The sequence below is a fragment of the Salipiger sp. genome (assembly GCF_048261495.1).
Lineage (GTDB): Bacteria > Pseudomonadota > Alphaproteobacteria > Rhodobacterales > Rhodobacteraceae > Salipiger.
In genome coordinates this window covers 165,829-222,570 of record NZ_JBLXFX010000008.1, presented here as the reverse complement: position 1 = coordinate 222,570, position 56,742 = coordinate 165,829, and the positions used below count along the sequence as shown (strand labels likewise).

Sequence of the window (56,742 nt, the reverse complement as noted above, 5' to 3'; positions counted from 1 at the left end):
CGCTTCGGCGCCGTTCATCACGGTGAACTGCGCGGGCGTCGAACCCGAGAACATGGAGGCCGTGCTGTTCGGCCGCGAAACCGCCGAGCGCGGGGTCGAGCCGGGTCTTCTGGAGCAGGCCCACGGCGGCGTGGTCTATTTCGACGAGGTGGCGGACATGCCGCTCGGCACCCAGTCCAAGATCCTGCGCGTGCTGGTCGACCAGTCCTTCGTGCGGGTCGGCGGCGGCGACAAGGTGCGGGTCGACCTTCGGGTGATCTCGTCCACGAACCGCGACCTCGACGAGGAGATCGCGGCGGGCCGCTTCCGCCAGGAGCTGTATCACCGGCTGAACGTGGTGCCGATCCCGGTGCCCTCGCTGGAGGATCGGCGCGAGGACATCCCGCTGCTGGCGACGCATTTCATCGAGGCCTGCAACAAGTCGCAGGGCCTGCCGATGCGCCGCCTGTCGGAGGATGCGGTCGCGCTGCTGCAGACGATGATCTGGCCGGGCAACGTGCGCCAGCTCAAGAACCTGGTGGAACGGGTGCTGATCCTCGGCGAGGGCACCGGCCCGATCGAGGCCCGGGAACTGCCGCAGGAGTCGCCCTCGGGCGGCGACGAGGAGGGGCGCGTCGTGCTCTCCGGCACCCTGGCGACCCTGCCGTTGCGCGAGGCGCGCGAGGCCTTCGAACGGGAATACCTGCTCACCCAGATCAACCGCTTCGGGGGCAATATCTCGCGGACCGCGTCCTTCGTCGGGATGGAACGCTCGGCGCTGCACCGCAAGCTGAAGTCGCTGGGCGTGGTGACCGGGTCGAAATCGGGCGGACGCGTCGCCTACGTGGAAGACGACGAGGACGAGGACGCCGTCCAGAAGGCCGGTTGAACCGATCCGGCGGAGCGGGCGCGGGGCGCGCCCGCGCGGGCTGTCTCGTCATCGGCCCTGCGGCCTCTTCCTCGGCGGCCGTGGCCGCGTGACGCACTGGCCGCCGCGCGGGAGGCGTGGCGGGGCAGGGTGCATTGACCGTCCCGGCCGGTTCTGTCATGCCGGAGCTACATCGAGGCCGTAGGCAGGGACGCATGAAGGTCATCATTTGCGGCGCGGGGCAGGTCGGCTGGCAGATCGCCCGGCATCTCTCGGGAGAGAGGAACGACGTTGTCGTGGTCGACAACAATCCCGACCTGGTGCGCCGCGCCACGGATTCGCTGGACGTTCAGGGCATTGCGGGCTTTGCCTCCTATCCCGACGTGCTGGAGAAGGCCGGCGCGCGCGATGCCGACATGATCATCGCCGCCACCTATTCCGACGAGGTCAACATGGTCACCTGCCAGGTGGCCCATTCGATCTTCAACATCCCGCGCAAGATCGCGCGGCTGCGGGCGCAGAGCTACCTGACGGCGATCTATTCGGATCTCTACCGGCGCGATCACATGCCGATCGACGTGGTGATCTCGCCCGAGAAGGAGGTGGCCGAGGCCGCCCTGCAGCGTCTCGCGGCCTCATCCGCCTTTGATTCCGAGCGGTTCCTCGGGGGCAAGGCGCAGTTGCTGGGCCTGACGATCGACGCCGACTGCCCCATCGTCAACACGCCCCTGCGCCAGCTTTCCGACCTGTTCTCGACCCTGCGCAGCGTCGTGGTGGGGATCCGGCGCGACGGCACGCTGTTCGCGCCGGAACCGGGGGACCAGCTGTTCGTCGGCGATGCCTGCTACATCATGGTCCATGCCGAGGACATTCCCCGCACCATGGAAATCTTCGGCAAGGCGCAGCGCAAGCAGGAGCGGGTCGTGGTCATCGGCGGCGGCAACGTCGGGCTGGCGGTTGCCAAGGCGCTGGAGAAGAGCACCGAGCGCATCCGCGCCAAGGTGATCGAGCGCGACCGCAAGCGGGCCGAGGTGGCGGCCGATGCGCTGGAACGGACCATCGTGCTGCATGGCGACGGGCTCGACACCGGGCTGCTGCGCGAAGCGGGGATCGAGCGGGCGGACGCGGTGCTCTGCGTCACCGACGACGACAAGACCAACATGCTCGCCGCGGTGCGCGCCAAGGCCGAGGGCTGCCCCATGGCCATCGCTCTGGTCAACGACCCGACCATGGTGCCGCTGATGGAGCCGCTGGGCGTCGACGCCTACATCAACCCGCGCGCCACCACGGTGAGTTCGATCCTGCGCCACATCCGACACGGGCGCGTGCGCTCGGTCTATTCCATCGGCGATGCCGAGGCCGAGGTGATCGAGGCCGAGGTGCTGTCGACCTCCTCGCTTTCGGGCAAGACCATCCGCGAGATCGACTTTCCCGAGGGCGTGCTGATGGGCGCGGTGATGAAGCAGGGCGAGGTCATCAAGATCAAGGGCACCACCAGGATCGAGGAGAACGACCGCATCGTCCTGTTTGCCATGGCCAAGGACGTGCCGGAGGTCGAACGGCTTCTGCAGGTCTCGATCGACTTCTTCTGAGCCGATGTCGACGCTCGCCAGGATGCCGCTCTTTCTGCTGCTGACGGGCATCGCCTGCCTGTCGATGATCGTGCCCGCCTCGGTGGCGCTGGCCAACGAGCGGTTCCACGACGCGCGCAGCTTTTTCTACGCCGCGATCGTGGGGCTCGTGCTGACCGCGCTGATCGCCATCGCGATGTCGAACCGCCGCCACAACACCTCGCCCTCGCGCCAGCTTCTGGCGCTGCTCGGGGCCTTCGTGCTGCTGCCTGCGGTGCTGGCGGTGCCGTTCCACGAGGCGGTGCGCACCACGACCTACCTCAACGCCTATGTCGAGATGGTGTCCTCCTTCACCACGACCGGGGCGACGCTGTTCCTGCCGGAGCGGCTGTCGGACGCGGAACACCTCTGGCGGGCGCAGGTCGGCTGGATGGGCGGGCTGCTGGTCTGGGTGGCGGCTTCGGCGATCATGGCGCCGCTGACCCTCGGCGGGTTCGAGGTGACGGCGCGGGGCGAGCCGGGGCAGAGCGTCAACGACGGCGCCGCGCGCGAGGACCGGGTGGATTCGGCGCAACGGCTGGTGCGCAGCGCGGTGGTGCTGGTGCCGATCTACGGCGGGCTGACGCTGGCGCTCTGGGTGATGCTGCTGGTGGCGGGCGACCCGCCGCTGGTGGCGCTGAGCCATGCCATGTCGACCATGGCGACCTCGGGCATCTCGCCGGTGGGCGGGGTGGCCAACGCGCCGTCGGGCATCGCGGGCGAGATGATCGTCTTCTGCTTCCTGTTCTTCGCGCTGTCGCGGCTGACCTTTTCCGGCGATACCGGCGCCGCCTACAAACCGGGCCTCAAGGACGACCCGGAATTCCGCATGGGCATCGCCATCGCGATCATGGTGCCCGTCGCGCTGTTCCTGCGGCACTGGATCGCCGCCTTCGACGTCGGCGGCGAACAGAACCTGGAACTGGCGCTTCGGGCGCTCTGGGGCGGGGTGTTCACGGCGCTGTCCTACCTGTCGACCACCGGCTTCGTCAGCGCCGACTGGGTCGAGGCGCAGGGCTGGTCGGGACTGTCGACCCCGGGGCTGATCCTGCTCGGCCTCGCCATCGTCGGCGGCGGGGTCGCCACCACGGCGGGCGGGGTCAAGCTGCTGCGGATCTACGCGCTCTACCTCGCGGGCAAGCGCGAGCTGGAAAAGCTCGTGCATCCGTCCTCGGTCGGGCGCTCGGGTGTCATGGCGCGGCGGATGCGGCGGCACGGGGCCTTCATCGCCTGGGTGTTCTTCATGCTCTTCGCCATGGCAATCGCGGCGTTTTCGCTGCTGCTGGGATTGCTGGGCCTGGATTTCGAGAATGCCATGGTGCTGACGATCTCGGGCCTCACCAACTGCGGCCCGCTGGTCTTTGCCGCCGCCGAGGTGCCGCTGGATCTGTCCGACCTCGAAGCGGGCGCCAAGCTGGTCTATTGCGCGGCGATGGTGCTGGGGCGGCTGGAACTGCTGGCGATCATCGTGCTTCTGACCCCGGACATCTGGCGCGACTAGGCCGCCGGGCGCAGTTGCCCATACGGCAGGCGCTCGGTGCCGCGACGCCTTGCATTTGCGCAGGGCCCCTTTTTTTGCACTGGAAGTTCCTTACCTCCCGTACCATACTCGTTCGGGACGAGGGCATGCCGAACAACGGCAAGGGCAAGAACAAAGGCAATATCAATGGCTTCCGACAGACAGAACCTTCAGGACGCATTCCTTAACCATGTCCGCAAGACCAAGGTTCCGGTGACGGTCTTTCTGATCAACGGCGTGAAATTGCAGGGTGTGATCACCTGGTTCGACAATTTCTGTGTGCTTCTGCGCCGCGACGGCCAATCGCAGCTTGTCTACAAGCACGCAATTTCGACGATCATGCCGTCGCAGCCGATCAATCTCTACGACGGCGACGGGGACGCTTGAAAGAGCATTCCGCGCATGTGACCCGCGCGTGGGTCATCCATCCCGACCTGCGGTCCGACCGGGATCGCCGCGACGCTGACAGCGCGCTGGCCGAGGCCGTGTCGCTGGCGCTTGCGCTTCCGGATATCGAGGTCGCGGGCAGCGGAGTCGTGCCGGTGCGCGATCCGCACCCCGGAACGCTCTTCGGGTCGGGCAAGATCGCCGAGCTGAAGGCGCTCATCCAGGAGGCCGAGGTCGAGCTGGTGCTCGTCGACGGTCCGGTGACGCCGGTGCAGCAGCGCAATCTCGAAAAGGAATGGAAGGTCAAGCTGCTCGACCGGACCGGGCTGATCCTCGAGATCTTCTCGGATCGCGCGGCCACCCGCGAGGGCGTGCTGCAGGTCGAGATGGCGGCGCTGTCCTACCAGCGCACGCGCCTGGTGCGGGCCTGGACCCACCTCGAACGTCAGCGCGGCGGGCTCGGCTTCGTGGGCGGCCCCGGCGAGACCCAGATCGAGGCCGACCGCCGCGCGATCGACGAACAGCTCGTGCGCCTGCGCCGGCAGCTCGACCGGGTGGTCAAGACCCGCGATCTGCACCGCAAGGCGCGCGCCAAGGTGCCCTATCCGATCGTCGCGCTGGTGGGCTACACCAACGCCGGAAAATCCACGCTGTTCAACCGCCTGACCGGGGCCGAGGTCATGGCCAAGGACATGCTCTTCGCCACGCTCGACCCGACGATGCGGGCGGTGACGCTGCCGACGGGGATCGACGTGATCCTCTCCGACACGGTGGGCTTCATCTCGGATCTGCCGACCGAACTGGTCGCCGCCTTCCGCGCCACGCTCGAAGAGGTGCTGGCCGCCGACATCGTCGTGCACGTGCGCGACATCTCGCATGCCGCGACCGAGGAACAGGCCGAGGACGTGCGCACCATCCTGTCCTCGCTCGGGATCACCGAGGAGACGCCGCAGGTCGAACTCTGGAACAAGATCGACCGGCTCGAACCCGAAATGCGCGAGGCGGCCACGGCGCGCGCCTCGCGGGACGAGGGGATCTTTGCGGTCTCCGCCGTCACCGGCGAGGGGCTGGACGTGTTCCTCGAGGCATTGACGGACCGGCTTCAGGGCGACACGGTCGAGGAAGAGCTGGTGCTCGCCTTCTACGAGGGTCGGGCGCGGGCGTGGCTCTATGACAAGGGCCTCGTCCAGGACGAAAGCCAGAGCGATGACGGCACGGTCATGCGGGTGCGCTGGACCGCCAAGGACCGCGCCCAGTTCGAGATGATCCGCGCCGCCACCTGAGCGGAGCGCGGGGCAAGGGCACCGGCAGGGGTCCGGTCGCCGGGGGTCGGAAGAGGAACATGGCAGAACGCGGGCGGTTGGTCTCCTGGTTCATCGACGGTCCGAGGCTGATGCCCTGGGCCGATGTCGGGATCATGCTGCTGGCGGTGCTGGTGCCGCCGCTGGTGGCGGTGCCGGTCTTCGGCCTTGCGGGAATGGCGGCCTTTGCGGCGGCGATGCCCGCGCATGTGGCCAGCCGCGAGGGCGGCGCGCCGGTAGCACTACTTGCGACCATGTCGACCGGGCTCGGCGGGATGCTGGCGCTCGGCGATCCGATGATGGCGCTGATGGTCGCGGCCTGCCTTTCGGCGATGACCGCCATCGCCGCCCATCACCGGTTGGCGCGGCCCGCGATGCGGGCGCTCCTGACCTGGACCATCTTCACCTCGCCGCTGATCCCCTCGGACAACATGCCGCTGCTGCTGGCGCTCTACCTCGCGGGCATGGTCTGGAGCGTCTGCGTCACCACGCTGTTGCGGCGCGCCCAGACGCCGGAGCCCCTGCAACGGCAGAGCCGGGTCTACAGCTTCACCTTCGGCGCGGTCTTCGGCACCGGCCTCACGCTGGCGGTCTGGCTGGGTCAGCACCTGTTCGGCAGCCACGGATTCTGGTTGCCGCTGACCTTCGTCATCCTGTCCATGCCGCCCTATGGCGCACTGTTCTCGCGCAGTCTCAAGCGGACTCTGGCCACGCTCTGCGGGGCGCTGGCCTCGGTCGCGCTGACATTCGTCGCGCTGCCGCAATGGGTGACGGCGGCGCTGGTGCTGACGGTCTTTCCGGTGGCCTTCCGGTTCATCCCGCGCAGCGCCTTTCTCGGTACGGCGCTGCTGACCTTCACCATCCTCGAAGCGCTCTCGATGGTTTCCGACATCTCGATCCTCGCAGCCGAGCGTGTGGAATCGGTGCTTCTGGCCAGCGCGCTGACGCTGCTCATGGGGGCGGTCGCGGCGGGGGTGCTGGCCGTGCTGAAACCGGCGGCGCTGCGCCAGATCATCGCGCCCGACGGCGGCTGAGCCGGGCCTCGGACCAGCCTCAGACCAGCAGCGGTTCCGGCGCGGCCACGATCTCGCGCGCGGCGGCATAGCGGGCGGACTGGCGCAGCGAGGGGGCCTCGGGGGTCGCGGCCCAGACGCCGAGCGCGAAGAGCCGCTGCAGGAACAGCCGCAGGGGCGGTTCGGTCACGCCGTCCCCGTAGCCGCGCGCGAGGGCGGCAGCGAAATCGCTCAGCGGCGTGGCGTCATCGGCCAGCGAGACCGCGTGGATCAGCAGCCAGACCAGGTCGCGATAGGGCTCGTCTTCCTTCGGGTTCTCGAAATCCAGCCCGCAGAGGCCGGCCGGAGTCAGCACCAGGTTGTCGAGATGCAGGTCGCGGTGGGTGATGGCGCGCTGCGCCGGCCTGCGGCGCACCTCGGCGGCCAGCGCCTCCATCGCGCGGACTTCGGCGCGAAAGGCGGCAATGTCGGGGATATGGCGTTCGCCCGCGTCGAACCATGCCTCAAGCCGGTTCAGCCAGGCGATCTGCCCGGCGGGGCGGAAGGGCTGGTCGCGGCGGCTGAGGTGGTGAAACTCCGCCAGCCAGCGCCCCGCCTCGTGCAGCCGGTCGAGGCGCGCGGCGGGGGCGAGGACCGGCCAGAGCTCGGACAGGGTGGGCCCGTCGGCATAGGACAGGCCGAGGCAGCGCGCCTCCGGATCGAAGAACAGCACCTCCTGCGCCCCCATCAGGCGCGCGGCCACGGCGCGGTGCCGGGCGGCCTGCGCGGCGGCCTTGTCGGCCAGTGCGGGGGCCCAGAGCTTGACGGTCAGGCGCGTGCCGGGCCGGTCGGCGCAGAACACCTGACTGGCCATCGGATCCTCGCGGTTCTTGAGACAGCCGAGCCCGAAGGGCGCGCCGGGGCGCTCGCGCGCCAGCACCTCGCGCGCGATGCGGCGGGCCCCGGCCTTGTCCAGCACGCCGGACGGCGCGCTCACGGACGGATCAGCCGGGTGATTCCGACGGAGGCGGCACGGGCGAGGTCCGCGTCGAGCGACATCGGGATGTATTCGCCGCGCCGCCAGAGCTGGCCGAGATCGTCGTAATGGCGCGACAGGAAATGCCCGGATTCGCCCGTCGAGCTGATGAAGACCGAGGAATCGGGGTCGGCGAAATCGTAGACGCCGCGATAGGTGGCGCCGTGCACGTTGGCAAAGGGTTCCGGGTCCTTGCCCGAAGTGCGCCCGCGTTCGAGGGTGAAATCCCCGCCCGAAGTGCTTTGACGGATGTTCACGAAATACCGAAGCACCGGCACGTCGCCCAGAACGCTGTGCTTGTGGGTGGCCTGGTGGGCGTCGCCCCAGCGCAGCGATTCGAGCGCCGCGCCGTGATGCTCGGAGATCCAGACCAGCGCGTCGTCCAGCGCGAGGCGGGCGATGTCGGTGCAGGTTTCCACCGCGACCGAGCGGATGACGTCGCACCAGGCGCCCGCGCCGTCGACATCGCGAAAGACGCGCTCGATGAACAGCGGCTCGACGTGGTCGTATTCGTCCGCAAGCGGTCCGAGATCGTCGCGGATCAGCCGGTCCTGCAGCGCGCGCAGCCAGGCCGCGTAGATCAGCGGCTCGGGGAGATGTTCGTTCATCTCGCCGCTCCAGTCGGCCAGCAGGTCCAGCGCGCGCTGGCGCTGACGTTCGGGCGTGCCCTCGGGCGCGGCCTCGCCGGTGTACCAAAGGTCGCGCCCGATCAGCGGCAGCAGCGTCCGCGCCGCGGGCGATACGGTGTCGAGCTGCGCCTCGATGAAGCTGTCGCGGGTGTGCACTTCGCGGCCCTGCATGAGCTGCGACCAGCGGTTGATGCGCTGGCTGTCGCCCCAGTCGAAGCTGACGTGCAGCGGGAAGGGGCGGTCGATGATCTTGTTGTTGGTATTGCCGACAAGGCCGCCCGGCGGGTCCGTCCAGACCGGGTTCGCGCTGTCGGGGTAGATGCCGATCCAGCGGTTCGCGGCGATCCAGCCGGGCGAGGGCATGCGCCCCTGCGACTGGCTGGCGGGATCGCGCTGCGGCATGGCGCCCGCGAGTTTCAGCGCGATGTGTTCGCGGTCGATCAGCGTCAGCATCTGCGCCGGGGCCATGTAGCCTTCGGAGGCGCTCAGCGCCGCGTCGACCGACCCCGCCTCCATCAGCCCGATCGCCGCGCTCATCGAGGTGTCCGCATCCGACAGCGCCGACCAGGCAAGCGAGACGACATGCCCCTGCGGCGTGATCGAGGCCAGGTCGAAGGCGCCCTTGGGCAGCACCGGGCCGTTGTCGGTCCAGCGCAGGGTCAGGGTGACGGGCGGTTCGCCCTTGATCTCGACGATGGATTTGCGCGTCAGGAAGCGCTTCCAGCCGTCGGGCGTGCGGTATTGCTCGGGACCCTGCGGGTTCAGTTCCTCGATATAGAGGTCCTGGTCGTCGAGATAGGCCGAGGTGATGCCCCAGGCCAGCTTTTCCGACCGGCCCAGCATGACGGCGGGCACGCCGGGGATGGTGCCGCCGATCACCCCGCCCGAGGCAAGCTGGAGCCGGGCGAGATACCAGGTCGAGGGCGCGGTGAAGCCGAGGTGCGGATCGTTGGCCAGCAGCGTCCCCGCACTGGCCGAGCGCGAGGGCGCCGCCGCCCAGGCGTTCGACGCCCCGGCAAGGCCGCGCTCCGGGAAGGGCGACAGGGTGTCGTTCCAGCGGCTTGCGGCGAACTGCGTGAACTTCTGGCCGGGGAACAGCGCGGCATAGGCGGGCAGGGCAGCAACGCCCTCGCCGGGAATGTCGGGCAGGATGTCCTTGAGCCGGTCTTCGTCCGGCAGCAGCAGCGAGGTGCGGGCGCGCAGGATCTCGTCGCGGAACTGGCCCGAGAGCTGCAGGGCCATGAGCTTGACGATGGCGATGGAATCGGCGGGCTGCCAGGGCGCGAGCGGCGCGTTGAAGAGGAAGAACTCCGGGGCGCCCCGGCCCAGGCTCTCGGCGTTGATCTCGTCGATGCGGGCATTCACCCCGGCGGCATAGGCGGTCAGCGCGGCGCGGGTGCGCGCGTCCTGCGCCGCGACCGAACGCACCGCCAGCCCGTAGAGATCGAGGCGGCGCATCAGCGTGTCGGTTTCCAGCGTGCGCCGACCGAACAGCTCGGACAGCCGTCCCTGCACCGTGCGCCGCATCAGCGTCATCTGCCACAGCCGGTCCTGGGCATGGGCGTAGCCGAGGCCGAAGAAGGCATCGGGATCGGTTCCGGCAAAGATATGCGGCACCCCGGCATTGTCGCGCACGATCTCGATCTCGCCCTCGGTGCCCTTGACGGCGAGGGTCTTGTCGTAGTCCGGCAGGGATCGCGAGGCGAGATAGTAGACCAGTCCGACCGCGATCAGGCTCATGAGGATCGCGGCCGAGGCAAGCCTGAGCAGCCATCGGAAGAGTGTCGCCATGGGGCTTTGCGCCTTTGTCCTTTGCCGGTGTCCTGCGGGATTACCGTGCCCTCGCCCCCTTGCCAAGGGGCGGGGCAGGGGCGACAAGGCTGGGAACGGTTGCGATAACGGGAGGTTGAACCATGGCAAAATGCGCATTTCTTGGTCTGGGCGTGATGGGCTATCCGATGGCGGGCCATATGGCGAAGGCCGGTCACGAGGTGACGGTCTACAACCGCAGCGCCGCAAAGGCCGACAAATGGGTCGCCGAACACGGCGGCAGCATGGCGCCCACCCCGCGCGAGGCGGCGGAAGGCGCGGATTTCGTCATGGCCTGCGTCGGCAATGACGACGACCTGCGCTCGGTCTGCCTCGGGGCGGACGGAGCCTTTGCCGGCATGGCGGAAAGCGCGATCTTCGTCGATCACACCACGGTCAGTTCGATGGTGACGGTGGAGCTTTACAAGGTCGCCAAGGAAAACGGCTTCGGCTTCGTCGATGCGCCGGTGTCGGGCGGGCAGGCGGGGGCCGAGAACGGCCAGCTCGTCGTCATGTGCGGCGGCGATCAGCCCGATTACGACGCGGCCGCCCCGGTGATCGACGCCTATGCCAAGCTCTGCAAGCGCATCGGCGACAGCGGCGCGGGTCAGAAATGCAAGATGGTCAACCAGATCTGCATCGCCGGACTCGTGCAGGGCCTGTCCGAAGGTCTGGCCTTTGCCGAGAAGGCCGGGATCGACGGGCGCGACGTGGTCGACGTGATCGGCGGCGGCGCGGCGGGGTCCTGGCAGATGGTCAACCGCTACAAGACCATGCTCGACGGCGAATTCGAGCACGGCTTTGCCGTCGACTGGATGCGCAAGGACCTGGCGATCTGTCTCGCGACGGGCGAGGAAATCGGCGCGGCGCTGCCGGTCACGGCGCTGGTCGACCAGTTCTACAAGGACGTGCAGTCGATGGGCGGCGGACGCTGGGACACCTCCAGCCTCATCAAGCGGCTCAAGGCCTTCGACCCGAGCTGAATTTCTGCCGCGGGGGCGCGTCGCGATAGACGCCGCTCCCGCGCCGGTGCATGATATCCGCGATCAAGAGGGGTGCCGATCATGCGCAAACGGCTTTCGGGCAGCGCGCTGTTGCTGGTCGGCGGGATCATCTCGATCCTGGCGGTGAGCTTTTTCGGCTGGTCGCTCTGGCGCATCCAGAACGACGCCAGCGATCTGCGCACCAGCGAACTGAAGCTCGAGGAACTGACGCAGGAACTGCTGCAGAGCATCGGCTACACCGGCCTCATCCACGATTTCAAGAACTGCGTCCTGCGCCCGAACGAGCTGTTCTATTGCGACCGGGCCGAAGAGGATGCCCGCACCGCGCTGGCGCTCATCAACGAGATCGGCACGCTGTCGCGCGAAAACGAACTCGAGATCGACCTTGTCTCGATGCAGGAGGCGGTCCGCGCCTACGGTCGGCAGGTCTCCATCGTGAAGCAGTCCCATGTCCGGGGCGTGCCGGTCGAGGAAATCGACGCGCAGGTGCGGGTCGACGATCTTCCGGCCGCGCGCGAACTCGCGGTGTCGATCCCCAAGGCCCGCGAAACGCTGTTCGGAAGCGTCGAAACGCTGGCCTGGACCTATTTCGCGCTTTCCGTCGTCGGCATCGCGCTGCTGCTGGTCCTGACGGTGCTCTTCATCCTGCTGTCGCGCTACGAAGGCCGCTTCATCCGGCAGAAGCAGGAACGGCTGGACGCGGTGTTCTCGGCCATTTCCGGCGGGGTGATCGGGCTGGACGGGCAGGGCGGCATCCGGCTCATCAACCCGACCGCGCGGCGTCTGCTCAATATCCCGGCACGGCGCCCGCCGATGCCCTGGCCGGCGCACCTGCGCTTTCGCGTGCCCGGCCAGATGGACGACACGGCGTCGGTCGACCTGCGTTTTCGCGCGCTCAACGACGACCACATGGCGGCGGAACTGTTCAACATCGAACAGGAGGGCTCCGCCGTCCCCGCGCAATACGTCCGCGTGTCGAGCGCCGCCCTGACCGAGGCCAGTTCCGGCCTCGCGGCGGTGATCTTCGTGGATGACGTCACCGTCGAAGAGCGCAACCGCCAGCAGATCGAGCGCAACAGCCGCCTGGACGCGCTGGGACAGCTCTCGGGCGGAATCGCGCACGATTTCAACAACGTGCTGGCGACGATCCTCTATTCGGTCAACCTCACCATGAAGGAGCCGCAGACCGAGAAGGCAAAGCGTCTGCTGCGCCGGGCTCTGTCGACCATCGAACGGGCGCGGCAACTGACCGAACGGCTGCTGGCCTTCGGCCGCCGCGCACCGGGCAAGGCGCATTCCCGCGCGATCAGCGCCGTCTTCCGCGATTTCGAGGCGCTGGCCCGCACCGCCATCGAGGCGGATGTGGAGGTGTGCTTTGTCGAGGAGGAGGGGCTGTACGTGCATTGCGACCAGGCCCAGCTTGAAAACGCCCTGCTGAACCTCGTGCTGAACGGCCGCGACGCGATCCGCGACGCGCAGAAGGGCGGTCGGATCACCGTCGCCGCCCGCCCGGTGCAGAAGGAGGTTCCCGCCGGTCCGTCGGATGCCGAGGGCGAGACGATCGTGCGGCGCTTCATCGAGATTTCGGTGACCGACGACGGCCCCGGCATGAACGAGGAAATCCGCGCGCGTTCCACCGATCCGTTCTTTTCGATGAAGCCGACGGGACGGGGGACCGGCCTCGGACTCGCCATGGTCTACGGCTTCGTGCAGCAATCGGAGGGCGAGTTCCGAATCTATTCCGCCCCGGATCACGGCACCACCGTGCGCATGACCCTGCCGCGCGGCACCGAGAGGGATCAGCGCGAAGGCACCATGTCGCAGGAGCCGCCCGCCCGCGCCGGCGGCGAGACGATCCTGCTGGTCGAGGACGAAGCCGACCTGCTGGAAATGATGAAGGAAGTGCTGGTGGATCTCGGCTACCGGGTGGAAACCGCCGGCACGGGGCAGGAGGCCTGGGCCCGGGTCGAACAGGGGCTGGAGTTCGACCTGCTGCTGAGCGACGTGGTGATGCCCGGCGGTCTGACCGGCTTCGATCTGGCGGAAAAGGTCCGGGCGCGGATGCCGGGCCGGCCGGTCATCCTGATGTCGGGCTATGCCGGGCTGTCCCATGCGCAGGCCGAGGCGGGGACGGTGACCGTTCTGCAGAAACCCTGCATGCCCGCGGAACTGGCCAGGGCCCTGCGCGACGCGCTCGACGGCGCCTAGGCGCCGGCAGGACGGCCCCCGGCGCGCTCAGTGCCGCAGCGGCGCCTCGATGTTGGTGGGGCCGGAGGCAAGCAGCGCGTCGATCTTTTCATGCAGCTCGGCCGGGGTGAACGGCTTGGCCAGCACGTCGTCCGCGCCGATGTTGCGCGCCACCCGCAGGATGTGTTCGTTGCCCGGATGGACCATGGCGCCCGAGATCGCCAGCACCGGAATCCGCGCCCGCTTGTCGTCCCGCTTCATGATTCGCAGGATGCGCAGCCGCCCGGCGACGAGCAGTCCGCCGTCGCTGGTCGACTGGCCGTCCTTCCAGATGAAGATGTCGGCGATCAGCAGGTCATAGTCCCGGTCGGCCAGCATCTGCAGCGCCAGAAAGCCGGAATCGATGATGTCGGCCTCGTGACCCATGTCCCTGAGGTCGAGTGAAAGGAGCTCCGCGAACTCCGCGTCGTCTTCGAGTATGAGGATTCTGGCCACAGGGCACCCTACAACCTTCGGTAGTTTCGCGTTAGGTGTATGCGGTTACGGCATTTGCCACAATGCAGGATCGTCTCGCAGCCCGCGATTGCCCGCAAAGTTGCGCCGCATTCACCGGGACGTCATATTCCATATTGTCTTATGCACATCCATACCCTTATGCTGCAAGGCACGTTCCGGCCTAGCGACCGGAACGCGAGAGTTTCGCTGTGACGGCGCGTTCCCCCGAGGGACCCGGCGCAGACCGATAGGGTCGAAAGGCCACACGAAGACCGCCACGACCGGACCCAGTTCGGCGGGCAGCAACAAGGCGCGGCGGGGCACTCCCGGATGCGTCGGAGAAGAACCGCGATGAAGCGCGCGAAAGTCATGAGGCACCCGGGCGAAGACAGATTGTCTTCCCGTGCCTGCGCGCCGCAACTCGCCCAGACAAGCCACGCCGCAACGACCCTCCGTCCTCCGGGACGCGGGGCGCATGCGCCGTGCAGACGGATAAAATGGCAAAGAAAATGCTCATCGACGCCACCCACGCGGAAGAGACCCGCGTCGTGGTGGTGGACGGAAACAAGGTCGAGGAATTCGATTTTGAATCCGAAAACAAGCGGCAGCTAGCCGGCAACATCTATCTCGCCAAGGTCACGCGCGTGGAGCCGTCGCTCCAGGCCGCCTTCGTGGATTACGGCGGCAACCGCCACGGTTTCCTCGCCTTTTCGGAAATCCACCCGGATTACTACCAGATCCCCGTCGCCGACCGTAAGGCGCTGATGGAGGAGGAGGCGGCCCTGGCCGCCGAAGCCGAGGAAGACGAGGAGCGCGAGAAGTCGCGCGCCAAATCCTCGCGGTCGCGCCGTTCGCGGTCGCGCTCGCGCTCGTCCAGCAAGGCGGAAAAGGCCGAGACCGGCGACAAGACGGTGACCGGCGAGATCTCCGGCATGGAGACGATCGACCTCGGCGACGAGGAAGCATCGTCCGAAGAAGGCCGCTCGCCCATGGAGCGGGTCGAGGAGACCCCCGTCGCGGAGCCGCTCGACGCGCCCGAAGAGGCCGCGTCCGATGCCCCGGCAGACACCGCCGCGGCGCCCGCCGCAGATTCGCAGGAGGCCCCCGCCGCCGAAGCCGAAGAGGCCGCGCCGGAAGAGGACACCTCCGACGAGGATGACGGCGAGGACGATGACGACTCGGAGGACAACACCGACGACAGCATCGAATCCGTCGCCGATGACGACACCGAGGAAGACATCCGCCCGGCGCGCAAGCCGCGGGCGCGGAAGTACAAGATCCAGGAAGTCGTCAAGGTCCGCCAGATCCTGCTGGTGCAGGTCGTCAAGGAAGAGCGCGGCAACAAGGGCGCGGCGCTGACCACCTACCTGTCGCTCGCCGGCCGCTACTGCGTGCTGATGCCGAACACCGCCCGTGGCGGCGGCATCTCGCGCAAGATCACCAATGCGGCGGACCGCTCCAAGCTCAAGGAAATCGCCTCCTCCATCGACGTGCCCAAGGGCGCGGGCCTGATCGTGCGTACCGCCGGTGCCAAGCGCACCAAGACCGAGATCAAGCGCGATTACGAATACCTCCAGCGCCTCTGGGAGCAGATCCGCGAGCTGACGCTCAAGTCCATCGCGCCCGCCAAGATCTACGAAGAGGGCGACCTCATCAAACGCTCGATCCGCGACCTCTACAACCGCGAGATCGACGAGGTTCACGTGGAAGGCGAACGCGGCTACCGCATCGCCAAGGACTTCATGAAGATGATCATGCCGTCCCACGCCAAGAACGTGAAGCACTACGCCGAGCAGATGCCGCTCTTTGCCCGCTACCAGGTCGAAAGCTACCTCAGCTCGATGTTCAACCCGACCGTGCAGCTCAAGTCCGGCGGCTATATCGTGATCGGCGTGACCGAAGCGCTCGTGGCCATCGACGTGAACTCGGGCCGGGCGACGAAAGAGGGCTCGATCGAGGAAACCGCGCTCAAGACCAACCTCGAGGCCGCGGAAGAGGTGGCACGCCAGCTCCGCCTGCGCGATCTCGCGGGTCTGATCGTGATCGACTTCATCGACATGGACGAGCGCAAGAACAACGCCGCCGTCGAGAAGAAGATCAAGGACAAGCTCAAGACCGACCGCGCCCGCATCCAGGTGGGCCGGATCTCGGGCTTCGGCCTGATGGAAATGTCGCGCCAGCGTCTGCGCCCCGGCATGATCGAGGCGACGACCCAGCCCTGCGCGGTCTGCCACGGCACCGGCCTGATCCGCTCGGACGACAACATGGCGCTGAACATCCTGCGCCAGATCGAGGAAGAGGGCACGCGCCGCCGCTCGCGCGAGGTGCTGGTGAAGGCCCCGGTGACCATCGCCAACTACCTGATGAACCAGAAGCGCGAACACGTGGCGCAGATCGAGGCACGCTACGGCATGTCGGTCCGCATCGAGGGCGACGTGCACCTGATCTCGCCGGATTTCTCCATGGAGAAATTCAAGACCGCCACCCGCTCGGTGCCCGAAGTGCTGGCGCCGGTGGTGTCGGTCGACACCACGCTGATGGACCAGGTCGACGAGGATGTGAGCGACGAGGAAGACGAAGAGGAAGAGGAGGCCGCGGCCGCCTCGACCTCCAACGGGTCGTCGTCGGGCTCGAACGGGTCCGGAGAGGGGACGGACGAGGACGGCAAGCCCAAGAAGCGCCGTCGTCGGCGTCGGCGCTCGCGCTCGAAGTCGCGGGACAACGATTCGGACAACGGGCAGACCGAGTCCGACGAGGATGACGACAGCTCCGATGCGGGCGAGGGCGATACCGCCGCGGTGACCGAAGAGGCCGAGGCCGCGCCGGAGGCCGATGCCGAAGCCGCGTCGGAATCCGCGCCCGAGGGCGAGGGTGACGAAAAGCCCAAGCCCCGCACGCGCACCCGCTCGCGGTCGCGCTCCCGTGCCAAGCCGAAGGAGGCCGATGCGCCGACCGAGGAACCGGCAGCGGAGGCCGCGTCCGAAGCGTCCGCCGATGTTCCGGCAGAGGCGCAGGCCGAGCCCGCTCCGGTTGCCGAGTCCATCGCCGACATGATGCCCGCTCCGGCCGAGGCTGCTCCGGCAGCCGAGGCGCCCGCGGCAGAGGCGGCACCGGAACCGGCACCCGAGCCCGCACCCGTGGCAGAGGCCGCGCCTCAGCCCGAGCCGGTCGCGGAAACCGCCCCCGAGCCCGTCGCCGAGGACCCCGCATTGGCACCGGAGGAGGTCGCGGAAACGCCGACCCCCGAGGAAACCCCCGCCGCCGTGGCCGAGGTTCAGCCGGAAGCAACCGCCGAACCCGAGCCCGTCGCCGAAACGGTGGCCGCAGAGGCGCCGGAGGCTCCCGAAGAGGATCCGAAGCCCAAGCGGCGCGGCTGGTGGTCCGTCGGCCGCTAAGGTCCGGAAACGAAAGCAAGGAACGCCCCGGCACCGCGCCGGGGCGTTTTCGTTTCGACGGTCTGCGGGCTCCCACGGGGATGTGACGCCGCGCCGCGTGACGCGGGCGCGGCGATGTCCTATCAGGGGGCATGTTCGGAATCGACATCTTCGACGCGAGCCTTCTGCCCGCCATGCTGGTCGCCCTCGCGGCGGGGATCATCTCGTTCCTCAGCCCCTGCGTCCTGCCCATCGTGCCGCCCTATCTCGCCTACATGTCCGGCGTCAGCCTCGCCGAGATGGAGGCGGGCGGCCGCGCCCGGTGGCGTGCGGGGATCGCGGCGCTGTTCTTTGTCCTGGGGCTGAGCACGGTCTTCGTCCTACTCGGGTTCACCGCCTCCTGGATCGGAACCTTCTTCCTGCAGAATCAGTTACTTCTGTCGCGTATCTCGGGTGTGGTCGTCATCATCTTCGGCCTGCATTTCCTGCATGTCTTCCGCATTCCCTTTCTCGACCGCGAAGCGCGGATCGACACCGGCGAGGCGGGCGGATCGGCCTTCGGCGCCTATATCCTGGGGCTGGCTTTCGCCTTCGGCTGGACGCCCTGCATCGGCCCGCAACTGGGCGCGATCCTGTCGATGGCGGCGAGCGAAGCCTCGGTCGCGCGGGGCACCGCGCTGCTGGCCACCTATGCCGCCGGGCTCGGCCTGCCGTTCCTTCTGGCCGCGCTGTTCCTCAGCCGTGCCATCGGCCTGATGAACCGGCTCAAGCGGCACATGGCGCTGATCGAAAAGGTGATGGGGCTGTTGCTGCTGGTGGTCGGTGTCGCGCTGCTGACCGGGGCGCTGTCGGCCTTCTCGTTCTGGCTGCTGGAAACCTTTCCGCGCCTGGGAGAACTCGGCTGACCGCCGATCAGAGCGCCGCCGCCGAGCCCGGCCGCCAGAGCGCGCCGTCGGCGCCCGGTTCGGGCTTCAGATCCAGTTCGAATTCATACCGTTCCGGGTGATAGAGCGCCCGGATACGCTCCAGCGCGGAGCCGTCCTCGTCACGCACCACCCTCGTGATGCACAGCAGCGGAGCGCCCATCTGCACCCCCAGCAGGGGTGAGACCGTCTCGTCCGCCGCGGTGGCCGTGACCCGTTGATGCGCCCCGGCGATGCGCCCTCCGGCCTCCGTGATCAGTTGCAGCAGCGGTGTGCGGGCGATGTCCTCGGCGGTGAAGCGGCGCCCGATATCCTCGCGCACATGGGTGACGGCGTAGGAAAACGGCACCTCCTTGACCGAGCGCAGCCGGACCACGCGCTGGGTGATCGTACCGGGGGGCACACCCATTTCGGCCGCGATCTCGGGCGGGGTGGGTTCATACGCGAAATCAAGCACTTCGACGCTTGTCCTCAACCCCATGGCAAGAAGGTTGTCGATCAGCCCGCGAATGTCCGCGCGCGGCGCCGCCGGCGCGGCGGGTGGCGTGGCGAAGGTGCCGCGCCCGCGCTCGCGTCGGATCAGCCCCTCGCGTTCGAGCTGTTCAAGGGTGCGTCTCAGGGTGACTCGCGACACCGAAAATTGCCGCGACAATTCCGGTTCGCTGGGCATCGGCGCGTCGGGCGGATACCTGCGTTCGAGGATGCGTTCGCGCAGAACCAGATAGATCCGATGATAGAGCGGCGTCGGATTCTGCATGAGTATCAGCCCCTTGTCGTTCGTTCTGCATCCCGGTCGGATTGGTGCGCGGGCTTTGGCGAAACGGGCTGGAACTACACTTGTCTTAAAGTATAGTCAACCAGACAGTTGTATGCGGGAGGCGATGAAATGGCGTCTGCGGGGATGTGCCGACGCGGTCGGACGACGGGGCCGCGGCGGTGATGGACGGCGCCTCAGGCGGAGCGGACGGCGGGCTCGCCCGGGCGCCGTTCGCGCCGCGCGGCATGGCGTTGATCGGGGCATCGCGCGATGAGTCCAGGGCCACGGCGCGGCCCCTGCGCTACCTGCGCCGCCACGGCTTCGGCGGCGGGATCTACCCGATCCACCCCACGGCGTCCGAGGTCGGCGGGGTGGCGGCCTATCCCTCCGTCTCGGCGGTGCCGGGGCCGGTGGATCACGCCCTGGTGCTGCTCGGCGCGGAGCGGGTCGTCGAGGCGGGGCGGGACTGCGCCGCCGCGGGCGTGCGCTGCGTCACCGTTCTGAGCGACGGCTTCGCCGAAGCCGGACGCGACGGCATCGCCCGCCAGCAGGCGCTTCTCGACGTGGCGCGCGCCGGGGGTGTGCGGGTGCTGGGGCCGAACTCCATCGGCGTGGTCGGCGCCGGCGGTTTTGCCTGCAGCGCCAATGCGGCGCTGGACATGCCCGAGCTGCCGACGGGCGGTTACGGCGTGATCTCGCAGAGCGCCAGCATGATCGGGGCGCTGCTGTCGCAGGGCGCGGCGCGGGGGATCGGGTTTTCCGGCCTGGTGTCCGTCGGCAATGAAAGCGACCTTTCCGTCGGCGAGATCGGCACGCTGATGCTGGAGGACCCGGCCTGCAGGGCGATCCTTCTGTTCGTCGAAGCCTTCCGCGATCGCGCCGCGCTGGCCCGCTTTGCCCGCGCCGCCGAGGCGGCGGGCAAGCCGGTGCTGGCCTACAAGCTCGGCCGTTCGGAGGCCGGGCAGGCGCTTGCCGCGACCCACACCGGGGCGCTCTCGGGGGACGATGCCTCTGCGGATGCCCTGCTGACCCGTCTCGGCAACGCCCGTGTTTGCATGTTCGAGGCGCTCTACGAGGCGCCCCCGCTGTTCTTCGGTTCCGGCGCGGCCATGGGGCGGCGGGTGGCGGTGGTCAGCACGACCGGCGGCGGCGGCGCGATGGTGGTGGATGCGCTGGCGACCAGCGGGCTCGACATCGCGCCGGTGCCGCCGGAGGTCCGCGCGCGGCTGGCGCGGGACGGGGTGTCCTGCGCCGAGGGCGGGCTGATCGACCTGACCCTCGCGGGGCCCCGGCCGGAACTGGTACGGGACGTGCTCGGCCTGCTGATGCAAAGCGGAGCGGTGGACGCGATCGACATGGTCATCGGCTCTTCGGCGCAATTCCATCCGGAGCTTGCGGTCGGCCCCCTGCGCGCCCGGCTGCTGCGCCGCCCACCCGCGCCCGAGGCCGCCGCGCCAGAGGGTCTGGTGGAGCGCGTGGCCGGCATGGTTCCGCCCCGATCCGGCGGCGGGGCCCTTCGTGATGCTGGGCGCGGGCGGAGTGCTGGCGGAAATACTCGGGGATACGGCGGTACGGGTCGCGCCGGTCGACCTTGCCGGCGCGCGCGGGATGATCGCCGAGGTTCGCATCTCCCGGGCGCTGACCGGCTATCGCGGGCGCGCGGCGGGCGATCTCGACGCCGTGGCCCGCGCAGTGGTGGCACTGTCGCAGCTTGCCCATTGTCCCGCCGTGGCCGAGGCGGAAATCAACCCCTTGCTGATCGGGGCCGAGGGCGAGGGGAGGCTGGCGCTCGACGCGCTGGTGATCCCCTCGGCGCAGCCATGAGTGCGCGACACCCGGCCCTCCCGTCCACCTCCGGGCCGCGCGCCCGGACCGAGGAGCGATACCCATGACCAACTATGCACCGGACGGCCTGTTCGGGCTTCTCACGCCGCAGGCCAACACCACGGTCGAGGCGGAAGTCCGGGTGCTCTGCCCGCCGGGAATGCTGCCGCTCGTGGCCCGGCTGATCAGTGAGCGGGCGACGATGGACGAACGGCTCGACGAGTATGTCGCGACGCTCGAGACGACCATCGCACGGTTTTCCAACGCGCCGCTCGGTGCGGTGGCGCTGGCCTGCACGGGCATGTCCTACCTTGTCGATCCGGCCGAGGACCGGCGACGGTTGGACCGGATCGCGGCGCAACGGGGGTACCCGGTGCTGACGGCGGCGGCGGCGGTCGGCGCCGCGCTGACGGCTCTGGGCGCGCGGCGGGTCGGGATCGTGTCGCCCTACGGCGATCCGCTGCACGGCAAGGCGCTGCGCTACTGGGAGGCGACGGGCCTCGACATCGTTCGCACGGAACGGCTTGCCGGGGCGGAGCGGGCCTTTCACCCGATCTACGGCCTCGGCGGGGATTCCGCACAGGCCGCGCTGGCGGCGATCGGCACCGACGGGCTGGAAGCGGTGGTCATTCTCGGCACCGGGCTGCCGGGGCTCGCGGCGCTGAAGGGCGCGCGCGCCGGCGCGGTGCCGGTGCTGACGCCGAACCTCGCGCTGATGTGGCTCACCGACTGTACCCTGCGGGGGCGGTCCGCCGATGAAGCGAGCCTTCGGGCATGGCTCGACGGTACGGCCTGGGCGGATCGCTACAACCCGGCGGGTGCGGCCGATGCGCGGGGCTGAGCGGCGTCCCTTCAGCGCGGCTTGCCGTTCGGCAGCACCACCGCCGCGCAGGGGGAGGGCGCGGCGATGACCGCGCTGCATCAGCTCTCGCTCCATGCGCTGTCACAGCTCATCGCTCGGCGCGAGATCCGCGCGCTCGACCTCACCGACGCGCTGATCGCGCGCGCCGACGTGGCACCGGAGGTCTTTGTCCTGCCCACCTTAGAGCGCGCGCGGGTGGTGGCGCTCGACCCGCTGACGGCGGCGCGGGACCGCGTCACCCTCATGCCGACGCTCGCGACGGATCGCGCGCTGAGCGACGGTCCTCACGCCGCGCTTCAGGCCACCGTGCGCCGGGTGACGCGCATCGACGATTGTCCCGGCTTCATCGCGCAGGGCGTGCTCGCCACCATCGTCAACATCGGCTGCGAGATCGCCCAGACGGGCATCGTCGCGCCGGGGGATATCGACGACGGCGTGCGCCTCGGGCTCGGTTACCCGGAGGGACCGCTGGCGCTCGCGAACTGGACCCGATCGCCGAGGTCCGCGGTTACCCCTGCATGGTGGTCAGCGACAACGGCACGGAGCTCATCTCGAACGCCATCCTGCAGTGGCAGGATGAGCGCCGCGTCGAGTGCCACTACATCGCACCCGTCAAGCCGATGGAAAACCGTTTCGTGGAGAGCTTCAACGGCCGGCTCCGCGACGAATGCCCCAACGAGCACCTCTTCGCCGGGCTGCGCCATGCCCGCCATTTGACTGCGGCATGGCGCGACGACTACAACCACCACCGCCCGCACACGAGCCTCGACGGACTCACGCCGCGGGAATACTTCAACCTGTCAGAGAAGGACCAAACCCGGAACAGACTTGACTTCTGAACGAGGATAATCAGGGGAGCAGGTCATCCTCCCTCACCAAGCAGAGGCAGGAGAGGTGCGAGGGGAGAGCAATGCTCGCAATTCCCGCATCCCGAAACGACCGGACACGAACATACAGGCCGGTGAAAGCCCGCAACACGACAGCGATGAAAGGTAAGTGCAGGCTTCTGTTGCCAGGTGCCTGCGAACCCCGCCTTACGCTGCAAAGCGCAAGGACTTGATTTTCGATCACTCGAACCGCTTACGCGGCCAGAGCCATCGGAGCACGATTGTTGTTGGCAATTGTACTTTGCGAACCGATAACGGTGGTATCTCACCGGGACAAAGCAAAACCCCTTTAGACGTTCGTCGATCCTGTTTCGGCCCCATGTTCCGCCAACAACGGAAGATCTGGTGGAGCCGCCGGGTACCGCCCCCGGGTCCGATCCGCTTATTACGAGCGCGTTTATGTCCATAGTCCCGTTGCCGGGACAGTCCAGATATAGGCCCCGCAGCCCGCCGTTTCAATGCTTTTCACGTGCGGACAGGCACGACCCCGCATCTTCTTCTGGCCGGAAATATCCCGGGGGAGTCGCCGCAGGCGACGGGGGCAGCGCCCCCGCCTCCTTTCCGCCGGGGACAGTCGGTCAGTCTCCGTAGGCGACCGACGGCAGCCAGGTCGTCAGCGCCGGAATCTCGAACACGATGAACAGGCCGAGAAGCTGAAGCAGCACGAAGGGAATGATGCCCTTGTAGATATGGCCCAGCGAAATTCCCGGCGGGCAGACGCCCTTGAGATAGAACAGCGCAAAGCCCACCGGTGGCGTCAGGAACGAGGTCTGCAGCGTCACCGCGACCAGGATGGCGAACCAGACCACCTCGGGGTCGCGCACCTGTCCGTAGCCCGGCACCGCCAGTTCCAGCCCCTGGATGATCGGCAGCATCAGCGGCATGATGATGATGGTGATCTCGATCCAGTCCAGCAGGAAGCCGAGGCAGAAGACGATGAACAGGATGAAGGCGACCGTGAGGTAGGGGCTGTCGAAGGCCGAGAGCACCAGTTCCTGCACGATCTCGTCCCCGCCGTAGCGGCGCAGCACGTAGGCAAAGAAGTTCGCGGCGAGGAAGATCCCGACGATGTAGCCCGAGGTGTTCAGAGTCGAGCGCGCCACCTCGCGGAACACCCGCCAGTTCAGCTTGCGGGCCATCAGCGCCAGCAGCGTGGCGCCGAGCGCGCCGAGGCCGGAGGCTTCGGTCGGCGTGGCGAAGCCGAAGAAGATCGAGCCGAGCACCAGCAGGATCAGGAACATCGGCGGCACCACGGCGATCGCCACGTCGGCGACTTCGTGCATGCCGATCCGCCCGGCGGATTTCGGCGCCGGCATGGAGGAGGGCGACACGAAGCCGTAGATCACGATGAAGACGATGTAGAGCGCGCCGAGGATCAGCCCCGGGAACAGCGCGCCCATGAACAGATCGCCGAGCGAGATCGCAAGCTGGTCGGACATGATCACCAGCATGATCGACGGCGGGATCAGGATGCCCAGCGTACCGGCGCTGGCGATGGTCCCGGTGGCGATGGGCTTGGAATAGTTCTGCGCCATCATCGCGGGCAGGGCCATCACCCCCAGCAGCGTGACCGAAGCGCCGATCACACCGGTCGAGGCGGCCAGGATGATGCCGATCAGCAGCACGGTCAGCGACAGTCCGCCCCGCAGGCTGCCGAACAGCCGCTGCATGGCGATCATCATCCGCTGCGCGACCCCCGACTGGTCGAGCATCAGCCCCATGTAGATGAACATCGGCAGCGCGACGAGCACCGGGTTCTTGATGGTGTTGCCGAACAGGCGTCCCGATATGGCCTGAAGCTTCTGGTAGTCGATGCCGGTGCGGTCGAAGTCGATGATGCCCTTGAAGGCGGCGCGGTGCGGGTCGAGGCCGTATTCCGCGATCAGCACGAAGATCAGCGACACGCCGACCAGCGAAAAGGCCACCGGGATGCCACGGAACAGCATGAAGATGAAGGTTGCGAACATCGCCGCGACGGCGATCTCGTTCACGGTCAGGAAATCGGGCATGTCAGGCGTCCTTCCGCGCGAAGAGGCGCGCGAGCACGATCATCGCCACGGTGAGCACCAGTGCCACCACGACCATCGGCGAGATTTCGGTTTCGCCCAGTTCCAGCGGCTGGAAGACGGCGGAGCGGGTGATCTCGCGCGTGGTCGTGCCCTCGGCCGCGCCGAGGACGAGAACGCCGAGCGTCAGGTAATAGGCGGCGAGGTCGATGACGAAGGCGACGGTCGGAAAGGCCCAGAGCAGGATCTTCCACAGGCGCGTTTCGCCCAACTGCCGCATCAGGCGCAGGTAGGCCGACCAGAGCGCGAAGGCGATCACGATGAAGCTGAGGTTCATGAAGGTCTTGAGCAGCCAGAGATTGTGCAGCCCGTTGGGGCTGTCGGAGCCCTCGTCGGCCTTGATCGAGCTGATCGCGTAGTCCAGCGTCACGTCCCAGCACAGGATGATGAACGGAAGGAACAGCCAGGCGATGCCGATGATGTCGACGATGATCCGCTTCCGGCGTTCGAAATTGTCATAGAAGATGTCGACTCGGACATGGCTGTTGGTGGTCACCGCGTAGGCAATGCCGATCAGCACCGCCATGCCGTACATCCACCACTGCGCATCGTCGAGCCAGGCCTGGTTGTGACCCGCCGCGCGCAGCACGACCTGCGCGCTGATCGCGAGCATCAGGATCGGAAACAGCCAGGCCGCGACATTGGAGATCGCGACGATGATGCGGTCGCCCCGGTTGTGATCGGCGCGGCCCACCTCTCCGGGATCGGAAATGGCGGCCACCACTTCTTGGGTATTGCTCATGGGTTCCTGCCTTCTGGAAACGCGCGGGCGGCGCGGGGCCTGCCTTCGGCGCGAAAAGCACCCGGGGCGGTCAGACCGCCCCGGAATTGTCGTTCAAGCTTCGGCCTGGATCAGTTCCAGGGACGCGGCAGGTAGATGTTGTTGAACCAGGTCTTGTAGCCCTCGCGGAACTCCGACAGGTCCGCCCAGGTCTTGGCGAACATCGGATCCTCGGCCTTCAGCTCCTCGACCACTTCCAGCCAGGCGGCTTCGAACGCCTTCAGCTCTTCCGGGGTCCAGTTCTTGATGGTCACGCCGTGCTTTTCGACGTTCTCGACCATGGCCGGGAAGTTCTTGGCCTCGCCCTCTGCGAAGTTGTCGGCGATGTTGGCCATGCAGGCGACCTTGATCTGGTTCTGCGCCTTCTCGTCGAGCCCTTCCCAGACATCCTTGTTGATCAGCAGTTCGAACATGGTCGCGGGCTGGTGCCAGCCGGGGAAGTAGTTGTACTTGGCGATGTTGTAGAAGCCGAGGTTCGCATCCACCAGCGGCATGGAGAATTCGGTCGCGTCGATCGCGCCGCGCTCGAGCGCCGGGAAGATGTCGCCCGCGCCGAGCAGGGAGGTCGAGACGCCGAGCTTCTGCATCACTTCGGCGCCGAGGCCGAAGAAGCGCATGTTCAGGCCCTTGAGGTCGTCGAGGGAGGTGATCTCCTTCTTGAACCAGCCCGAGGTTTCCGGCGCATAGGTGCCGCAGAGTTCCACGTGCACGTTGTAGCCGTTGGTGTCGTACATCTCCTGGAACAGCGTCATGCCGTCGTCGTAGAGCATCCAGGCCAGCATCTCGCCGGGCTCGGGGCCGAAGGGAACGGCGGCGAAAAGACCGGCGGCGGCCATCTTGCCCTGCCAGTAGCCGGAGGTGGAATAGGCGGAATCGACCGAGCCGTTCGACACGGCATCGAGCGCTTCGAGCGAGGGGACGAGTTCACCGGGATCGAAATGTTCGAATTCGATGGTGTCGGAAATGCTGTTGAGCTTTTCCACGAAGTTGACGGCGGCGGTGCCGAGAATCGGCAGGTTCTTTCCGTAGGCCGATGTCATCTCGATGACGTCCTGGGCCTGCGCGGAACCGGAAATGGCAAAACCGGCCGCGACAGCGACCGCGAAAATATTTCTGGACATGGACTTCCTCCCTTATGACCGACACCCTCTCCCCGGGGTGTTTGGTAAGACAGCCTTACCAATCACAACGCTAACGGCTACGTGATGGCCTGTGAATACCCATTAATGCGGATATCCCGGCGGAAACGGCCGCGCCTTCCCGGTGCTTGCGGTCGGGCGCGGGTTTGGCTTTAGTCGGCAGCGTCGGGGCGCGGAATCCGCCGTGCCCTCCGGGAAAAAGGGGAGCGGCGGGGGATGATGCTCGATCCGGGACATGTCCTGGCCATGGCGCGCTACAATGCGTGGCAGAACCGGATGATGAAACAGGCCTTCGAGGCCCTGGGCGATGCGGCGCTGCGGGCCGGGCGCGGCGCGCATTTCGGCTCGATCTTCGCGACCGCGAACCACGTGCTCTGGGGCGACCGCACCTGGATGCACCGGATCGCGGGCTGGGAGGCGCCGGGGACGGGGATACCGCAATCGGTCGAGCTGACCCCGACACCGGCGGTCTGGAGCGCGGAACGCTACCGGGCCGACGCGCGCCTGCTGCTCTGGGCCGAAACCCTGCACGGGGTCGATCTGCAGGGGCCGCTGCGGTGGTTCTCCGGCGCGCTCGGGCGCGATGTCGAGAAACCTCTGGCGCTCTGCGTGGCACATATGTTCAATCATCAGACCCATCACCGCGGGCAGATCCATGCCATGGTGACGGGGGCGGGGGGCACGGGCTGGGTCAGCGACCTCGCCTTCATGCCGGACGCCGGGCCCTGGCTCTGAGCCGGTCGGGGCGCTGCCCCGTTCGCGCCCGTGCGCGGACCCCCCGGGATATTTCTGGCCGGAAGATGCCGTGAGGGCAGACGCCGGCGGCAACGGAGGAACGACATGTTCAAGGCGCTTGTGGTCGACAAGGATGCGGAGAGCGGCAAGACATCCGCCGCGGTGCGGGAGCTGGATATCGGGGATCTGCCCGAAGGCGAAGTCACGGTCGCGGTCGAGTATTCCACGCTGAACTACAAGGACGGGCTGTGCATCGGGCCGGGCGGCGGTCTGGTGCGGCACTATCCGCACGTGCCGGGCATCGATCTTGCCGGGACGGTCGAGGCATCGGACGACCCGCGCTATGCGCCGGGCGACAAGGTGGTGCTGACCGGCTGGCGCGTGGGCGAGGCGCATTGGGGCGGTCATGCGCAGAAGGCGCGGGTGCGGGCCGACTGGCTCGTTCCGCTGCCCGAGGGGCTGGACACGCGCGCGGCGATGGCCGTGGGCACGGCCGGATTCACCGCGATGCTGGCGGTCATGGCGCTCGAGGATCACGGGCTGGTGCCCGGGGAGGCGCCGGTGCTGGTGACGGGGGCCGCGGGCGGGGTCGGCTCGGTCGCGACGGCGATCCTGTCGGCCCTCGGCCATGAGGTGGCGGCGGTCACCGGGCGGCCCGAGCAGGAGGCCTACCTCAAGGGCCTCGGCGCGGCGCGGGTGGTGCCGCGCGCCGAACTCGCCGAAACCGTGAAACGCCCGCTCGAGAGCGAGACCTGGTCCGGCTGCGTCGACGCCGTCGGGGGCGCGATGCTGGCGCGGGTGCTGGGCCAGATGTGCTACGGCGCCTCGGTCGCGGCGGTCGGTCTGGCCGGAGGCGCGGCGCTGCCGGCGACGGTCGTGCCGTTCCTGCTGCGGGGGGTGAACCTCCTGGGGATCGACAGCGTCATGCAACCCTACGACAACCGGGTTCGCGCCTGGACGCGCGTGGCGCGGGATCTGCCGATGGACCGGCTGGAGGCCATGGTGGTGCCGGCGACGCTGTCGGATCTGCCCGGCCTGGGGGCGGAAATCCTCCGGGGGCAGGTCAAGGGGCGTGTCGTGATCGACGTGAACGCCTGAGACAGGCGCGGCCCGAAAGCGACACAAATCCGGTCGATTTCGCCATTTTCTCCAGTGAATGAAGGCATTTCGGAAACTCCCGAAATGTCGCAAACAAACGTTTATTCGCCGTACCTGTTTGTAGTCGGCCCCCCGTTCGCGGTACTGTGATCGGGTCGGGTGCCCGTGGTGGCACTCCCGGCCCGGCAAGGGGCGGCGGTTCCGTCGGACCTGTCGCTCCTTCGTCCGATCCGACGATCACCGGGTGCCGCCCGGCGCGACCCCGCGGGCCGCCGGCCGGGGGCGGGCACCCATGGCGGCATCAAGGGCGGAGGGCGCGCAGGGGCGCGCGGGCCGTCGGAACGCTGCCGGACAATGACGCAACGACCAGAGGGACAGGAACATCACCAGATGAGCGATACAACCACAGACCAGGGGATTCCGGCACCGGAAGGTGCCTCGGATCTCATCGACACCGATTACACGATCGGTCAGGACAATATCGAAACCAGGATCGGCCCGTTCGGGATGGACATCCACAACCCGGTGTTCCTGATCTCGGGCCTGTCGATCGTCGCCTTCGTCTTCTACGCGCTGGCCCTGCCCGAGCAGGCGGCGGGCTTCTTCGGCTGGCTGCGGCCCGCGCTGACCTCGACCTTCGACTGGGTCTTCCTGCTGTCGGCCAATGTCTTCGTGATCTTCTGCCTCGCCCTGATCGTTCTGCCGGTTGGCAAGGTGCGGCTGGGCGGCGCCGAGGCGACGCCGGATTACACCTACATCGGCTGGTTCGCGATGCTCTTCGCCGCCGGCATGGGCATCGGCCTGATGTTCTTCGGAGTGCTGGAGCCGGTCTACCACATGGCGATCTCCGAACCGCTGGGCGTGGCCTCGCCGATTGCCGAAGACGGCACCATCATCGCCGCCAACGTGGCGGCGGCACGGGAAATGGGGCTGGCGGCAACGATCTACCACTGGGGGCTGCACCCCTGGGCGATCTACGCGGTGGTCGCGCTGGCTCTGGCATTGTTCAGCTACAACAAGGGTCTGCCCCTGACGATCCGCTCGGCCTTCTACCCGATCTTCGGTGAGCGCATCTGGGGCTGGACCGGCCATGTCATCGACACGCTCGCGGTCTTCGCGACGCTGTTCGGCCTTGCCACGTCGCTGGGCTTCGGCGCGCAGCAGGCGAATGCGGGCCTCGAACATGTCTTCGGCATCCCGATGAACACCACGGTGCAGGTGCTGCTGATCACCTTCATCACCGCCATCGCGCTGGTGTCGGTGCTGCGCGGCCTCGACGGCGGGGTCAAGGTGTTGTCCGAGATCAACATGGTGATCGCGGCGGTTCTGCTGCTCTTCGTCTTCTTCGCCGCCGGCGCGGTGACGATCCTGACCGATTTCGGCGCGGGCATGGTGGCCTATGTCAAGGACATCGTGCCGCTGTCCAACCCGTTCGGCAGGGAAGACACCGGCTACATGCAGGGCTGGACCGCCTTCTACTGGGCGTGGTGGATCTCCTGGTCGCCCTTCGTCGGCATGTTCATCGCGCGCGTCTCGCGCGGCCGTACTGTGCGGGAGTTCGTGATCTGCGTGCTGCTGATCCCGTCCATGGTCTGCGTGCTCTGGATGGCGACCTTCGGCGGCGCGGCCATCGACCAGGTGCTGACCGATCCGGCCGCGAGCGCGGTCAAGGCGCAGGTGATCGACAGCTACAACCCGCCGATCTCGCTCTTCGCCATGCTCGAGGGACTGCCGCTGTCCTCGATCACCTCGGTGATCGCCATCGTGCTGGTCATCGTGTTCTTCGTCACCTCGTCGGATTCCGGCTCGCTGGTGATCGACACGATCACCGCCGGCGGCAAGGTCGACGCCCCGGTGCCGCAGCGCGTGTTCTGGTGCGTCTTCGAAGGCGCCGTGGCCATCGTGCTGCTGCTCGGTGGCGGGCTCGGTGCGCTTCAGGCCATGGTCATCTCGACCGGGCTGCCCTTCACCTTCGTCCTTCTGCTGATGTGCTGGGCGATCTGGAAGGGCCTTCTGGCCGAACGCAGGGTCTGATCCGGACCCGAGGCAAGGGGGCTTTCCGCCCCCTCGCGCGCCGGGGCGCGCTCCCCCCGAGGATATTTCCGGCCAGAAGATGCCGCAAGCACCGGCTCCGTGGCATCTTCTGGCGTCAAATTTCCCGGGGGCCCCGAAGGGGCGGGGCAGAGCCCCTCCGGGCCCGCCGTCATCTCGCCGCTTGTTCCCGCGGGCGATAGGCTGTCATATCGGCCGCGTCATGGAGAGGAGCACAGGCATGAAGATCGACGGCAATATCGTGGCGGTGGTGACGGGAGGGGCCTCGGGGCTCGGGGCGGCGACCGCGGCGGCCCTCGCCGGGGCCGGAGCCAGGGTCACCATTTTCGACATGAACGAGGCGGTGGGCGCGCAGACGGCGGAGGCCATCGGCGCCGACTTCGCGGCCGTCGATGTCAGCGCACCCGAAAGTGTCGCCGCTGCGCTGGCATCGGTTCACGACCGCTGCGGCGCGCTGCACGTGGCGGTCAGCTGCGCCGGGATCGGCCCGGCGGCCAAGACCGTCTCGCGCGGGGAACCGCATGATCCGGCCATGTTCGCCAGGACCATCGGCGTGAACCTCGTCGGAACCTTCAACCTCGCCTCGCAGGCGGCCGCGCTGATGGCGCGGAACGAGCCGCTGGACGCCGACGGCAACCGGGGTGTCATCGTCAACACCGCCTCGGTCGCGGCCTACGAGGGGCAGGTGGGGCAGGTGGCCTATGCGGCCTCCAAGGGCGGTGTCGTCGGCATGACCCTTCCCATGGCGCGCGATCTGGCGCCGCTGGGGATCCGGGTCTGCACCATCGCGCCGGGTTTGTTCCTGACACCGCTGCTCAAGGGGTTGCCGCAGGAGGTCCGGGACTCGCTCGGCGGCCAGGTGCCGTTCCCCTCGCGTCTCGGCGATCCGGCGGAATATGCCTCGCTCGTGCGTCACATCGTCGAAAATTCCATGCTGAACGGCGAGGTCATCCGGCTCGATGGCGCGATCCGTATGGCGCCGCGCTGATCGCCCCCTATATCGGAGGGGAACAACCGGAGTTTCTGCCATGATCCCAATGTCCCTTCTCGATCTCGCCCCCGTGCCCGAGGGCGGCAGCGTTCGGCAGGCGCTTGCCAATACCGTCGATCTCGCGCGCCATGCCGAGGCGCTCGGCTACGAGCGCTACTGGCTGGCCGAGCATCACAACATGCCCGGCATCGCCTCGGCCGCGACCTCGGTGGTGATCGGGAGGGTGGCGGCGGCGACTTCGACCATCCGCGTCGGGTCCGGCGGCATCATGCTGCCCAACCATTCGCCGCTGGTCATCGCCGAGCAGTTCGGCACGCTCGCCGAGCTGTTCCCGGACCGCATCGACCTCGGCCTCGGCCGGGCGCCGGGTTCGGATCAGCTCACCGCCATGGCACTGCGCCGCAACCATGCCGGCGCCGACCGCTTTCCGGAGGATGTGGTCGAGCTCATCGGCCTGCTGCAGCCGGCGGAAGAGGGGCAGGGCGTGCGGGCGGTCCCGGGCGAGGGCACGCGGGTGCCGGTCTGGATGCTGGGGTCCTCGTTGTTCGGCGCGCAACTGGCCGCCCACCTCGGGCTGCCCTATGCCTTCGCCTCGCATTTCGCGCCGGATGCGCTGGAGCAGGCGCTGGAGATCTACCGCGACCGCTTCCGGCCCGGCGTGACGGACCGTCCCCGCTTCATGCTCGCCGCCAACGTCTGGGCGGCGGATACCGAGGAGGAGGCGATCCGGCTCAAGACCTCGCAGCAGCAGGCCTTCATCAACCTGCGCAGCGGCCGGCCGGGGCGGCTTCCGGCGCCGGTGGCGGATATTTCCGAGGTGGCGGACCCGCGCTGGATCGCGGCCACCGACGACGCGATGCGGGTCTCGGCCCTGGGCACGCGGGCGCAGGTCGCCAAGGGGCTGTCGGCCCTGATCGAACGCTACCGGCCCGACGAGATGATCCTCACCGGGATGATCCACGATCACGCGGCGCGCCGGCGCAGTTTCGAGATCGCCGCCGGGGCGATGAAGGATCTCTCGATCCGCAAATGCGCCTGAACGGCTGACCGTATCTCTGCGCCGTGGCCGTCAGAGGCCGAGCAGCGCCTTGGCCTTGGCCAGCGTCTCGACCGACGCGCCGTGATTGCCGGCGGCATGTTCGGCCTCGCCCCGGGCGCGCAGGGCCTTGACCTCGGCGAGGGCCTCGGCCGAGAGCGTGGCGCCGGGCAGGGCGGCGTCGATCGCGGCCATGTCCTCGGGACAGTGGAATGCGAAGGCGGGCGCGGCGAAGGTGGCGAGGACGGCGGCAACGAGTAGCGGTTTCATCTGGACCTCCTGATCCGGGGCGCGATGCCCCGGCGCAGTCTAGCACGGAATCCGCGCCGCTTCGCCTGAGTCCTTGCGCGGCGGACGGGGCGGTGGAGACGGAGGAACGCGGGGATGTCTGGTAGGCCCGGCAGGACTTGAACCCGCAACCAAGGCGTTATGAGCGCCCTGCTCTAACCAATTGAGCTACAGGCCCACCGTGCCGATCTCAGTAGCATCTGGGCGGAGCGGGTCAAGACGGAAGGCGCCGGGAAAGGGACCTCGAAGACCGCGCGGGCCACCGGCTGCCGGCGGGGGTACGGGGGCCCGGCGCAGGCACGCGATCGGGGCGATCGGGGCGGCGCCTGTGCCGCCGTCGCGCGCTTTGCCCGCGATTTCCGCGCCCCCTGCTGACGCGCGACCCGGCGCCCGGATTGTGCGCCCCGGCGGCGGGCTTGGTGCTTTCCTTCGGGTGGCCGTTGCGGTAAAGCCGCGCCAGATCAGTCGGAGGGTCTCATGAGCGACGGCAAGAACGGCATCACCTATGCGGATGCAGGCGTGGATATCGACGCGGGCAATGCGCTCGTGGACCGGATCAAGCCCGCGGCGAAACGCACGAACCGCAGCGGCACGGTGTCCGGGCTGGGCGGTTTCGGGGCGCTGTTCGACCTCAAGGGCGCAGGTTATGAGGATCCGATCCTCGTCGCGGCGACCGATGGCGTCGGCACCAAGCTGCGCATCGCCATCGACACCGGCCACGTGGACGGTGTCGGCATCGACCTGGTTGCCATGTGCGTCAACGACCTTGTCTGCCAGGGCGCCGAGCCCTTGTTCTTTCTCGACTATTTCGCCACCGGCAAGCTCGACACCGACAGCGCGGCGCGGGTGATCGAGGGCGTCGCGGAGGGCTGCGTCCGGTCGGGCTGCGCGCTGATCGGCGGCGAGACCGCCGAGATGCCGGGCATGTATCCGGCGGGGGATTTCGACCTTGCGGGCTTTGCGGTCGGCGCGATGGAGCGCGGGCAGGATCTGCCCCGCGACGTGGCGGTGGGCGACGTCCTGATCGGGCTCGCCTCGGACGGGGTGCATTCCAACGGCTACAGCCTTGTGCGCAAGCTGGTCGAGGTCTCGGGCCTCGGCTGGGATGCGCCGTGCCCCTGGGCCGAGGGGTCGCTCGGCGAGGTGCTGCTGACCCCGACGCGGCTTTACGTGAAGCAGGCGCTGGCGGCGGTCCGGGCCGGGGGCGTGCATGCCCTTGCCCATATCACCGGCGGCGGCCTGACCGAGAACCTGCCCCGCGTCCTGCCCGAGGGCACGGGCGCCAGCATCGACCTCGGGTCCTGGGATCTGCCGGCGGTCTTCAAGTGGATGGCGGGCACCGGCGGCATGGCCGAGGCCGAGATGCTCAAGACCTTCAACTGCGGCATCGGCATGGTGCTGGCCGTGGCCGAGGACCGCGCCGAGGCGCTGAGCGATCTGCTGCGCGAGCAGGGCGAGGTGGTGATCCCGCTCGGCCGCGTCACGGCCACCCCGGGCATGGCCTACGAGGGCAGCCTGCTTTGACCAGGCGCGTTGCGATCCTGATTTCGGGCGGCGGTTCGAACATGGTGAAGCTTGTCGAGAGCATGGGCGCCGACCATCCGGCGCGCCCGGTGCTGGTGCTGGCCAACCGCGCCGACGCGGGCGGGCTGGACAGGGCGGCCGCGCTCGGAGTGCCGACCGCCGTGGTCGAAAGCCGACCCTTCAAGGGCGACCGGGAAGCCTTTGAATCCGCTCTGCAATCCGAAATAGCGAAACACGCGCCCGACATCCTGTGCCTGGCCGGGTTCATGCGCGTTCTGACCGCCGGGTTCGTGCAGCCCTGGAGCGGGAAGATGCTGAACATCCACCCCTCGCTGCTGCCGAAATACCGCGGGTTGCACACCCATGCCCGCGCGCTCGAAGCGGGGGATGGCGAACACGGCTGCACCGTGCACGAGGTCACGCCGGAACTGGACGAAGGTCCGATCCTCGGGCAGGCGCGGGTGCCCGTGCTGCCCGGCGACACGCCCGACAGCCTTGCCGCGCGGGTTCTGGAACAGGAACACCGCCTGTATCCGGCCGTCCTGCGGCGCTTCGCGGCAGGCGACCGGACACGGGTGGAACTCGGCTGAACGCCGCGCCTAGCGCAGCGCCTGCGCGCGGGCGGAATTGCCGTGCCAACCGTCGGGCGCAATTTGCGACGCGGGGGCGAACAGGGCGGGAATGCCCAGCCCCAGCAGCAGGACGGCGGCGGCGAGAAGATGGGCGGGGACGGGCCTGCGATGGCTCCGGACGCCCGGGCGGGCGGTATCGACATGGGTCACGACGGGTCTCCTGTATCGCGATGTTCCGGGGATATAGGGGGCGGTTCGGCATTCTTGAAATGAATGTTTGGCGTTGAACGCATCACAGAACGGAATGCCCGTGCGTGGCGTCCAGCACGGGCAGCCCGCAGCGCACCCGGAGCCCGGTTTTCCGCACCGGCCCCGCGCTTTCCATGACAGAAGCTTTGATCTATGCTTCTCATGGGTGTAGGTGGCGCAGCACAACCAAGAAGAAACGGCCGGAGCCTGAATGAAAACGATCACGACGACGCAAGAGCTTGCCGCCTTCTGTGCCGAGGCGGCGACCTTTCCCTATGTGACGGTGGACACCGAATTCCTCAGGGAGAGGACGTATTATTCGAAGCTCTGCCTCGTGCAGCTGGCCATGCCGGGCAAGACCGACGAGACCGCCGTCCTGGTCGATCCGCTTGCCGAGGGGCTGTCGCTGGACCCGCTGCTCGACCTGTTCCGCAATCCCGACGTGGTCAAGGTCTTCCACGCCGCGCGCCAGGATCTCGAGATCTTCTTCGTCGACAACGGCGTGATCCCGCATCCGATGTTCGACACCCAGATCGCCGCGATGGTCTGCGGCTTCGGCGAACAGGTCGGCTACGAAACGCTGGTCAAGCGCATCGCCAAGGCCTCGCTCGACAAATCCTCGCGCTTCACCGACTGGTCGCGCCGTCCGTTGACCGAGGCCCAGGCGAAATACGCGCTGGCCGACGTGACGCATCTGCGGGTGATCTACGAATACCTCGCCAAGGAGCTCGAGCGCACCGGCCGCGCCCGCTGGGTGGCCGAGGAAGTGGCGGTCCTCATGGACCCCGAAACCTATGTCACCCACCCGCGCGAGGCCTGGTTGCGGGTCAAGACCCGCTCGAACTCCTCGCGGTTCCTGGCCATCGTGCGCGAGCTTGCCGCCTTCCGCGAGGACTATGCCCAGTCGCGCAACATCCCGCGCAGCCGCGTCTACAAGGACGATGCGCTGGTCGAGCTGGCCTCGACCAAGCCGGCGAACATGGAGGATCTCGGCCGTTCGCGCCTGCTGCTGCGCGAGGCCCGCAAGGGCGCCATCGCCGAAGGCATCCTCGAAGCGGTGAAGGCGGGGCAGGAATGCCCCAAGGACCAGCTTCCCGAGGTCGATACCTCGCGCGATCAGCTGCAGGTGAACCCCGCGCTCGCCGACCTGCTGCGCGTGCTCCTCAAGGCCAAGACCGAGGAATCGGGCGTCGCCTCCCGGCTGATCGCTCCGGCGGCGGACCTCGACGCGATCGCGGCGGGGATGCGGGATGTTGCGGCGCTGAACGGCTGGCGCCGCGAGGTCTTCGGCGAGGACGCGCTGCGCCTCTGCGACGGACGCATCGCGCTGACCGCCAAGGGCAGCACGGTCAAGGTCATAGAACTCTGATCCCGGCGGCACCGGGCCGTTGCGGCGCGGTGCCCCTCGCTCAGCGGCGGGACACCTGGACGTTGGTGCGCCCGGCCACGCGGATGGCCGAGATACCGGCCAGGTCCTGATCCGTCAGCCAGACCGCGGCGGTCACCGTGCGCGCCCATTCCCCGGTGCTGCGGGGGCCGGGCTGCTGGAGCGCGGAAAGGGTGTAGGACAGCGTCGCCGCATCGGGGTTCGCCTCGTCCTCCACCAGCTTCACGTCGAAGGGACCGAGCCGGTCGGCGACCCCGGTCACGCGAAGGATGGCGCCTCCGGGGCGGCGTTCGATCAGCAGCTGGGTGACGGTCTCGACCGGGCGGCCGGCGTAGTCGGCCTCCTGCTTGTCGAAGAACGAGATCGCCCGGCGTTTCGGCAGCAGCGGGTTCGCGGGACCGGTGGCGACGCTGGTGTTCACCGCCTCCGAACGGCCCTGTCCGAACCAGTTGAACGGGTTGAGCCTGGATTCGCGCACGGTGCCGCAGCTTGTCAGAACAAGCCCCGAAACGAGGATCACCGAAAGAGATCTGAACATGGTCCCACTGCTCCTTGCCTGCCCAAGGAGTTATCGCATTGTCGCAGGGTTGAAAAGCGGGGAGTGCCGGGTCTGGACCTTTGCGCGCATCCCCCCTAGGTGAGAACCGTCACTGACCGGAGGTCCCGATGGCACAGGCCGCATTCGAAGAACTGGTGGAAGATTTCGAATTCCTGGAGGACTGGGAGGACCGCTACCGGCTGGTCATCGAACTCGGCAAGGCCATGGACCCGCTGCCCGACGCGCTGAAGGTGCCGGCCACCAAGGTCGAAGGCTGCGCGAGCCAGGTCTGGCTCCACCCCCGGATCGAGGACGGGCGCTTCCACTTCGACGGCGACAGCGACGCGATGATCGTGCGGGGGCTGATCGCCGTGCTGCTGCGACTCTACGACGGCGTCCCGGTGACAGGGATCGCCGCGATCGACGCCCGCTCCGAACTCGGCCGCCTCGGTCTCAACGAACATCTCTCGGCACAGCGGTCGAACGGGCTCAGGGCGATGGTGGAACGGATCCGCGAGACCGCCGGCGCCGCCTAGAGGCGGGAAAGGCGGGAGGGGGCGCTGCCCCCATGCCCCGCTGCGCGCGGCATTCCCCCGGGATATTTGCAAACCGAAGAAGATGCGGGCTCCGGTCCACCCCCTGCCGTGCAGCAGGGGGCTTCTCCGGTTGCGGTCATCGGCGTCCCCGCCTGTACCGCATCCCGATCCTCGCGGGGCAAGGTTAAGAAACCGTTGCTTCTCTGGTTTTCAAATATCCCGGGGGAAGCGCGCATCGGCGCGCTCGGGGGCAGCGCCCCCGTCCGGACCCTCAGCCGTTGCCGGTGCCGGTGAAACGCGCCGCGTCCGCCGCCGCGCGCCGGATGGCGTTCGACTTGTGCACCGTTTCCATGTACTCGGCCTCCGGGTCGCTGTCGTAGACGACGCCGCCGCCGGCCTGGATGTAGAGCTTCTGATCCTGCACGATGGCAGTGCGCAACGCGATGCACATGTCCATGTCGCCGCCGGCGCTGAAATAGCCCACGCCGCCGCCGTAGACGCCGCGCTTTTCCGGTTCCAGCTCGTCGATGATCTGCATCGCGCGGACCTTGGGCGCGCCCGAGACCGTGCCCGCGGGCATGCCGGCAAAGAAGGCCGACAGCGCGTCCTGATCCTCGGCCAGTTCGCCCACCACGTTCGACACGATGTGCATGACGTGGGAGTACCGCTCGATGATGAACTTCTCGGTCGGTTTCACCGTACCGATCCGGGCGACCCGACCGACATCGTTCCGCCCGAGGTCGAGCAGCATGAGATGTTCGGCCAGTTCCTTGCGGTCGGCAAGCAGATCCGCCTCGAGCGCGCGGTCCTCTTCCGGTGTCGCGCCGCGCGGACGGGTGCCGGCGATGGGGCGGATCGTCACCTCGCGACCGAAGACCCGCACGAGGATCTCGGGCGAGGCGCCGATCACCTGGAAGCCGCCGAAGTTGAAGTAGAACATGAAGGGCGAGGGGTTGGTCCGCCGCAGGGACCGATAAAGTGCAAACGGCGGCAGCGGGAAATCCTGCGTCCAGCGCTGTGCCGGCACCACCTGGAAGATGTCGCCCGCGCGGATGTAGTCCTTGGCCTTCTCGACGGCGGCCTTGTAGCTCTCGCGGGTGAAGTTCGACACCGGCTCTCCGGCCTCGTGTGCATCGCCGAGATCGCGCGAGGCCTGCGGCATCGCCCGCTCGAGGTCGCGCACCGCGTCCATGACCCGTTCCGCCGCCTGCGCATAGGCGGCGCGTGCCGACATGCCCGAGGTCACCCAGGCCGGCGAGACCACCGTGACCTCGCCCTTGACCCCGTCCAGCACCGCCACGACCGAGGGGCGCATCATCACCGCGTCGGGCAGGCCGAGCGGATCGGGATTGACGTCGGGCAGATGTTCGACAAGGCGGATCATGTCGTAGCCGAGATAGCCGAACAGCCCCGCCGCCGCCTGTGGCAGGTCGTCGGGCAGCGCGATGCGGCTTTCGGCGATCAGCGCGCGCAGCGCGGCGAGGGGATCGCCGTCGATCCGGTCCCAGGCATCGGGGTCGAAGCGCGACTGCCGGTTGATCCGCGAGGCGCCGTCGTGGCACTGCCAGATCAGGTCGGGCTTCATGCCGATGATGGAATAGCGCCCGCGCACCTCTCCGCCGGTCACCGATTCCAGCATGAAGGCGTCCTTTGCCGCCCCCGTCAGCTTCAGCATCAGCGAGACCGGCGTGTCGAGATCCGCCGCGAGCCGCGCAAAGACCACCTGGTTTTCGCCCGCCTCGTAGGCGCGGGCGAAATCGTCATGCGAAGGCGTGATCGTGACCATGGCGGTTACCGGAAGTTGGTGAGCACGGCGTTGACCGCGGCCTGGTCGACCGTGACCCCGGCGCGCGCCTGAAGATCGGTGTTGTAGGCGCGGAACAGATCCTGCGCCACCGCATTGGCCGCCTGGTCCTTGACCAGCCCGGCAAGCCGTTGCGCGTTGTCGCTGGACAGATCCACCGGCGTGACGGTGTCGAGCCGCAGCACCAGCGCCTCGCCGGCGCCGGGCACCACCGTGGCGGTCCCCGGTTCCAGCCCGAAGGCCCGCGACACCAGCCCGGCGGGCACGCCTTCGGCCGAGGCATCGCGGGTCAGGCTGGCGACGGACTGCGGCCTCAGCCCCAGATCCTCGAAGGTGGCGCCGTCGCCGATCCGCGCGGCAAGGATTTCCCCCTGCGACACCAGCGCCTGCGTGGCCTGATCCTGTTCCCATCCCTGCTGGACCTGCGCGGTCACCTCTTCGTAGGGCTGCGGCGCGGGGGGGCGGATCTCGTCGAGGCGCAGCGCGAAGATGCCGCCGTCTCCGAGGCCGTCGATCTCGGGGTAGTCGCCCTCCGCGACGGTCCCGGCGGCGGTGCGGAAGGCGTCGTAGCCGGCGATGCCCTCGTTGCTCTGCGCGGTCCAGGCGATCTGCCCGAGTTCGAGGTCGGTATCCTTGGCCAGTTCTTCCAGCGTCGCACCGCCGGCGAGTTCGTCATCCACGCTTTGCGCCATGCCGTCGATCACCCGGCGCGCGCGGTCGAGCGCGAGTTCGTCGCGCAGTTGCGGCTCGGCCTCTTCGAAGGGAGTCTCCTGCGCCGCGAGAATGCCGTTCACGCGGTAGACCGCCGGTCCGAGCGGCGACCAGGCCGGGCCGACCACGTCCCCGGATTCGGCGAAGAACAGCGCCTCGCCGGCCTCCCCGAGCGAGGCCTTGGTGACATCGCCCATGTCGGCATCGGCCAGGTCCAGCCCGCGTTCCTCGATCAGGTCCTCGAAGGTGGAATCGCCGGTGCGCAGGCGCGACAGGGCCTCTTCGGCCTCGGCCTCGTCGCCGAAGACCAGGCGCTCGATCAGCCGCCGCTCGGGCAGGTTGAACTCGTCGAACCGCTCCTCGTAGGCGGCGCGCAGGGCCTGTTCGTCGACCTCGACCGAGCCGACGATCATCGCGGGCGTGAGCCAGGCATAGGTGATGACCTTGGTTTCCGGCACGGTGAACCTGTCGAGATTGGCGTCGTACCAGGCCTTGAGATCTTCCTCGGAGGGCACGGGCAGGCCGGTGGCAAGCTGGTCGCGCCCGATGCGCGCCCAGGTGAAGGCGCGGGTTTCCCCGGTCCAGCCGAGCAGGGTGTCGACATAGACGTCGGGCAGGGCGGTGCCGGACAGGACGGCGGCCTGCAGCAGCGCGCGCGCGGCGTCGTCACGGATGCCGGATTCGAAATCCGTCTCGTTGAGACCGGCGTTCTTCAGCGCGAAGGCATAGGCATCGCGGCTGAAATTGCCGTCCGGGCCCTTGAAGGCGTCGATGTTGCCGAGTTCCTCGGCGACCTTCTCGTCGCCGACGGAAATCCCGAGGCGCTGCGCCTCCTCGTCCATGGCGGCATTGGTCACGACCAGCGCCAGAACCTTGTCGGTCAGACCCAGGTCGCGCGCCTGCTGCACGGTCAGGGGCTGGCCGGTCTGCGCCTGGAAGGCGCGCATTTCGGATTGCAGCGCATTGGCGTAGTCGGTGGTCGTGATCTCGGTATCGCCGACGCTGCCGATGCTGCGCAGGGATCCCGAGAAATTGACCGCCCCGAACCCGCCGAAACCGATGATCGCCAGAAGCGGAACCGCCCAGATGAGCGCTTTCGCCTTGCTGCCCTTGCCGCTTGCCATAGTGGTCTTTCCCTTGCTCTCCGGTGCCGGTGTCTACGATGCAGCGTCCTGCGTCGCAAGGGGCCAGTCGAGCGCGGCAAGCCTGCGGAAAAGCTCCGCGATGGTCTCGCGGTTCACGTTTGCGAAAGCGAGCCGGAAGCACCGCTCGCCCGAGGCGTCGCCCTCGGGCACGAACATCGTGGCGGGCAGGGCGAGGATGCCCGCCTCGCGCACCAGCTTCGGCGCGAGGGTCGAGGAGCCTTCGGCGAAGGGATGTTCGAGATAGGCGAAAAAGGCGCCGAGCCCGCGCAGCTTCCAGCCCGCGGCCTCGATCAGGGGGGCGTTTTCCTCGAAGGCGGCGCGGCGGTCGAGGATCTCGGCCCGTTCGCCCTCGCGCCATTGCGTGAGGTTGCGCAGCCCCCAGAGCGCGGCGCGCTGGCCGAGCTGCGGCGCGCAGATGGCGACGGTGTCCTGGAATTTCTCGATCTCGGACAGCAGGGCGGTGTCGGCCAGAACCGCGCCGACGCGGTGGCCGGTCAGGCGGTAGGCCTTGGAAAAGCTGTAGAGCTGGATCAGGGTCGCGGCATGGTCCGGGCGCTGCAGCAGGTCGTGCGGCGCGCCGGGACGGATGTCGAAATCCTTGTAGGTCTCGTCGACGATCAGCCGGATGCCGTGGCGCTGCGCCAGGTCGAAGAAGGCGTGCAGCGTTTCGGCGGGGTATTCCACACCCGAAGGGTTGTTCGGCGACACGAGGACGATGGCGCGGGTCCGTGGCGTGATGAGCGGTTCCGCCGTCGCGACCTGCGGGATCAGATCGCCGTCGGTCGGCAGCGGGACCGAGGTCACGCCCTGCATGTCCAGCCACATCTTGTTGTTGAAATACCAGGGGGTTGGGAGAAGAACTTCATCTCCCTCCGTGCACAGGGCCGACAGCGTGGCCGCAAAGGCCTGGTTGCAGCCCGCGGTGATCGCGACGTTGTCCGCCGTCAGGCTGCCGTCGTAGATGCCGTTCCAATGGCCGGCCAGCTCCGCCCGCAGCTCGGGCAGGCCGAGCACCGGGCCGTAGAGATGGGCGGCGGTGTCTTCCATCATCTCCGCCATCGCCCTGCGCAGCGGCGCCGGCGGCGCCTCGACCGGGGCGGCCTGGCTCACGTTGATGAGCGGACGTTCCGGCGTGAAGGTCACCCCCCGGAGCCAGCGTTGCGCCGCCGGAATGGGCGGGGGAAAGGTGGCCTCGGTGCGGCTGATGTGCTGGGTCAAGATGGTCTCTCCGGGAAATCTGCGCGGACGCTATCAGGGGACCGTGGAGAGGGAAAGGGAGGCGCGGCCCTCCTCGGCGTCAAAGCTGGCGCGCGCGGTTCGGATGGCGTCGTGGTGGGCGTCGGCCCAGTGCATGAGCTGCGCGATCGGCGTCAGGGCCGAGGTCCCGAGCCCGGTCAGGCGGTATTCGACCGCGGGCGGTTTGGTCGGAAACACCGTGCGGGTGATCAGACCGTCGCGCTCGAGCTGGCGCAGCGTCTGGGTCAGCATGCGCTTGGAAATATCGCCCACCGCGCGTTGCAATGCCGAAAAGCGCCGCGGACCGGTCTCGAGCGCGGCGAGGATCAGCAGAGTCCACTTCTGCCCGACCCGGTCGAGCACGTCGCGCACCGGGCAGAGACCGGGGTCCGCGGGAGCGCCCTCGTAGGCCGCGATCCGGGCGAGAAGTCCGTCGCGGTTCCCCGCGTGTTCCCTTGTCATGTCCGAGTGCCTCCTTACGATGGGTGGGTCTGTGGTCTATTTATGAGACTATAACCCGAATCAATACCATCTGGAAGGAAAGACCGATGAGCGAAGGACTGACATACATGGTGACCGGCGCCTCCGGGCAACTCGGCGCGCTGGTGATCGAGGCGCTGCTGGCGCGGGTGCCGGCCTCTGCCATCGGTGCCCTCGTACGCCGGGAGGACGCGGCCGAGGCGCTGCGGGCCAAGGGCGTGACGGCACGCGTCGCCGGCTACGACGATCCCGCGGCGCTCGAGACGGCCTTCGCCGGGGTGGAGCGTCTGCTGCTCATATCCTCCAACGAGATCGGCAGCCGCGCGGACCAGCACCGCAACGTGATCGCCGCGGCCGAGGCGGCGGGGGTCGGCTTCGTGGCCTATACCTCGATCCTGCGCGCGGATCGCTCGCCGCTCACGGTTCTGCCGGGCGAACACGTCGCCACCGAACAGGCGCTCGCCGCCTCCGGTCTGCCCCATGCCGTCCTGCGCAACGGCTGGTACACCGAGAACTACACCGGCACGCTTGCGCCGGCGCTGGAACATGGCGCGATGATCGGCACCGCCGGCGAGGGCCGCATCTCGAGCGCCGCACGGGCCGACTACGCCGAGGCCGCCGCCGCCGTGCTGACCGGCACGCTGCCGCCGAGCGGCACCGTCTTCGAACTCGCGGGGGACCACGCCTTCACCCTGCCGGAATTCGCCGGGGCGGTTTCGGAACTCACCGGCAAGGAGATCGGCTACGTCGACATGAGCCCCGAGGCGTTTTCCGGGGCGCTGACCGGCGCGGGCCTGCCGCAGCCGGTGGCGGAGATGCTGGCGGACAGCGAGAAGGGGGCCTCGCTCGGCGGGCTTTACAGCGAGGATCGCACGCTTTCCGAGCTCATCGGCCGGCCGACCACGCCCTGGCGCGAAACGCTGGCGGCGGCGCTGGCCTGACGAAAACCGCCCCGCGCGACGGATCGCGCGGGGCGGCGCAAATTCCTTGGAAGGAATTTGCAAATCTTTTCGGAAAAGATTTGCGGCGCTCAGTCCGAATTGCCGCGATAGGGTTTGACGTATTGCAGCGCCATGTCCCAGGGGAAGAAGATCCAGGTGTCCTGGCTGACCTCGGTGATGTAGCTGTCCACCATCGGCTTGCCCTTGGGCTTGGCATAGACCGTGGCGACGTGGGCCTTCGGCAGATGCTTGCGCACCACTTCCAGCGTCCGCCCGGTGTCGACGAGGTCGTCGACGATCAGCACGCCGCTGCCGTCGCCCATTACCTTCATGTCGGGAAACTTGATGACCCTGGGGTCCGACTGGGTCTGGTGGTCGTAGCTCTTGACCGAGATCGTGTCGACCATGCGGATGTCGAGTTCGCGCGCGACGATCATCGCCGGGGCCATGCCGCCCCGGGTGATCGCGACCACGGCCTTCCAGCCGCCGTCCTCGGGGCCGTGGCCCTGCATCCGCCAGGCCAGTGCCCGCGCATCGCGGTGCAGTTGATCCCAGCTCACGTGGAAGCCCTTTTCGTGCGGCAGTCGGTCGGTCATCGGTGTCTCCCGGTCAGCGGTCGATGAAAAGGCGCGGCCCCGGCGCGCCTCAGCCCTTGGTGATGTCCGGCGCGTCGACGGCCTTCATGCCGACGACATGGTAGCCCGCATCCACGTGGTGGGTCTCGCCCGTCACGCCCGCGCCGAGATCCGACAGCAGGTACAGCGCCGAGCCGCCCACGTCGTCGATGGTCACGTTGCGCCGCAGCGGCGAGTTGTACTCGTTCCATTTCATGATGTAGCGGAAGTCGCCGATGCCGGAGGCGGCCAGCGTCTTGATCGGCCCGGCCGAGATCGCGTTGACCCGGATGCCGTCCTTGCCCAGATCCTCGGCCAGGTAGCGCACCGACGCTTCGAGCGCGGCCTTGGCCACGCCCATCACGTTGTAATGCGGCATGATCCGTTCGGCACCGTAATAGGTGAGGGTGAGCGCGCTGCCGCCGCGGCTCATCATCTTTTCCGCCCGCTGCATGATCGCGGTGAAGGAATAGACCGAGATGTCCATCGTCATGGCGAAATTGCCGCGCGAGGTGTCGACGTAGCGGCCGCGCAGCTCGTTCTTGTCCGAGAAGCCGATGGCATGCACAACGAAATCGAGGCTGTCCCACCGCGTCTTCAGGTCGTCGAAGAGCGCGTCCATCGACGCCTCGTCGCCCACGTCGCAGGGCAGGACGATATCGGAGCCGAGCTGCGCCGCCAGCGGGTCCACCCGCTTTTTCAGCGCGTCGCCCTGGTACGAGAACGCAAGCTGCGCGCCCGCGCCGTGCAGGGCTTTGGCAATGCCCCAGGCGATCGACTTGTCGTTGGCCAGGCCCATGATAAGGCCCCGCTTGCCCGCCATCAGAGAGTTTGACATACCCTTGCTCCACCCGGCATTGCTTATGTCCGTGTCCTTTAGGCGATCGGTCGGGGGTCATCAAGGGCAAGCGCCCCGAAGGCGCCGATCAGGAGACAGCAGATGAGCGACCGCAGCGGCATTTTCGCCGGAGACGATCCCTTCGACATCGCGCGCAGCTGGCTGGCCGAGGCGCAACGGAGCGAACCCAACGATCCCGATGCCATCGCGCTGGCCACCGTCGACGCCGACGGCATGCCCGACGCCCGCATGGTGCTGCTGAAGGAGATCGAGGAGGCGGCCTTCGTCTTCTATACCAACTACGGCAGCGCCAAGGCCCGCGAGATCGACGCGACCGGAAAGGCCGCCTTCGTCATGCATTGGAAATCGCTGCGGCGCCAGATCCGGGTGCGCGGCACCGTCACCCGCGAGGACGGCCCGCAGGCGGATGCCTACTACGCCTCGCGCTCGCTCAAGAGCCGTCTCGGCGCGCGCGCCTCGCGGCAGTCGCAGCCGCTGGCCTCGCGCGCGGCGCTGATGGCGGAGGTGGCGCGGGTCACGGCGACCCACGGCACCGCGCCCGAGCGGCCGTCCTACTGGGGCGGCTACCGCATCCGGCCGCTGCAGATCGAGTTCTGGGCCGATGGCGCCTTCCGGTTGCATGACCGTTTCGTGTGGACCCGGCAGAACCTTGCCGATCCCTGGGTGGTCACACGCCTGAATCCCTGAATTTCGCGCGACGTGAAATGCAAACAGGCACAAAATACAGGTTGCTTCCACTTGCATTCCCGGGTCCGCTTGAGGGATAGGGTCCCCGGGATATGTGAAGACCACCAGTGGAAACGCAGTTGAAACATCAAGACAGCGAAACACGTCGCGTGTTCGGCAAGGTGAAGTGGTTCGACCCGGTCAAGGGATTCGGCTTTGTCGTTTCCGATGACGGGGGGCCGGACATTCTTCTGCACGCCAACGTGCTGCGCAACTTCGGGCAGAGTTCCGTTGCCGATGCGGCCCGCATCGAACTGTCCGTTCAGGAGACGGAGCGCGGCATTCAGGCGATCGACGTCTACCGCATCGAGCCGCCCGAGGCGCCCGAAGGGGCCCCCCTTGCGGATTTCGAAGGCATCGATCCCGAAATCATGCGGGCGGCCCCCCTTGAACCCGCGCGGGTCAAGTGGTTTGACAAGGCCAAGGGCTTTGGTTTTGCCAATGTCTTCGGGGGGTCGCAGGATATCTTCATCCATATCGAGGTTCTGCGCCGGTCCGGGCTTGCCGATCTTCAACCGGGCGAGGCGATTGCCGTCCGGGTGATCGAAGGCAAGCGGGGTCAGATGGCTACCGAGGTATGCGCATGGGAATCCGCCACTCCGTCCTGAGCCTGCTGGCGCTGCTGATCGCGGCGCCCGCCGCCGCCGCCTGCCGGGACGACACCGTGATGCTGCGGGGCGACTGGGGCGGGGCGCGGTTCCGCGTCGCCGTCGCCGACGATGCCGCCGAACGGGCGCGCGGCCTCATGTTCGTCGAAGAGATGGCCCCCTCGACGGGGATGCTTTTCGTCTACGAGCGCGAACAGCCGACGGCCTTCTGGATGAAGAACACGCTCATCCCGCTCGACATGATCTTTGCCGATGCCGAAGGGCGTGTGGTGTCTGTGCATTCCGACGCCGTGCCCCATGACGAGACGCCGATTCCGAGCGGCGGCGCAGTGCAATACGTGCTCGAGATCAACGGCGGCCTTGCCGCGCGCATGGGCATCGTCTCGGGCAGCGAGATGCAGCATCCCGCCATCAACGGGGCCGCCTGGCCCTGCGACTGACCGGCCCGGTGGGTTCGTGCGCCCGGCGATCTATTGCTTCTGTCGACACGTCTGCGTTGCAATGTGCGTCCAAATCTCCCAAGCTTTGCGCATTGTTGAAGCAAATTCGGAAGGGGGCGTGTCATGTCGCACGCAATCGTGTCGCTATTTCAGTTCCTTGAACGCCTCGGACTGATCGACGGATCTTCGGACCCCGATTCCCTTGACGGCACCGGCGGTGCGGACACGATCCGCGGATATGACGGCGCCGATACCCTCCGCGGCCTCGGCGGCAGCGATCTGGTCCATGGCGATGCGGGCGACGACAGCCTGACCGGGGACTTCGGCCATGACACCTTGTTCGGCGGCGCGGGCCGCGACACGCTTGTCGGGGGCGCGGGCAACGATTCCCTGAATGGCGGGAACGACCGGGATGTCCTGTTCGGCAACGGGGGCGCGGATACCCTGACCGGGCTCGGCGGCGACGATGTCATCTGGGCGCAGGGCGGCAGCGATCTGGTCGACGGGGGCGGGGGGCTCGATCTGCTGCACGGGAACGAGGGCAACGACACGATCCTCGGCGGCTCCCATGCCGACGAGATCCGGGGCGACATCGGCAACGACAGTCTTCTCGGAGAGGACGGCCCCGACACGCTGGACGGGGGCGAGGGCGCCGACACCCTGCTGGGCGGCGGCGGAGACGACGTCATCCACGGTGCGCAGGGGCCGGACTACATCGACGGCGGCGACCAGTCGGATTCGCTGGAGGGCGGCGGCGATGGCGACACCCTCCTCGGCGGGGCCGGAAGCGACTGGATCGCGGGCAACGAGGGCAACGATTCGCTCGATGGCGGCGGCGGCATCGACACCCTTCTGGGCGGTCCGGGTCACGATGTCCTCGTCGGCGGCGCGGCCTATGACTATCTCACCGGCGGTCCGGGCAATGACACCCTGCGCGGCGGCGGCGGCGAGGATCGCATGGACGGCGGCGGCGGGGACGACCGGATCTTCGGCGGGCCGGGCCGCGACACGATCGAGGCGGGCGCGGGCGACGACGTCATCGACAGCGGCAGCGACGAGGATCTGGTCTATGCGCGCGGCGGCGACGATCTGGTCGAGGGCGGCGACAGCGATGACCGGATCTATGGCGGTCCGGGGAACGACACGCTGCTCGGCGGCATCGGCAACGACCTGCTGCGAGGGGGCGACGACGACGACAGCGTGACCGGCGGCGCGGGTGCCGATACGCTGGACGGCGGCTTCGGTGCCGACACGCTGGACGGCGGACCGGGCGCGGACACCTTCGCGGTCGGCAAGGACGGCGACCTCGTGCGCTTTGCCGATTTCGAGGCGGGGCTGGTGGAGGAAGTCTTTCTGACCGGCCTGCGCCCGGAGATCGGACAGTATGCGTTCGTCGGTCTGACCGGGGAGGATCTCGTGCTGACAGCCGAGGGGGCGGACACGCGCCTCTACGTGCCGGATGCCGATTTCACCGTTCTCTTTCACGATGTCACCGTCGCAGAGTTGCAGGCGACCGACGTCTTCCTGTTCGTCTGAACGATGCGGACCGAGTTTTGCCTTTTCAATTCGCGGGGGCCGGGCTATTGCCTGCCCCGTCGGGGCGTAGCGCAGCCTGGTAGCGCGACGGTTTTGGGTACCGTAGGTCGTAGGTTCGAATCCTATCGCCCCGACCACTTCCACCAGCATTCGACGTCATGTCGCGCGGACCCGTTTCGCCGGTCCCGGGCGCATGTCTCTTTCAACCCTCATCGTCGTTCGGGGACAGGGGCGGCCTATGCCTCTTTCGCGCGGGCGGGAGGTTCCGACGGCAAGAGGAGGTAAGCCATGTCGCGTTTCATACAATCCCTTTTCAAGAGTGCGGCCGAAGACCCGGTCATCAGCCCGGACGCGGTGATCGACGGGTCGGATCTCCCGGAAAGCCTGCCCGGCACGTCCGAGGATGACACGATCAACGGCAATGGCGGCGATGACACGATCGAAGGGCTGGACGGCAACGACGAACTGAACGGCGGCCCCGGCAACGATCTCATCCATGGCGGCTACGGCGAGAATTTCCTCGATGGCGGCGACGGGGACGACACGCTCCACGGTTACGAGGACACCCACCGCGAGATCGACGACGACGTGGTGGTCTTCGGCGGAGCGGGCAACGACCTGCTCTACAGCGGCGACATCTTCGGTGTGTACCTCAATGGCGAAGACGGCGACGACACGCTCTACATGGGCGGGGATTCCGCGCATGATGCCTATTCGGTGATCGGCGTCGGCGGGCCCGGGAACGATTCGATCGACTCCACCGGCGTCGGCGCCCGCCTGATCGGCGGAACCGGCAACGACACCATCACTTTCTCCGGGCCGGGCACTACGGTCGAAGGCGGCGACGGTGCGGACCTTATCGAGGCCTGGTTCGCCGGGAACCCGAGAGTCTACGGCGGCGAGGGCAACGATACGATCGTGGGCCTTTCCTCCTGGGCGCGGGCCTGGGGCGACGATGGCGACGATTTCATCTCGGACCTCGGCTCGTTCACCAGCGGACGACGCTATTACTACGGTGGCGAGGGCAACGACACGATCGAAACCCAGGCCCGCGGCTTTTTCGAGGGCGAGAACGGCAACGACGCGATCTTTGCCGTCGGCACCGGCGGCGGCACGATGCGCGGCGGCTATGGCGACGACACGATCTTCGGCGGAGAGTCGCAGGACATCATCGAAGGCGACGACGGCATGGATCGCCTCTACGGCTTCGACGGCAACGACACCCTCAAGGGCGGCACCGGCGATGACGTGCTCGACGGCGGCGCCGGGAACGACATCGTCAGCGGCAGCGACGGCAACGACACCCTCCGGGGCGGCGGCGGCAACGACGACGTGCGCGGCGGCAACGACGACGACCTGATCCTGATGCAGGGCGACGGAGCCCCGGACGTGACCGTCCGCGGCGATGCCGGCAATGACGAGATCCGCAGCACCGCGGAAGGCGGCGACTATGCCGGCGGCAGCGGCGACGACCACATCGTCGTCGTGTGGGACGGGTCGGTCGTCGGGGGCGGCGACAACGACCTGCTCATCGGCGGGCCGGGTCAGCAGACCCTGTCGGGCGGGTCGGGCGACGACACGATCCGCGCCGGAGCGGGCAACGACTCGGTCCTGGGTGGAGGCGGGTCGGACGTGATCAACGCGGCGGCGGATGACGACACGGTGGATGCGGGCAGCGGCAACGATACGGTGGTCGGCGCCGCGGGAGATGATTCCCTCCTCGGCGGCATCGGTGCGGACAAGATCAACGGCGGCGCGGGCGACGACACGCTGGTCGGCGGGGGCGATGACGATCTGCTGAACGGCGGCCCCGGTTCGGACGAGATCCACGTCGGGGACGGGGTGGATACCATTATTTTCAACAACTTGGAGGCAGGAGCTGTCGACGAGGTGATCTTCGACGGCCCGGATTCCGCCAGTTTCCTGTTCGTCGGCATCACCGAATCCGACCTGACCCTGACCTCTATCGGGGAGGATGTCCGGGCGGTTCACGACGCCACGGGCTACGAAGTGTGGTTCCGCGGTCTGGACGTGAGCGAGGTCGAGGCCGCCTCGATCTTTCTCTGAGCGCGCCCGTTCCGGGGAGTGCCGAAATTCGAGGCATGGCCGCGCGGCAACACAGGGGCCGCGCGGTTGTCCTCAAGTGATCTGTCAACAGCTGTGGATAACTTTGCCGCATCCCTGCGGTTTCTTCCCGTGGCGCCGGTGTTTCGGCCCGCTGGGGATATGTGGAGGAATCGAGGATAGACATAGCCCTTGTGTCCCCCGGGTCGGTCAACACCAAATATATGTACGTTTGACGAAAATTCCCGTTGACCCTTCCCCCCCATTTGCGCCAGTTTGTGTAGGCCGGAGAGAGAGCCACAATATCTAGTGGCCCACCGGCAGGGACAGACACACGAAAGCATCATTGAGCGACGGGCGCGGGTTGGGCTGCGCGCGTCCGGTGCGTCTCGCCCTGCCGATACCCGGCACGTGGTAGGATCAAACTGGGACACAGGCGATGAAGATCGAAAGAAAATTCACCAAGGCAGGGCAGGACGCATACGCGGGGATCGAGTTCGTCACCACGACCTCCGAGATCCGCAATCCGGACGGCACGACGGTCTTCAAGCTCGACGCCATGGAAGTCCCGGCGAAGTGGTCCCAGGTCGCCAGCGACGTCATCGCACAGAAATACTTCCGCAAGGCGGGTGTCCCGGCCGACCTCAAGCCCGTCGCGGAAGACGGCGTGCCGGAATTCCTGTGGCGCAAGACCGCAGAGTCCAAGGACACGCCCCGCACCGGCGAGACCAGCGCGAAGCAGGTCTTCGACCGTCTCGCCGGCGCCTGGGCCTACTGGGGCTGGAAGGGTGGCTATTTCACCACCGAAGAGGACGCCAGCGCCTATTACGACGAAATGCGCCACATGCTGGCAACCCAGATGGCGGCGCCCAATTCGCCCCAGTGGTTCAACACCGGCCTGCATTGGGCCTATGGCATCGACGGCCCGGCCCAGGGGCACTACTACGTCGATTTCCGGACCGGCAAGCTGACCAAGTCGAAATCCTCCTACGAACATCCCCAGCCCCACGCCTGCTTCATCCAGTCGGTGAAGGACGATCTCGTCTCCGACGGCGGCATCATGGACCTCTGGGTCCGCGAGGCGCGGCTGTTCAAGTACGGTTCCGGCACCGGCACCAACTTCTCCTCGCTGCGCGCGGAGGGCGAAAAGCTCTCGGGCGGCGGCAAGTCCTCGGGCCTCATGGGCTTCCTGAAGATCGGTGACCGCGCGGCGGGCGCGATCAAGTCGGGCGGCACCACGCGCCGCGCGGCCAAGATGGTCATCGTCGATGCCGACCACCCGGATATCGAGGAATTCATCAACTGGAAGGTCAAGGAAGAGCAGAAGGTCGCCAGCATCGTCGCCGGCTCCAAGATGCACGAGAAGATGCTCAACGCCATCTTCGACGCCATCCGCGCCTTCGACGGCTCCGAAGAGGGGGCCTATGACCCCAATGCCAACGACGCGCTGAAAAAGGCCGTCCGCGAGGCGAAGAAGCTTTCGATCCCCGAAACCTACATCAAGCGGGTGCTCGATTACGCGCGGCAGGGCTATGCCTCGATCGAATTCCCGACCTATGACACCGACTGGGACAGCGAGGCCTATGCCTCGGTTTCGGGCCAGAACTCCAACAACTCGATCCGCGTGACCGACGCCTTCCTCAAGGCGATCAAGGACAATGCCGAGTGGGAACTGATCCGGCGCACCGACGGATCCGTCGCCAAGACCGTGAATGCCCGCGAACTCTGGGACCAGATCGGCCACGCCGCCTGGGCCTGCGCCGACCCGGGCATCCAGTTCCACGACACCGTCAACGCCTGGCACACCTGCCCCGAAGACGGCCCGATCCGCGGATCCAACCCGTGCTCGGAATACATGTTCCTGGACGACACCGCCTGCAACCTCGCCTCGATGAACCTGCTGACCTTCCTCAAGAACGGCGAGTTCCAGTCCGAAGCCTACATGCACGCCACCCGTCTCTGGACGCTGACGCTGGAAATCTCGGTCACGATGGCGCAGTTCCCCTCCAAGGAAATCGCGCAGCTGTCCTATGACTTCCGGACGCTCGGCCTCGGCTATGCGAACATCGGCGGTCTGCTGATGAACATGGGCTTTTCCTACGACTCCGCCGAGGGCCGTGCCCTCTGCGGTGCGCTGACCGCGATCATGACCGGCGTCTCCTATGCCACCTCGGCGGAAATCGCCGGCGAACTCGGCGCCTTCTCGGGCTACGAGCGCAACAAGGCGCATATGCTCAAGGTCATCCGCAACCACCGCAACGCCGCCTACGGCGCCACCTCGGGCTATGAAAAGCTCGACGTGAAGCCGGTCGCGCTGGACCACGGTAACTGCCCCGACGCGACCCTGATCGAACTGGCGATGTCCTCCTGGGACGAGGCGCTGCGCCTCGGCGAACAGAACGGCTACCGCAACGCGCAGGTGTCCGTGATCGCGCCGACCGGCACCATCGGTCTGGTCATGGATTGCGACACCACCGGGATCGAGCCCGATTTCGCCCTGGTGAAGTTCAAGAAGCTCGCCGGTGGCGGTTACTTCAAGATCATCAACCGCTCGGTGCCCGCCGCGCTCGAAAAGCTGGGCTATCCCTCCAGCCAGATCGAGGAGATCATCTCCCACGCGGTCGGCCACGGTACGCTCGGCAACGCGCCCGGCATCAACCACACGGCGCTGATCGGCCACGGCTTCGGCCCGGCGCAGATCGAAAAGGTCGAAGCGGCGCTCGCCACCGCCTTCGACATCCGCTTCGTGTTCAACCAGTGGACCCTCGGGGCAGAGTTCTGCCGCGAGACGCTGGGCATCCCTGCGGCCAAGCTGAACGATCCGACCTTCGACCTGCTGAAGCACCTCGGCTTCTCGCGCAAGGACATCGACGCCGCGAACGACCATGTCTGCGGAACGATGACCCTCGAAGGCGCGCCGCATCTGCGGGTCGAGCATTACCCGGTGTTCGATTGCGCCAATGCCTGCGGCAAGAAGGGCAAGCGCTACCTCTCCGTCGACAGCCACATCCGCATGATGGCCGCCGCCCAGAGCTTCATCTCCGGCGCGATCTCCAAGACCATCAACATGCCGAACGCGGCGACGATCGAGGACTGCCAGAAGGCCTACGAGCTGTCCTGGTCGCTCGGAACCAAGGCCAACGCGCTCTATCGCGACGGCTCCAAGCTGAGCCAGCCGCTGGCCTCCGCGCTGGTCGAGGATGACGACGAGGCGGCCGAGGTGCTGGAATCCGGCAACATCACGGCAAAGGCGCAGGTCCTGGCCGAGAAGATCATCGAGAAGGTGGTCGTGAAGGAGGTCGTCCGCTCGCACCGCGAGAAGATGCCCGAGCGCCGCAAGGGCTACACCCAGAAGGCGGTTGTCGGAGGTCACAAGGTCTACCTGCGCACCGGCGAATACCAGGACGGCACGCTGGGCGAGATCTTCATCGACATGCACAAGGAAGGCGCCGGCTTCCGCGCGATGATGAACAACTTCGCCATCGCCGTGTCGGTCGGTCTCCAGTACGGCGTGCCGCTGGAGGAGTTCGTCGACGCCTTCACCTTCACCAAGTTCGAACCCGCGGGCATGGTGCAGGGCAACGACAGCATCAAGAACGCGACCTCGATCCTCGACTACATCTTCCGCGAACTGGCGGTCAGCTACCTCGACCGGACGGATCTCGCGCATGTGAAGCCCTCGGGCGCAGCCTTCGACGATCTCGGTCGCGGCGAGGAAGAGGGCGTGTCCAACGTCAAGGAACTGTCCGAGACGGCGGCCTCGCGCTCGCTGGAAGTGCTGAAGCAGATCAGCTCGACCGGCTACCTGCGCAAGCGCCTGCCGCAGGAACTGGTGGTGCTCCAGGGCGGGGCGGATGCCATGTCGGCGCTGACCACGCTGGTGCCCGAAGCGGCCAAGGCGGTGAACGCCAAGGCCGCGATGACGACCACGACCTCCTCGCTGGCGATGGATGCGCGGGTCAAGGCCAAGATGCAGGGCTACGAAGGCGAAGCCTGCGGCGAATGCGGCAACTACACGCTGGTGCGCAACGGCACCTGCATGAAGTGCAACACCTGCGGCGGCACGTCGGGCTGCAGTTGAAGAACCTCCGGCAAGGGCGTGGTTTTTCGATGAAAAACCCATCCCGCGCCGGTTAGTGACCCGGGGCGGGTGCGCCCGCCCCGACGCGGACAGGGCCGCAGGCAGAAAGCAAACGGGCGGTACAGATCAGAGCCCTGTCAGCAAACCTCCAAAGGCCCCCTCGGGGGCCTTTTTTTCCGCTGCGAGCTCCGGCACCCTGCATCCGGGACCGTTGCGGTCCGATGCCCGTACCCCGGAGACCCCATGTTCGAACCGCTGCTCCTGCTGCTGCCGATCTACCTGCTGATCCTGCTGGGCTTCGGGTTCATCCGGACCGGCCTCGTCGGTCCCGAAGCACTGCCGCAGCTCAGCCGTTTCACGCTGATCGTCTGCATTCCGGTGCTGGTCTTTTCGGCCGTGTCGAACGCCGGCGCGCTCGGCAGCTTCAACTGGATCTTCATCGCGGCCTATGCGGCGGCTTCGCTGCTGACGCTGCTTGTCGCGCAGCTTGTCCTGCGCCACCTCTTCGGGCTGAGACGCGGGCAGAGCTGGGTGGTCGCCCTCGGCGGGGCCTGTCCCAACACCGTCTTCCTGGGTTTCCCCGTGGCGCTGATCGTGGTGCCGGATGTGGCGGACCGGCTCTTTGCCTGGATCATGGTGGTCGAGAACATGATCGTCATTCCCTTCGCGGTGACCATGGGCGACGTGGTGGCGCGGCAGGGCGGGATGAGCCTCGGCGCCTCGCTGCGCGACACGGTGCGGCGGACCCTGTCGAACCCGACCGTCATCGGGCTGCTCGCCGGGCTGGCCTTTGCCGCGACCGGGCTCGTACTGGCCGATCCGCTGGACCGCACCCGCGCGATGATCGCCGGTGCCGCGCCGCTGCTGTCGCTGTTCCTGGTCGGCGGCAACGTGGCCCGAACCGCGCTGAGCGGGGTCGACGTCCCGGTGTTCTTCATCGCCGCGATGAAGCTGGTGGTGCATCCGCTGATCGCCCTCGGCGTCCTGCTGATGGTGCCGGGTATCCCGCGGGAGATCGCCTTCGGCGCGATGATCTTCGCGGCGATCCCGATGTTCTCGATCTATGTCATCTTCGCCGCGCGCCATGCGGGCGAAAGCATCGCCTCTTCGGCGCTGGTGGTCACCACGCTGCTCGGCGCGATCAGCGTCGGGGCGCTGGTCCTGTGGATTTCCGGCTGATTTCGGGACTTCGTGAAGTCACGAAATAGCATGATCCTTCAAAGCCTTGCGGATCAGTTTTCCGTTCGGATTCCGGGGCAGGGCGTCGAGCCTGACATAGGCGCGGGGCTGCTTGTAGCGGGCGAGGCGTTCGGCGGCGCGCGCCTTGAGCACCGCTTCGTCCAGCGCCGAGGCCGCGACATAGAAGGCCGCGACGATGCTGACGCCGTCCTTCACCTGCACGTCGGTCACGCCGATTTCGGTGACGCCGGGCAGATCGGCCAGCGCCGCCTCGACCTCGAGCGGGGAGACGCGGTAGCCGCCCGCGTTCATCATGTCATCCCCGCGTCCGAGGTAGGCGATCCGCCCGTCGCCGTCCATTGCGCCCTGATCGCCGGTCAGGAACCAGTCGCCGGCATATTTCGCTGCCGTCTCCTCGGGTGCACCGACATAGCGCAGCATCAGCCCGGGGTCCGAGCGGTGTACGGCGATGGTGCCCGGCTCTCCGAGCGGAACGGGGGCAGCGTCCTCGCCGAGGATGGCGATGCGCCGGCCCGGCTGCGGCGTGCCGAGCGTGCCCGGCACCGCGGTGCGTCCGGGCGCCGAGGAGATGAAGGTCGAACATTCCGACATGCCGTAGGCTTCGAAGATCTCGGTGCCGGTGGCCTCGCGCCAGGCGTCGCGGATCGGCTCGCCGAGCTTTTCACCGGCGGCAAGGCCGTGGCGCAGCTTGGGCAGAGGCGGCACGGGATACTTGAGGATATTGCGATAAACCCCCGGCGCAGATGCAAAAACCGAGGCATCGTTGCGCTTCATCAGCAGCGCGAGCTGCGCCGCATCCGTGCCCGCCGCCGGGATCAGCGCCGTCGCGCCCATGGTCCAGGGGTCCATCAACCCGGTGCCG

At 67.7% G+C, this 56,742-nt stretch carries 46 protein-coding genes, 2 tRNA genes, 1 other RNA gene and 3 pseudogenes (2 of these 52 cut by a window edge); 33 read left to right on the top strand and 19 right to left on the bottom strand.

Features of this window, described 5'->3' with window-relative positions; genetic code table 11:
* From ACN0RJ_RS17170 to ACN0RJ_RS17145, 6 genes are all read left to right on the top strand, one after another.
* On the top strand, positions 1–868 hold the 3' portion of the coding sequence (locus ACN0RJ_RS17170; protein WP_417721374.1) for a sigma-54-dependent transcriptional regulator. Its footprint begins 563 nt before the window's first position; 868 of the gene's 1,431 nt are visible here — the last part of the coding sequence; the start codon falls outside the window, past its left edge; the stop codon is at positions 866–868.
* A 194-nt stretch (positions 869–1,062) separates the two neighbouring features.
* Complete coding sequence (gene trkA, locus ACN0RJ_RS17165) at positions 1,063–2,439, top strand: Trk system potassium transporter TrkA (RefSeq protein WP_417721373.1); 1,377 nt, start codon at positions 1,063–1,065, stop codon at positions 2,437–2,439.
* Between the two features lie 4 nt (positions 2,440–2,443).
* Positions 2,444–3,958, top strand: coding sequence for a TrkH family potassium uptake protein (locus ACN0RJ_RS17160; RefSeq protein WP_417721372.1), 1,515 nt, complete (start codon positions 2,444–2,446; stop codon positions 3,956–3,958).
* Positions 3,959–4,123: 165 nt separating this feature from the next.
* Positions 4,124–4,363: an RNA chaperone Hfq gene (gene hfq, locus ACN0RJ_RS17155; protein ID WP_417721371.1), complete on the top strand. Its 240-nt coding sequence runs from the start codon at positions 4,124–4,126 to the stop codon at positions 4,361–4,363.
* A 17-nt stretch (positions 4,364–4,380) separates the two neighbouring features.
* Complete coding sequence (gene hflX / locus ACN0RJ_RS17150; RefSeq protein ID WP_417721410.1) at positions 4,381–5,646, top strand: GTPase HflX; 1,266 nt, start codon at positions 4,381–4,383, stop codon at positions 5,644–5,646.
* Between the two features lie 59 nt (positions 5,647–5,705).
* Positions 5,706–6,698: an FUSC family protein gene (locus ACN0RJ_RS17145; RefSeq protein WP_417721370.1), complete on the top strand. Its 993-nt coding sequence runs from the start codon at positions 5,706–5,708 to the stop codon at positions 6,696–6,698.
* A 19-nt stretch (positions 6,699–6,717) separates the two neighbouring features.
* Here ACN0RJ_RS17145 and ACN0RJ_RS17140 read toward each other — a convergent pair whose 3' ends face one another.
* Both ACN0RJ_RS17140 and ACN0RJ_RS17135 read right to left on the bottom strand, forming a co-directional pair.
* The gene (locus ACN0RJ_RS17140) at positions 6,718–7,653 is read right to left on the bottom strand and encodes a phosphotransferase family protein (RefSeq protein WP_417725017.1); all 936 of its coding nucleotides are present in this window, start codon (positions 7,651–7,653) and stop codon (positions 6,718–6,720) included.
* Positions 7,650–10,112 carry a penicillin acylase family protein gene (locus tag ACN0RJ_RS17135; RefSeq protein WP_417725016.1) on the bottom strand — a complete coding sequence of 821 codons (2,463 nt, stop codon included), beginning with the start codon at positions 10,110–10,112 and terminating at the stop codon, positions 7,650–7,652. The genes ACN0RJ_RS17140 and ACN0RJ_RS17135 overlap by 4 nt, the downstream gene beginning before the upstream one ends.
* A 122-nt stretch (positions 10,113–10,234) precedes the next feature.
* On the opposite strand from ACN0RJ_RS17135, the gene ACN0RJ_RS17130 reads away from it, so the two are divergent.
* Both ACN0RJ_RS17130 and ACN0RJ_RS17125 read left to right on the top strand, forming a co-directional pair.
* On the top strand, positions 10,235–11,113 hold the full coding sequence (locus ACN0RJ_RS17130) for an NAD(P)-dependent oxidoreductase (protein WP_417721367.1): 879 nt from the start codon (positions 10,235–10,237) through the stop codon (positions 11,111–11,113).
* An 81-nt stretch (positions 11,114–11,194) separates the two neighbouring features.
* Positions 11,195–13,342, top strand: a complete 2,148-nt coding sequence (locus ACN0RJ_RS17125; protein WP_417725015.1) for a response regulator — start codon at positions 11,195–11,197, stop codon at positions 13,340–13,342.
* A gap of 27 nt (positions 13,343–13,369) precedes the next feature.
* Here ACN0RJ_RS17125 and ACN0RJ_RS17120 read toward each other — a convergent pair whose 3' ends face one another.
* Positions 13,370–13,816, bottom strand: a complete 447-nt coding sequence (locus ACN0RJ_RS17120; RefSeq protein ID WP_417725014.1) for a response regulator transcription factor — start codon at positions 13,814–13,816, stop codon at positions 13,370–13,372.
* Positions 13,817–14,313: 497 nt separating this feature from the next.
* Between ACN0RJ_RS17120 and ACN0RJ_RS17115 the strand changes: the two genes are divergently transcribed.
* A complete protein-coding gene (locus tag ACN0RJ_RS17115; protein ID WP_417725013.1) occupies positions 14,314–17,211 on the top strand; it encodes an Rne/Rng family ribonuclease in 2,898 nt (965 codons plus the stop codon).
* A 131-nt stretch (positions 17,212–17,342) separates the two neighbouring features.
* Positions 17,343–18,095, top strand: a complete 753-nt coding sequence (locus ACN0RJ_RS17110) for a cytochrome c biogenesis CcdA family protein (RefSeq protein ID WP_417721363.1) — start codon at positions 17,343–17,345, stop codon at positions 18,093–18,095.
* A gap of 7 nt (positions 18,096–18,102) precedes the next feature.
* On the opposite strand, the gene ACN0RJ_RS17105 is transcribed toward ACN0RJ_RS17110, so the two are convergent.
* Complete coding sequence (locus tag ACN0RJ_RS17105; protein ID WP_417725012.1) at positions 18,103–18,870, bottom strand: GntR family transcriptional regulator; 768 nt, start codon at positions 18,868–18,870, stop codon at positions 18,103–18,105.
* A gap of 182 nt (positions 18,871–19,052) precedes the next feature.
* On the opposite strand from ACN0RJ_RS17105, the pseudogene ACN0RJ_RS17100 reads away from it, so the two are divergent.
* From ACN0RJ_RS17100 to ACN0RJ_RS17080, 5 genes and pseudogenes are all read left to right on the top strand, one after another.
* Positions 19,053–19,940 (top strand): annotated as a pseudogene (locus ACN0RJ_RS17100) (CoA-binding protein); the annotation flags it as partial.
* Positions 19,941–20,391: 451 nt separating this feature from the next.
* Positions 20,392–20,694, top strand: coding sequence for an acetate--CoA ligase family protein (locus ACN0RJ_RS17095; protein WP_417725038.1), 303 nt, complete (start codon positions 20,392–20,394; stop codon positions 20,692–20,694).
* Between the two features lie 64 nt (positions 20,695–20,758).
* A complete protein-coding gene (locus ACN0RJ_RS17090) occupies positions 20,759–21,535 on the top strand; it encodes a hypothetical protein (protein WP_417725011.1) in 777 nt (258 codons plus the stop codon).
* 66 nt (positions 21,536–21,601) lie between these two features.
* A pseudogene (locus tag ACN0RJ_RS17085) lies at positions 21,602–21,976 on the top strand (hypothetical protein); the annotation flags it as partial.
* 41 nt (positions 21,977–22,017) lie between these two features.
* Positions 22,018–22,395 (top strand): annotated as a pseudogene (locus ACN0RJ_RS17080) (integrase core domain-containing protein); the annotation flags it as partial.
* Between the two features lie 156 nt (positions 22,396–22,551).
* Here the strand turns inward: ACN0RJ_RS17080 and ssrA are convergent.
* The 4 genes from ssrA to ACN0RJ_RS17060 form a co-directional block, all read right to left on the bottom strand.
* Positions 22,552–22,906, bottom strand: a transfer-messenger RNA (tmRNA) gene (gene ssrA / locus ACN0RJ_RS17075).
* Between the two features lie 115 nt (positions 22,907–23,021).
* Entirely contained in the window at positions 23,022–24,452 is a 1,431-nt protein-coding gene (locus ACN0RJ_RS17070; RefSeq protein ID WP_417721360.1) for a TRAP transporter large permease, read from the bottom strand.
* Between the two features lies 1 nt (position 24,453).
* On the bottom strand, positions 24,454–25,251 hold the full coding sequence (locus ACN0RJ_RS17065; RefSeq protein ID WP_417725010.1) for a TRAP transporter small permease subunit: 798 nt from the start codon (positions 25,249–25,251) through the stop codon (positions 24,454–24,456).
* Positions 25,252–25,361: 110 nt separating this feature from the next.
* Positions 25,362–26,411 (bottom strand): TRAP transporter substrate-binding protein, encoded by a 1,050-nt coding sequence (locus tag ACN0RJ_RS17060; RefSeq protein WP_417721358.1) that lies wholly within the window; start codon positions 26,409–26,411, stop codon positions 25,362–25,364.
* 234 nt (positions 26,412–26,645) lie between these two features.
* On the opposite strand from ACN0RJ_RS17060, the gene ACN0RJ_RS17055 reads away from it, so the two are divergent.
* The 5 genes from ACN0RJ_RS17055 (at position 26,646) to ACN0RJ_RS17035 (ending at position 32,344) form a co-directional block, all read left to right on the top strand.
* Positions 26,646–27,164, top strand: a complete 519-nt coding sequence (locus ACN0RJ_RS17055) for a DinB family protein (RefSeq protein WP_417721357.1) — start codon at positions 26,646–26,648, stop codon at positions 27,162–27,164.
* Positions 27,165–27,269: 105 nt separating this feature from the next.
* Positions 27,270–28,262 (top strand): acryloyl-CoA reductase, encoded by a 993-nt coding sequence (gene acuI, locus ACN0RJ_RS17050; RefSeq protein ID WP_417725009.1) that lies wholly within the window; start codon positions 27,270–27,272, stop codon positions 28,260–28,262.
* 390 nt (positions 28,263–28,652) lie between these two features.
* The gene (locus ACN0RJ_RS17045) at positions 28,653–30,296 is read left to right on the top strand and encodes a BCCT family transporter (protein ID WP_417721355.1); all 1,644 of its coding nucleotides are present in this window, start codon (positions 28,653–28,655) and stop codon (positions 30,294–30,296) included.
* Positions 30,297–30,534: 238 nt separating this feature from the next.
* Positions 30,535–31,302: an SDR family NAD(P)-dependent oxidoreductase gene (locus tag ACN0RJ_RS17040; protein WP_417725037.1), complete on the top strand. Its 768-nt coding sequence runs from the start codon at positions 30,535–30,537 to the stop codon at positions 31,300–31,302.
* 40 nt (positions 31,303–31,342) lie between these two features.
* A complete protein-coding gene (locus tag ACN0RJ_RS17035) occupies positions 31,343–32,344 on the top strand; it encodes an LLM class flavin-dependent oxidoreductase (protein WP_417725008.1) in 1,002 nt (333 codons plus the stop codon).
* Between the two features lie 30 nt (positions 32,345–32,374).
* Here the strand turns inward: ACN0RJ_RS17035 and ACN0RJ_RS17030 are convergent, their stop codons facing one another.
* A complete protein-coding gene (locus ACN0RJ_RS17030; RefSeq protein WP_417721352.1) occupies positions 32,375–32,611 on the bottom strand; it encodes a hypothetical protein in 237 nt (78 codons plus the stop codon).
* A gap of 119 nt (positions 32,612–32,730) precedes the next feature.
* Positions 32,731–32,807 (bottom strand) — tRNA-Ile (locus ACN0RJ_RS17025).
* A 299-nt stretch (positions 32,808–33,106) separates the two neighbouring features.
* Here ACN0RJ_RS17025 and purM point away from each other — a divergent pair.
* Together purM and purN are read left to right on the top strand one after the other, a co-directional pair.
* Entirely contained in the window at positions 33,107–34,153 is a 1,047-nt protein-coding gene (purM, locus tag ACN0RJ_RS17020) for a phosphoribosylformylglycinamidine cyclo-ligase (protein WP_417725007.1), read from the top strand.
* Positions 34,150–34,743, top strand: a complete 594-nt coding sequence (purN, locus tag ACN0RJ_RS17015; protein ID WP_417721350.1) for a phosphoribosylglycinamide formyltransferase — start codon at positions 34,150–34,152, stop codon at positions 34,741–34,743. Before purM ends, purN begins: the two co-directional genes overlap by 4 nt.
* Before the next feature lie 9 nt (positions 34,744–34,752).
* Here purN and ACN0RJ_RS17010 read toward each other — a convergent pair whose 3' ends face one another.
* The gene (locus ACN0RJ_RS17010) at positions 34,753–34,935 is read right to left on the bottom strand and encodes a hypothetical protein (RefSeq protein WP_417721349.1); all 183 of its coding nucleotides are present in this window, start codon (positions 34,933–34,935) and stop codon (positions 34,753–34,755) included.
* Positions 34,936–35,185: 250 nt separating this feature from the next.
* On the opposite strand from ACN0RJ_RS17010, the gene rnd reads away from it, so the two are divergent.
* Positions 35,186–36,343, top strand: a complete 1,158-nt coding sequence (rnd, locus tag ACN0RJ_RS17005; protein ID WP_417725006.1) for a ribonuclease D — start codon at positions 35,186–35,188, stop codon at positions 36,341–36,343.
* A gap of 40 nt (positions 36,344–36,383) precedes the next feature.
* Here the strand turns inward: rnd and ACN0RJ_RS17000 are convergent, their stop codons facing one another.
* Positions 36,384–36,899 (bottom strand): hypothetical protein, encoded by a 516-nt coding sequence (locus ACN0RJ_RS17000; protein ID WP_417725005.1) that lies wholly within the window; start codon positions 36,897–36,899, stop codon positions 36,384–36,386.
* Positions 36,900–37,027: 128 nt separating this feature from the next.
* Here ACN0RJ_RS17000 and ACN0RJ_RS16995 point away from each other — a divergent pair, with 128 nt between their 5' ends.
* Complete coding sequence (locus tag ACN0RJ_RS16995) at positions 37,028–37,435, top strand: SufE family protein (protein WP_417725004.1); 408 nt, start codon at positions 37,028–37,030, stop codon at positions 37,433–37,435.
* 271 nt (positions 37,436–37,706) lie between these two features.
* On the opposite strand, the gene trpE is transcribed toward ACN0RJ_RS16995, so the two are convergent.
* Genes trpE through ACN0RJ_RS16975 form a run of 4 tightly spaced genes read right to left on the bottom strand, consistent with a single transcriptional unit; the run spans position 37,707 to position 42,793 of the window.
* Positions 37,707–39,221 (bottom strand): anthranilate synthase component I, encoded by a 1,515-nt coding sequence (trpE, locus tag ACN0RJ_RS16990; protein ID WP_417721345.1) that lies wholly within the window; start codon positions 39,219–39,221, stop codon positions 37,707–37,709.
* Between the two features lie 5 nt (positions 39,222–39,226).
* Positions 39,227–41,074: a peptidyl-prolyl cis-trans isomerase gene (locus tag ACN0RJ_RS16985; protein WP_417725003.1), complete on the bottom strand. Its 1,848-nt coding sequence runs from the start codon at positions 41,072–41,074 to the stop codon at positions 39,227–39,229.
* Positions 41,075–41,107: 33 nt separating this feature from the next.
* Positions 41,108–42,313 carry an aminotransferase gene (locus ACN0RJ_RS16980; protein ID WP_417725002.1) on the bottom strand — a complete coding sequence of 402 codons (1,206 nt, stop codon included), beginning with the start codon at positions 42,311–42,313 and terminating at the stop codon, positions 41,108–41,110.
* A 33-nt stretch (positions 42,314–42,346) separates the two neighbouring features.
* A complete protein-coding gene (locus ACN0RJ_RS16975; RefSeq protein WP_417725001.1) occupies positions 42,347–42,793 on the bottom strand; it encodes a winged helix-turn-helix transcriptional regulator in 447 nt (148 codons plus the stop codon).
* 86 nt (positions 42,794–42,879) lie between these two features.
* Between ACN0RJ_RS16975 and ACN0RJ_RS16970 the strand changes: the two genes are divergently transcribed.
* On the top strand, positions 42,880–43,752 hold the full coding sequence (locus tag ACN0RJ_RS16970) for an NmrA family NAD(P)-binding protein (protein WP_417725000.1): 873 nt from the start codon (positions 42,880–42,882) through the stop codon (positions 43,750–43,752).
* An 89-nt stretch (positions 43,753–43,841) separates the two neighbouring features.
* Here the strand turns inward: ACN0RJ_RS16970 and gpt are convergent, their stop codons facing one another.
* Together gpt and fabI are read right to left on the bottom strand one after the other, a co-directional pair.
* A complete protein-coding gene (gene gpt / locus ACN0RJ_RS16965) occupies positions 43,842–44,348 on the bottom strand; it encodes a xanthine phosphoribosyltransferase (RefSeq protein WP_417724999.1) in 507 nt (168 codons plus the stop codon).
* Between the two features lie 49 nt (positions 44,349–44,397).
* Positions 44,398–45,204, bottom strand: coding sequence for an enoyl-ACP reductase FabI (gene fabI, locus ACN0RJ_RS16960; protein ID WP_417721339.1), 807 nt, complete (start codon positions 45,202–45,204; stop codon positions 44,398–44,400).
* 102 nt (positions 45,205–45,306) lie between these two features.
* Here fabI and pdxH point away from each other — a divergent pair, with 102 nt between their 5' ends.
* From pdxH to ACN0RJ_RS16920, 8 genes are all read left to right on the top strand, one after another.
* Complete coding sequence (pdxH, locus tag ACN0RJ_RS16955; protein WP_417724998.1) at positions 45,307–45,912, top strand: pyridoxamine 5'-phosphate oxidase; 606 nt, start codon at positions 45,307–45,309, stop codon at positions 45,910–45,912.
* A 119-nt stretch (positions 45,913–46,031) separates the two neighbouring features.
* The gene (locus ACN0RJ_RS16950; protein ID WP_417724997.1) at positions 46,032–46,559 is read left to right on the top strand and encodes a cold-shock protein; all 528 of its coding nucleotides are present in this window, start codon (positions 46,032–46,034) and stop codon (positions 46,557–46,559) included.
* The gene (locus tag ACN0RJ_RS16945; RefSeq protein ID WP_417724996.1) at positions 46,535–46,999 is read left to right on the top strand and encodes a DUF192 domain-containing protein; all 465 of its coding nucleotides are present in this window, start codon (positions 46,535–46,537) and stop codon (positions 46,997–46,999) included. Before ACN0RJ_RS16950 ends, ACN0RJ_RS16945 begins: the two co-directional genes overlap by 25 nt.
* A gap of 123 nt (positions 47,000–47,122) precedes the next feature.
* The gene (locus ACN0RJ_RS16940; RefSeq protein WP_417724995.1) at positions 47,123–48,535 is read left to right on the top strand and encodes a calcium-binding protein; all 1,413 of its coding nucleotides are present in this window, start codon (positions 47,123–47,125) and stop codon (positions 48,533–48,535) included.
* A 60-nt stretch (positions 48,536–48,595) separates the two neighbouring features.
* A tRNA-Pro gene (locus ACN0RJ_RS16935) sits at positions 48,596–48,672 on the top strand.
* Positions 48,673–48,823: 151 nt separating this feature from the next.
* The gene (locus ACN0RJ_RS16930; RefSeq protein ID WP_417724994.1) at positions 48,824–50,602 is read left to right on the top strand and encodes a calcium-binding protein; all 1,779 of its coding nucleotides are present in this window, start codon (positions 48,824–48,826) and stop codon (positions 50,600–50,602) included.
* A 436-nt stretch (positions 50,603–51,038) separates the two neighbouring features.
* Positions 51,039–54,680, top strand: coding sequence for a vitamin B12-dependent ribonucleotide reductase (locus ACN0RJ_RS16925; protein WP_417721333.1), 3,642 nt, complete (start codon positions 51,039–51,041; stop codon positions 54,678–54,680).
* A gap of 243 nt (positions 54,681–54,923) precedes the next feature.
* Positions 54,924–55,859: an AEC family transporter gene (locus ACN0RJ_RS16920; RefSeq protein WP_417724993.1), complete on the top strand. Its 936-nt coding sequence runs from the start codon at positions 54,924–54,926 to the stop codon at positions 55,857–55,859.
* An 18-nt stretch (positions 55,860–55,877) separates the two neighbouring features.
* On the opposite strand, the gene ACN0RJ_RS16915 is transcribed toward ACN0RJ_RS16920, so the two are convergent.
* A protein-coding gene (locus tag ACN0RJ_RS16915; protein WP_417724992.1) for a class I adenylate-forming enzyme family protein crosses the window boundary here: on the bottom strand, positions 55,878–56,742 show its 3' portion. 647 nt of this gene lie beyond the right edge of the window; only the last 865 of its 1,512 coding nucleotides appear in the window; the start codon falls outside the window, past its right edge — the gene reads right to left on this strand; its stop codon occupies positions 55,878–55,880.

What these genes read in the sequence shown, in the direction of transcription:
- ACN0RJ_RS16985 (WP_417725003.1), bottom strand. Translation starts at nt 41,074, where the DNA reads ATGGCAAGCGGCAAGGGCAGCAAGGCGAAAGCGCTCATCTGGGCGGTT.
- trpE (WP_417721345.1), bottom strand. Translation starts at nt 39,221, where the DNA reads ATGGTCACGATCACGCCTTCGCATGACGATTTCGCCCGCGCCTACGAG.
- ACN0RJ_RS17145 (WP_417721370.1), top strand. Translation starts at nt 5,706, where the DNA reads ATGGCAGAACGCGGGCGGTTGGTCTCCTGGTTCATCGACGGTCCGAGG.
- ACN0RJ_RS16945 (WP_417724996.1), top strand. Translation starts at nt 46,535, where the DNA reads ATGGGAATCCGCCACTCCGTCCTGAGCCTGCTGGCGCTGCTGATCGCG.
- ACN0RJ_RS17090 (WP_417725011.1), top strand. Translation starts at nt 20,759, where the DNA reads ATGACCAACTATGCACCGGACGGCCTGTTCGGGCTTCTCACGCCGCAG.
- ACN0RJ_RS17115 (WP_417725013.1), top strand. Translation starts at nt 14,314, where the DNA reads ATGGCAAAGAAAATGCTCATCGACGCCACCCACGCGGAAGAGACCCGC.
- ACN0RJ_RS17045 (WP_417721355.1), top strand. Translation starts at nt 28,653, where the DNA reads ATGAGCGATACAACCACAGACCAGGGGATTCCGGCACCGGAAGGTGCC.
- ACN0RJ_RS16970 (WP_417725000.1), top strand. Translation starts at nt 42,880, where the DNA reads ATGAGCGAAGGACTGACATACATGGTGACCGGCGCCTCCGGGCAACTC.
- ACN0RJ_RS17035 (WP_417725008.1), top strand. Translation starts at nt 31,343, where the DNA reads ATGATCCCAATGTCCCTTCTCGATCTCGCCCCCGTGCCCGAGGGCGGC.
- ACN0RJ_RS16925 (WP_417721333.1), top strand. Translation starts at nt 51,039, where the DNA reads ATGAAGATCGAAAGAAAATTCACCAAGGCAGGGCAGGACGCATACGCG.
- hfq (WP_417721371.1), top strand. Translation starts at nt 4,124, where the DNA reads ATGGCTTCCGACAGACAGAACCTTCAGGACGCATTCCTTAACCATGTC.
- ACN0RJ_RS17055 (WP_417721357.1), top strand. Translation starts at nt 26,646, where the DNA reads ATGATGCTCGATCCGGGACATGTCCTGGCCATGGCGCGCTACAATGCG.
- ACN0RJ_RS16920 (WP_417724993.1), top strand. Translation starts at nt 54,924, where the DNA reads ATGTTCGAACCGCTGCTCCTGCTGCTGCCGATCTACCTGCTGATCCTG.
- ACN0RJ_RS17060 (WP_417721358.1), bottom strand. Translation starts at nt 26,411, where the DNA reads ATGTCCAGAAATATTTTCGCGGTCGCTGTCGCGGCCGGTTTTGCCATT.
- ACN0RJ_RS17030 (WP_417721352.1), bottom strand. Translation starts at nt 32,611, where the DNA reads ATGAAACCGCTACTCGTTGCCGCCGTCCTCGCCACCTTCGCCGCGCCC.
- ACN0RJ_RS16995 (WP_417725004.1), top strand. Translation starts at nt 37,028, where the DNA reads ATGGCACAGGCCGCATTCGAAGAACTGGTGGAAGATTTCGAATTCCTG.
- rnd (WP_417725006.1), top strand. Translation starts at nt 35,186, where the DNA reads ATGAAAACGATCACGACGACGCAAGAGCTTGCCGCCTTCTGTGCCGAG.
- pdxH (WP_417724998.1), top strand. Translation starts at nt 45,307, where the DNA reads ATGAGCGACCGCAGCGGCATTTTCGCCGGAGACGATCCCTTCGACATC.
- fabI (WP_417721339.1), bottom strand. Translation starts at nt 45,204, where the DNA reads ATGTCAAACTCTCTGATGGCGGGCAAGCGGGGCCTTATCATGGGCCTG.
- ACN0RJ_RS16940 (WP_417724995.1), top strand. Translation starts at nt 47,123, where the DNA reads ATGTCGCACGCAATCGTGTCGCTATTTCAGTTCCTTGAACGCCTCGGA.
- ACN0RJ_RS17130 (WP_417721367.1), top strand. Translation starts at nt 10,235, where the DNA reads ATGGCAAAATGCGCATTTCTTGGTCTGGGCGTGATGGGCTATCCGATG.
- ACN0RJ_RS17105 (WP_417725012.1), bottom strand. Translation starts at nt 18,870, where the DNA reads ATGCAGAATCCGACGCCGCTCTATCATCGGATCTATCTGGTTCTGCGC.
- ACN0RJ_RS16930 (WP_417724994.1), top strand. Translation starts at nt 48,824, where the DNA reads ATGTCGCGTTTCATACAATCCCTTTTCAAGAGTGCGGCCGAAGACCCG.
- ACN0RJ_RS17110 (WP_417721363.1), top strand. Translation starts at nt 17,343, where the DNA reads ATGTTCGGAATCGACATCTTCGACGCGAGCCTTCTGCCCGCCATGCTG.
- ACN0RJ_RS17160 (WP_417721372.1), top strand. Translation starts at nt 2,444, where the DNA reads ATGTCGACGCTCGCCAGGATGCCGCTCTTTCTGCTGCTGACGGGCATC.
- ACN0RJ_RS17040 (WP_417725037.1), top strand. Translation starts at nt 30,535, where the DNA reads ATGAAGATCGACGGCAATATCGTGGCGGTGGTGACGGGAGGGGCCTCG.
- acuI (WP_417725009.1), top strand. Translation starts at nt 27,270, where the DNA reads ATGTTCAAGGCGCTTGTGGTCGACAAGGATGCGGAGAGCGGCAAGACA.
- ACN0RJ_RS17000 (WP_417725005.1), bottom strand. Translation starts at nt 36,899, where the DNA reads ATGTTCAGATCTCTTTCGGTGATCCTCGTTTCGGGGCTTGTTCTGACA.
- ACN0RJ_RS16975 (WP_417725001.1), bottom strand. Translation starts at nt 42,793, where the DNA reads ATGACAAGGGAACACGCGGGGAACCGCGACGGACTTCTCGCCCGGATC.
- ACN0RJ_RS17125 (WP_417725015.1), top strand. Translation starts at nt 11,195, where the DNA reads ATGCGCAAACGGCTTTCGGGCAGCGCGCTGTTGCTGGTCGGCGGGATC.
- ACN0RJ_RS17065 (WP_417725010.1), bottom strand. Translation starts at nt 25,251, where the DNA reads ATGAGCAATACCCAAGAAGTGGTGGCCGCCATTTCCGATCCCGGAGAG.
- ACN0RJ_RS17095 (WP_417725038.1), top strand. Translation starts at nt 20,392, where the DNA reads ATGCTGGGCGCGGGCGGAGTGCTGGCGGAAATACTCGGGGATACGGCG.
- purM (WP_417725007.1), top strand. Translation starts at nt 33,107, where the DNA reads ATGAGCGACGGCAAGAACGGCATCACCTATGCGGATGCAGGCGTGGAT.
- ACN0RJ_RS17070 (WP_417721360.1), bottom strand. Translation starts at nt 24,452, where the DNA reads ATGCCCGATTTCCTGACCGTGAACGAGATCGCCGTCGCGGCGATGTTC.
- gpt (WP_417724999.1), bottom strand. Translation starts at nt 44,348, where the DNA reads ATGACCGACCGACTGCCGCACGAAAAGGGCTTCCACGTGAGCTGGGAT.
- ACN0RJ_RS17135 (WP_417725016.1), bottom strand. Translation starts at nt 10,112, where the DNA reads ATGGCGACACTCTTCCGATGGCTGCTCAGGCTTGCCTCGGCCGCGATC.
- trkA (WP_417721373.1), top strand. Translation starts at nt 1,063, where the DNA reads ATGAAGGTCATCATTTGCGGCGCGGGGCAGGTCGGCTGGCAGATCGCC.